General features: G+C 73.0%; 55 protein-coding genes (1 of these 55 cut by a window edge). 41 read left to right on the top strand and 14 right to left on the bottom strand.

Annotated elements, in window-relative coordinates; all coding sequences use genetic code 11:
- The 4 genes from ACZ6WH_RS10595 to ACZ6WH_RS10580 form a co-directional block, all read left to right on the top strand.
- On the top strand, nt 1-642 hold the 3' end of the coding sequence (locus tag ACZ6WH_RS10595; RefSeq protein WP_432853083.1) for an NYN domain-containing protein. 690 nt of this gene lie to the left of the window's left edge; the window shows 642 of its 1332 coding nt (coding positions 691-1332); its start codon lies off the left edge, out of view; the stop codon is at nt 640-642.
- A 63-nt stretch (nt 643-705) separates the two neighbouring features.
- A complete protein-coding gene (locus tag ACZ6WH_RS10590; protein ID WP_469727510.1) occupies nt 706-1731 on the top strand; it encodes an ABC transporter ATP-binding protein in 1026 nt (341 codons plus the stop codon).
- Nucleotides 1732-1774: 43 nt separating this feature from the next.
- A complete protein-coding gene (locus ACZ6WH_RS10585; protein ID WP_432864255.1) occupies nt 1775-2593 on the top strand; it encodes an ABC transporter permease in 819 nt (272 codons plus the stop codon).
- A gap of 77 nt (nt 2594-2670) precedes the next feature.
- Nucleotides 2671-3366: a DUF2567 domain-containing protein gene (locus tag ACZ6WH_RS10580; RefSeq protein WP_432853077.1), complete on the top strand. Its 696-nt coding sequence runs from the start codon at nt 2671-2673 to the stop codon at nt 3364-3366.
- A 57-nt stretch (nt 3367-3423) separates the two neighbouring features.
- Here ACZ6WH_RS10580 and ACZ6WH_RS10575 read toward each other — a convergent pair whose 3' ends face one another.
- The 4 genes from ACZ6WH_RS10575 to ACZ6WH_RS10560 all read right to left on the bottom strand — a co-directional run bounded on the left by ACZ6WH_RS10575 (nt 3424) and on the right by ACZ6WH_RS10560 (nt 6531).
- Nucleotides 3424-3498: a hypothetical protein gene (locus ACZ6WH_RS10575; protein ID WP_469727996.1), complete on the bottom strand. Its 75-nt coding sequence runs from the start codon at nt 3496-3498 to the stop codon at nt 3424-3426.
- Between the two features lie 69 nt (nt 3499-3567).
- Complete coding sequence (ybaK, locus tag ACZ6WH_RS10570; protein WP_469727508.1) at nt 3568-4068, bottom strand: Cys-tRNA(Pro) deacylase; 501 nt, start codon at nt 4066-4068, stop codon at nt 3568-3570.
- Between the two features lie 15 nt (nt 4069-4083).
- Nucleotides 4084-4857, bottom strand: coding sequence for an LON peptidase substrate-binding domain-containing protein (locus ACZ6WH_RS10565; protein WP_469727506.1), 774 nt, complete (start codon nt 4855-4857; stop codon nt 4084-4086).
- Nucleotides 4858-4932: 75 nt separating this feature from the next.
- Nucleotides 4933-6531 carry an oxidoreductase gene (locus ACZ6WH_RS10560; RefSeq protein ID WP_362213836.1) on the bottom strand — a complete coding sequence of 533 codons (1599 nt, stop codon included), beginning with the start codon at nt 6529-6531 and terminating at the stop codon, nt 4933-4935.
- 216 nt (nt 6532-6747) lie between these two features.
- On the opposite strand from ACZ6WH_RS10560, the gene hisD reads away from it, so the two are divergent.
- The 12 genes from hisD (at nt 6748) to ACZ6WH_RS10500 (ending at nt 14063) form a co-directional block, all read left to right on the top strand.
- Nucleotides 6748-8073: a histidinol dehydrogenase gene (gene hisD, locus ACZ6WH_RS10555; RefSeq protein WP_432853070.1), complete on the top strand. Its 1326-nt coding sequence runs from the start codon at nt 6748-6750 to the stop codon at nt 8071-8073.
- A complete protein-coding gene (locus tag ACZ6WH_RS10550) occupies nt 8070-9206 on the top strand; it encodes a histidinol-phosphate transaminase (RefSeq protein WP_469727505.1) in 1137 nt (378 codons plus the stop codon). Before hisD ends, ACZ6WH_RS10550 begins: the two co-directional genes overlap by 4 nt.
- On the top strand, nt 9203-9796 hold the full coding sequence (gene hisB, locus ACZ6WH_RS10545) for an imidazoleglycerol-phosphate dehydratase HisB (protein WP_030256442.1): 594 nt from the start codon (nt 9203-9205) through the stop codon (nt 9794-9796). Before ACZ6WH_RS10550 ends, hisB begins: the two co-directional genes overlap by 4 nt.
- Nucleotides 9793-9957: a hypothetical protein gene (locus ACZ6WH_RS10540; protein WP_432853066.1), complete on the top strand. Its 165-nt coding sequence runs from the start codon at nt 9793-9795 to the stop codon at nt 9955-9957. The genes hisB and ACZ6WH_RS10540 overlap by 4 nt, the downstream gene beginning before the upstream one ends.
- Nucleotides 9948-10598, top strand: coding sequence for an imidazole glycerol phosphate synthase subunit HisH (gene hisH / locus ACZ6WH_RS10535; protein WP_469727504.1), 651 nt, complete (start codon nt 9948-9950; stop codon nt 10596-10598). The genes ACZ6WH_RS10540 and hisH overlap by 10 nt, the downstream gene beginning before the upstream one ends.
- A 23-nt stretch (nt 10599-10621) precedes the next feature.
- Entirely contained in the window at nt 10622-11344 is a 723-nt protein-coding gene (gene priA, locus ACZ6WH_RS10530; protein ID WP_469727503.1) for a bifunctional 1-(5-phosphoribosyl)-5-((5-phosphoribosylamino)methylideneamino)imidazole-4-carboxamide isomerase/phosphoribosylanthranilate isomerase PriA, read from the top strand.
- Nucleotides 11345-11357: 13 nt separating this feature from the next.
- Complete coding sequence (locus tag ACZ6WH_RS10525) at nt 11358-11768, top strand: Rid family hydrolase (RefSeq protein ID WP_432853057.1); 411 nt, start codon at nt 11358-11360, stop codon at nt 11766-11768.
- Nucleotides 11765-12535 carry an imidazole glycerol phosphate synthase subunit HisF gene (gene hisF / locus ACZ6WH_RS10520; protein WP_432853055.1) on the top strand — a complete coding sequence of 257 codons (771 nt, stop codon included), beginning with the start codon at nt 11765-11767 and terminating at the stop codon, nt 12533-12535. The genes ACZ6WH_RS10525 and hisF overlap by 4 nt, the downstream gene beginning before the upstream one ends.
- Before the next feature lie 107 nt (nt 12536-12642).
- Entirely contained in the window at nt 12643-12867 is a 225-nt protein-coding gene (locus ACZ6WH_RS10515) for a hypothetical protein (RefSeq protein ID WP_469727501.1), read from the top strand.
- Nucleotides 12868-12908: 41 nt separating this feature from the next.
- A complete protein-coding gene (locus tag ACZ6WH_RS10510) occupies nt 12909-13178 on the top strand; it encodes a hypothetical protein (protein ID WP_469727500.1) in 270 nt (89 codons plus the stop codon).
- Complete coding sequence (locus ACZ6WH_RS10505; RefSeq protein ID WP_469727498.1) at nt 13171-13476, top strand: SH3-like domain-containing protein; 306 nt, start codon at nt 13171-13173, stop codon at nt 13474-13476. The genes ACZ6WH_RS10510 and ACZ6WH_RS10505 overlap by 8 nt, the downstream gene beginning before the upstream one ends.
- Complete coding sequence (locus tag ACZ6WH_RS10500) at nt 13473-14063, top strand: nitrile hydratase subunit alpha (RefSeq protein ID WP_469727496.1); 591 nt, start codon at nt 13473-13475, stop codon at nt 14061-14063. Before ACZ6WH_RS10505 ends, ACZ6WH_RS10500 begins: the two co-directional genes overlap by 4 nt.
- A gap of 93 nt (nt 14064-14156) precedes the next feature.
- Here ACZ6WH_RS10500 and ACZ6WH_RS10495 read toward each other — a convergent pair whose 3' ends face one another.
- Genes ACZ6WH_RS10495 through ACZ6WH_RS10485 form a run of 3 tightly spaced genes read right to left on the bottom strand, consistent with a single transcriptional unit; the run spans nt 14157 to nt 17549 of the window.
- Nucleotides 14157-14897 carry a succinate dehydrogenase/fumarate reductase iron-sulfur subunit gene (locus tag ACZ6WH_RS10495; RefSeq protein WP_399708050.1) on the bottom strand — a complete coding sequence of 247 codons (741 nt, stop codon included), beginning with the start codon at nt 14895-14897 and terminating at the stop codon, nt 14157-14159.
- Nucleotides 14894-16840: a fumarate reductase/succinate dehydrogenase flavoprotein subunit gene (locus ACZ6WH_RS10490; protein WP_469727494.1), complete on the bottom strand. Its 1947-nt coding sequence runs from the start codon at nt 16838-16840 to the stop codon at nt 14894-14896. The genes ACZ6WH_RS10495 and ACZ6WH_RS10490 overlap by 4 nt, the downstream gene beginning before the upstream one ends.
- Before the next feature lies 1 nt (nt 16841).
- On the bottom strand, nt 16842-17549 hold the full coding sequence (locus ACZ6WH_RS10485) for a succinate dehydrogenase (RefSeq protein WP_469727492.1): 708 nt from the start codon (nt 17547-17549) through the stop codon (nt 16842-16844).
- Nucleotides 17550-17643: 94 nt separating this feature from the next.
- On the opposite strand from ACZ6WH_RS10485, the gene ACZ6WH_RS10480 reads away from it, so the two are divergent.
- The 6 genes from ACZ6WH_RS10480 (at nt 17644) to ACZ6WH_RS10455 (ending at nt 23531) form a co-directional block, all read left to right on the top strand.
- Complete coding sequence (locus ACZ6WH_RS10480; protein WP_432853038.1) at nt 17644-18543, top strand: LysR family transcriptional regulator; 900 nt, start codon at nt 17644-17646, stop codon at nt 18541-18543.
- A gap of 244 nt (nt 18544-18787) precedes the next feature.
- On the top strand, nt 18788-19375 hold the full coding sequence (locus tag ACZ6WH_RS10475; RefSeq protein ID WP_469727490.1) for a type I phosphoribosyltransferase: 588 nt from the start codon (nt 18788-18790) through the stop codon (nt 19373-19375).
- Between the two features lie 135 nt (nt 19376-19510).
- Nucleotides 19511-20500 (top strand): PLP-dependent cysteine synthase family protein, encoded by a 990-nt coding sequence (locus ACZ6WH_RS10470; RefSeq protein ID WP_469727488.1) that lies wholly within the window; start codon nt 19511-19513, stop codon nt 20498-20500.
- Nucleotides 20501-20505: 5 nt separating this feature from the next.
- Nucleotides 20506-21327 carry a YggS family pyridoxal phosphate-dependent enzyme gene (locus ACZ6WH_RS10465; protein ID WP_469727487.1) on the top strand — a complete coding sequence of 274 codons (822 nt, stop codon included), beginning with the start codon at nt 20506-20508 and terminating at the stop codon, nt 21325-21327.
- Between the two features lie 7 nt (nt 21328-21334).
- A complete protein-coding gene (locus tag ACZ6WH_RS10460) occupies nt 21335-22273 on the top strand; it encodes a DMT family transporter (RefSeq protein ID WP_469727486.1) in 939 nt (312 codons plus the stop codon).
- Nucleotides 22254-23531 (top strand): ATP-grasp domain-containing protein, encoded by a 1278-nt coding sequence (locus tag ACZ6WH_RS10455; protein ID WP_469727484.1) that lies wholly within the window; start codon nt 22254-22256, stop codon nt 23529-23531. The genes ACZ6WH_RS10460 and ACZ6WH_RS10455 overlap by 20 nt, the downstream gene beginning before the upstream one ends.
- A 32-nt stretch (nt 23532-23563) precedes the next feature.
- Here ACZ6WH_RS10455 and ACZ6WH_RS10450 read toward each other — a convergent pair whose 3' ends face one another.
- On the bottom strand, nt 23564-24196 hold the full coding sequence (locus ACZ6WH_RS10450) for a TIGR03085 family metal-binding protein (protein ID WP_432853024.1): 633 nt from the start codon (nt 24194-24196) through the stop codon (nt 23564-23566).
- 220 nt (nt 24197-24416) lie between these two features.
- On the opposite strand from ACZ6WH_RS10450, the gene hisI reads away from it, so the two are divergent.
- The 11 genes from hisI to lgt all read left to right on the top strand — a co-directional run bounded on the left by hisI (nt 24417) and on the right by lgt (nt 33734).
- Complete coding sequence (gene hisI, locus ACZ6WH_RS10445; protein ID WP_432853021.1) at nt 24417-24833, top strand: phosphoribosyl-AMP cyclohydrolase; 417 nt, start codon at nt 24417-24419, stop codon at nt 24831-24833.
- A 79-nt stretch (nt 24834-24912) separates the two neighbouring features.
- Nucleotides 24913-26436, top strand: coding sequence for an anthranilate synthase component I (locus ACZ6WH_RS10440; RefSeq protein WP_469727482.1), 1524 nt, complete (start codon nt 24913-24915; stop codon nt 26434-26436).
- Nucleotides 26437-26493: 57 nt separating this feature from the next.
- Nucleotides 26494-27168, top strand: a complete 675-nt coding sequence (locus ACZ6WH_RS10435) for a TIGR02234 family membrane protein (protein ID WP_469727481.1) — start codon at nt 26494-26496, stop codon at nt 27166-27168.
- A gap of 120 nt (nt 27169-27288) precedes the next feature.
- Nucleotides 27289-27525 carry an HGxxPAAW family protein gene (locus ACZ6WH_RS10430; RefSeq protein ID WP_469727480.1) on the top strand — a complete coding sequence of 79 codons (237 nt, stop codon included), beginning with the start codon at nt 27289-27291 and terminating at the stop codon, nt 27523-27525.
- 172 nt (nt 27526-27697) lie between these two features.
- Nucleotides 27698-28150, top strand: a complete 453-nt coding sequence (locus ACZ6WH_RS10425; RefSeq protein ID WP_469727478.1) for a DUF2752 domain-containing protein — start codon at nt 27698-27700, stop codon at nt 28148-28150.
- 196 nt (nt 28151-28346) lie between these two features.
- The gene (gene trpC / locus ACZ6WH_RS10420) at nt 28347-29156 is read left to right on the top strand and encodes an indole-3-glycerol phosphate synthase TrpC (protein WP_361560547.1); all 810 of its coding nucleotides are present in this window, start codon (nt 28347-28349) and stop codon (nt 29154-29156) included.
- 7 nt (nt 29157-29163) lie between these two features.
- Nucleotides 29164-29448: a tryptophan biosynthesis modulator TrpM gene (gene trpM, locus ACZ6WH_RS10415; RefSeq protein WP_469727476.1), complete on the top strand. Its 285-nt coding sequence runs from the start codon at nt 29164-29166 to the stop codon at nt 29446-29448.
- Nucleotides 29449-29600: 152 nt separating this feature from the next.
- Nucleotides 29601-30905, top strand: a complete 1305-nt coding sequence (gene trpB, locus ACZ6WH_RS10410; protein WP_469727474.1) for a tryptophan synthase subunit beta — start codon at nt 29601-29603, stop codon at nt 30903-30905.
- Nucleotides 30905-31717 (top strand): tryptophan synthase subunit alpha, encoded by an 813-nt coding sequence (gene trpA, locus ACZ6WH_RS10405; protein WP_432853001.1) that lies wholly within the window; start codon nt 30905-30907, stop codon nt 31715-31717. Before trpB ends, trpA begins: the two co-directional genes overlap by 1 nt.
- Before the next feature lie 85 nt (nt 31718-31802).
- Nucleotides 31803-32573: a DsbA family protein gene (locus ACZ6WH_RS10400; protein WP_469727471.1), complete on the top strand. Its 771-nt coding sequence runs from the start codon at nt 31803-31805 to the stop codon at nt 32571-32573.
- 114 nt (nt 32574-32687) lie between these two features.
- Entirely contained in the window at nt 32688-33734 is a 1047-nt protein-coding gene (gene lgt / locus ACZ6WH_RS10395) for a prolipoprotein diacylglyceryl transferase (RefSeq protein WP_469727469.1), read from the top strand.
- 63 nt (nt 33735-33797) lie between these two features.
- On the opposite strand, the gene ACZ6WH_RS10390 is transcribed toward lgt, so the two are convergent.
- Genes ACZ6WH_RS10390 through ACZ6WH_RS10375 form a run of 4 tightly spaced genes read right to left on the bottom strand, consistent with a single transcriptional unit; the run spans nt 33798 to nt 38798 of the window.
- Nucleotides 33798-35225, bottom strand: a complete 1428-nt coding sequence (locus ACZ6WH_RS10390) for an ADP-ribosylglycohydrolase family protein (protein WP_469727467.1) — start codon at nt 35223-35225, stop codon at nt 33798-33800.
- On the bottom strand, nt 35222-36394 hold the full coding sequence (locus tag ACZ6WH_RS10385) for an ADP-ribosylglycohydrolase family protein (RefSeq protein WP_469727465.1): 1173 nt from the start codon (nt 36392-36394) through the stop codon (nt 35222-35224). Before ACZ6WH_RS10385 ends, ACZ6WH_RS10390 begins: the two co-directional genes overlap by 4 nt.
- The gene (locus ACZ6WH_RS10380; RefSeq protein WP_469727463.1) at nt 36391-37752 is read right to left on the bottom strand and encodes an ADP-ribosylglycohydrolase family protein; all 1362 of its coding nucleotides are present in this window, start codon (nt 37750-37752) and stop codon (nt 36391-36393) included. Before ACZ6WH_RS10380 ends, ACZ6WH_RS10385 begins: the two co-directional genes overlap by 4 nt.
- Nucleotides 37749-38798 (bottom strand): ADP-ribosylglycohydrolase family protein, encoded by a 1050-nt coding sequence (locus tag ACZ6WH_RS10375; RefSeq protein ID WP_469727461.1) that lies wholly within the window; start codon nt 38796-38798, stop codon nt 37749-37751. Before ACZ6WH_RS10375 ends, ACZ6WH_RS10380 begins: the two co-directional genes overlap by 4 nt.
- Nucleotides 38799-39106: 308 nt before the next feature.
- Here ACZ6WH_RS10375 and ACZ6WH_RS10370 point away from each other — a divergent pair, with 308 nt between their 5' ends.
- The 3 genes from ACZ6WH_RS10370 (at nt 39107) to ACZ6WH_RS10360 (ending at nt 46203) form a co-directional block, all read left to right on the top strand.
- Entirely contained in the window at nt 39107-39847 is a 741-nt protein-coding gene (locus ACZ6WH_RS10370; RefSeq protein ID WP_469727460.1) for a VIT1/CCC1 transporter family protein, read from the top strand.
- A gap of 292 nt (nt 39848-40139) precedes the next feature.
- The gene (gene gltB, locus ACZ6WH_RS10365) at nt 40140-44750 is read left to right on the top strand and encodes a glutamate synthase large subunit (protein ID WP_469727458.1); all 4611 of its coding nucleotides are present in this window, start codon (nt 40140-40142) and stop codon (nt 44748-44750) included.
- Complete coding sequence (locus tag ACZ6WH_RS10360) at nt 44743-46203, top strand: glutamate synthase subunit beta (RefSeq protein ID WP_469727456.1); 1461 nt, start codon at nt 44743-44745, stop codon at nt 46201-46203. The genes gltB and ACZ6WH_RS10360 overlap by 8 nt, the downstream gene beginning before the upstream one ends.
- Before the next feature lie 151 nt (nt 46204-46354).
- On the opposite strand, the gene ACZ6WH_RS10355 is transcribed toward ACZ6WH_RS10360, so the two are convergent.
- The gene (locus ACZ6WH_RS10355; RefSeq protein WP_432852982.1) at nt 46355-46834 is read right to left on the bottom strand and encodes a PPOX class F420-dependent oxidoreductase; all 480 of its coding nucleotides are present in this window, start codon (nt 46832-46834) and stop codon (nt 46355-46357) included.
- 229 nt (nt 46835-47063) lie between these two features.
- Here ACZ6WH_RS10355 and ACZ6WH_RS10350 point away from each other — a divergent pair, with 229 nt between their 5' ends.
- Together ACZ6WH_RS10350 and ACZ6WH_RS10345 are read left to right on the top strand one after the other, a co-directional pair.
- Nucleotides 47064-48950: a propionyl-CoA synthetase gene (locus tag ACZ6WH_RS10350; RefSeq protein ID WP_469727454.1), complete on the top strand. Its 1887-nt coding sequence runs from the start codon at nt 47064-47066 to the stop codon at nt 48948-48950.
- Between the two features lie 150 nt (nt 48951-49100).
- Nucleotides 49101-49844 (top strand): MBL fold metallo-hydrolase, encoded by a 744-nt coding sequence (locus ACZ6WH_RS10345; protein WP_469727452.1) that lies wholly within the window; start codon nt 49101-49103, stop codon nt 49842-49844.
- Between the two features lie 9 nt (nt 49845-49853).
- Here ACZ6WH_RS10345 and ACZ6WH_RS10340 read toward each other — a convergent pair whose 3' ends face one another.
- Nucleotides 49854-50795: a hypothetical protein gene (locus ACZ6WH_RS10340; RefSeq protein WP_469727994.1), complete on the bottom strand. Its 942-nt coding sequence runs from the start codon at nt 50793-50795 to the stop codon at nt 49854-49856.
- A gap of 285 nt (nt 50796-51080) precedes the next feature.
- Here ACZ6WH_RS10340 and ACZ6WH_RS10335 point away from each other — a divergent pair, with 285 nt between their 5' ends.
- The 3 genes from ACZ6WH_RS10335 (at nt 51081) to ACZ6WH_RS10325 (ending at nt 56505) form a co-directional block, all read left to right on the top strand.
- Nucleotides 51081-51887 (top strand): S1 family peptidase, encoded by an 807-nt coding sequence (locus ACZ6WH_RS10335; protein WP_469727450.1) that lies wholly within the window; start codon nt 51081-51083, stop codon nt 51885-51887.
- A 211-nt stretch (nt 51888-52098) separates the two neighbouring features.
- A complete protein-coding gene (locus ACZ6WH_RS10330) occupies nt 52099-55179 on the top strand; it encodes an endo-alpha-N-acetylgalactosaminidase family protein (protein WP_469727449.1) in 3081 nt (1026 codons plus the stop codon).
- Between the two features lie 165 nt (nt 55180-55344).
- Entirely contained in the window at nt 55345-56505 is a 1161-nt protein-coding gene (locus ACZ6WH_RS10325; protein ID WP_469727447.1) for a C45 family autoproteolytic acyltransferase/hydolase, read from the top strand.
- The last annotated feature ends 85 nt before the right edge of the window (nt 56506-56590 follow it).

Raw genomic sequence — 56590 nt, 5'->3', positions numbered from 1 at the left:
AACGGCACCGCCCGCCCGGGCCCCGTCCCGCGCTCCGGCGCGCCCGACGGCGCGGCGGCCGCGGCCCCGGCCGGCGCCGACGGTGCCTGCGTGGTGGACCGGAACGAGGAGGCGACGGCGGCCGGCGCGGGCGGCAGGGGCGTGCCCACCCCCAAGGACCTGGCGGGCCTCGGCAAGAACCACACCACGCCGCCCGCCGGCACGCCGGTGCCCGCCGCCGCGACGCTGCGCTGGTCCTCCGACAAGGGCTGGATGGAACGGACCGGCGGGCCGGTCGGCGAGCCCCCGGAGACCGCCTCGCTGCCCACCCTCGCCCAGCTGACCAGCCCCGAGCAGCGCTGGGCCGACCGCGAGGAGGACATCACCGCGGTCGGCGGCGACCCCTTCGAGGTCGGCCAGGTCTTCGCCCGCCGCTGGACCGAACGGCTCAGCGACACCGCACACCTCCAGCAGCTCTCCACGGAGTACCCGCGCATCCCGCACCGCATCGACGGCGAGCTGCTGCGCTACGCCGCCCGGTTCGGACTGCTGGCGCACAAGGACGACCAGATCGACGAGCACGACCGGTACGCCATCCGGGCCGGGTTCTGGCGCGAGGTCGACCTGCGGACGGCCGCCGAGCACGCCCCCGCGGCCGACTGACGGGCCGCCCGCCGGACGCCCCGCGGACGGCGGGCCCGCGGCGGGCGCGTACCCTCGTTCCTCGTGAGGACGGGCACACAGACGGGCACACGACGGGCCGCGGACGGCGGGACCGTGGTGGCCGTGCGGGATCTGGTCAAGACGTATCCCGCGGTGCGCGGGCGCCGCGGCGCCCCCGACGTACCCGCCGTACGTGCCAGCGACGGCATCGCGCTGGACATCGGGCGCGGCGAGATCTTCGGACTGCTGGGGCCCAACGGCGCCGGCAAGTCCACCCTGGTACGCCAGCTCACGGGCCTGCTGCGGCCGGACTCCGGCAGCGTGAGCGTGCTGGGCCACGACATCGTGCGCCACCCCGAACGCGCCGCCCGGCTGCTGGGCTACCTCGGCCAGGAGACCACCGCGCTCGACGAGATGACCGTGGCGCTCGCGGTGGAGACCACCGGGCGGCTGCGCGGGCTGGAGACCCGGGCCGCGCGTGCCGAGCGGGACGCCGTCCTCGACGAGCTGGACCTCGGCTCCCTCGCCGGGCGGCCGCTGAAGAAGCTCTCCGGCGGACAGCGGCGGCTGGCCTGCTTCGCCACCGTCCTCGTGGGCGAACGCCCGCTGCTCGTCCTGGACGAGCCGACGACCGGCATGGACCCCCTCGCACGGCGTGCCGTGTGGGCGGCCGTCGACCGGCGGCGCGCCGAGCGCGGAGCCACCGTCCTGCTCGTCACCCACAACGTCATCGAGGCGGAGACCGTGCTGGACCGGGTCGCGGTGATCGACCGCGGCCGGGTCATCGCCTGCGACACGCCCGGCGGGCTGAAAGAACTGGTGGGCCAGGAGGTACGGGTGGAACTGGTCTGGCGCGACCGCCCGCCGCTGGACGTGCCCGAGGTCGCCCGGCTCGGCGAGCACGCGCGGCAGAGCGGCCGGCGCTGGACGCTGCGGATGGCGCCGGACGAGGCGCGTGCCGCGGTGGCCGCGGTCACCGGCGGCCCCGCGTTCGCCGCGCTGGACGATTTCACCCTTGCCACGCCCAGCCTGGAGGATGTCTACCTCGCCCTGGGCGGGCGGACTGAGGAAGGCTTGGTGAAGGCGTGAGGGCGGCCCGGCCGGAACGGAAGAGGAGCGGCGCGGCGTGACAGTGGTTCCTGCGGAGGCGGTGACCGGCAAGCGGGCCGGTACCGGGACCCGCGACGTCCCGGCGGCGGCCGAACTGGCGCCGCGCGCACGACTGCGCCCGGCGCTGGCCGCCGTCTACCGCGCACAGCTCTCCCGGGCCCGGGTGGCCCGCATCCCGCTGCTGTTCGTCGCCACCTTCCAGTCCGTCGGGATCATGGTCCTGATGCGCGGTGTGGCGGACGGCCCCGACGAGGCACGGGCCGTGGTCGCCGGGTCCAGCGTGCTGGTCGTGGCGTTCGTGGCGCTCAACCTGCTCGCGCAGTACTTCGGCCAGCTGCGGGCCTGCGGCGGCCTGGACCACTACGCCACGCTGCCGGTGCCGCCCGCCGCCGTGGTGCTGGGCGCGGCCGGCGCGTACGCCTCCTTCACCGTCCCCGGCGCCGTGGTCACCGCGGTGGCCGGCAGCGTCCTCTTCCAGCTGCCGCTGGCCAACCTCTGGGTACTGGTCGCCGTCATCCCGCTCTCCGGTGCGGCACTGTCCGGCCTGGGCGCCGCGCTCGGGCTGCTCGCGCCCCGCCAGGAGCTGGCCACGCTCCTCGGCCAGCTGGGCATGTCGGCGGCGCTGCTGCTCGGCGTGCTGCCCGCCGGCCGGCTGCCCGCGGTCATCGGCTACGCGCGCGACCTGCTGCCCTCCACGTACGGCGTGGAGGCGCTGGCGCACAGCTTCGACGCGCACCCGGACTGGCTGCTGATCGGTGTCGACCTCGGCGTGTGCGCGGCCGTCGGCGTGCTCTCGCTGTCCGTGGCGACCTGGGCGTACCGCCGGGCGGCAGTACGGTGACCGGGCGGAGCGGGGCGACCGGCCCGGAGGAGCGTCCTGCCGCCGGTGGGAGAGCCGGGACCTGGCACGATGGCGGGGTGAGTGCACCGCTGACACCGCCCGACCGCCCGTCGAACCAGCAGCCGGGGGACACCCGTGACCCGTGGGCCCGGCCCGCGACCGAGGAGGACCACGTGCCGACGTCCCCGCAGGAGTACGGCGGGTCCGACGCCCGCCCCCTTGACGGGGACGGTGGCCCGGGCCTGCGCGTCGAGCTGCGCGAGGCCGTGCTGATCGTGCTGGTCACGACGGTGTGCGGGGCGCTGTTCGGGGTGCTGTGGGCATGGCTGGCGCCGCACGTTCCGCTGATCTCGGACGGCAAGGCCGTCTACCTGAAGAACGCCGAGGGCGAGGAGTCGATCGGCGCCGACGGCACGTTCCTGCTGCTCGGGCTGGGCCTGGGCGTGCTGAGCGCCGCGCTGGTCTTCCTGTGGCGGCGGCGCGGCGGCGTGCCGCTCGTGGTGGCCCTGGTGGCCGGCGGCCTGCTGGCCTCGGTGCTCGCCTGGCGGATCGGCATGCTGCTCGGGCCGGATCAGGACGTGGTCGCGCAGGCCAAGGCGGCCGGCAAGGGCATCGCCTTCGACGCGCCGCTGCGGCTCCAGGCCAAGGGCGCGCTGCTGGCCTGGCCGATCGGGGCGGCGCTGGCCAACCTCCTGCTGACCGGGGCGTTCGGCCCGCGCGACCCGGAGCCGTTCGTGCCGGACTGGAACGCGCCGCAGCCGCCCCGGGACTGACGTACCGGGTGACCCGCCCACGCGTGCCGGTCACCCGGGAGCGCCGTCCTCAGCTGGTCAGGCCGGCCGACGGCCGTGGTTGGCCCGGCCCTTCTTGACGCGCCACTTCCGTTTGCGGGTCTTCTTCGACACAGGGACCTCCTCGGTCGGTCCCTACGGGTACTAGTCGCGGCCGGGGAAGGCGTAAAGGGGTCCGGCCGGTCAGGCCCGGCCGATCGGCGCGAACGTGGCGCCGGTGAGCGCCGCCAGGTCCTTCGGCGACAGCTCGATCTCCAGGCCGCGGCGGCCGGCCGAGACGCAGACCGTCGCCAGGGCCTCGGCCGAGGCGTCCAGGACCGTACGGAGCTTCTTGCGCTGGCCCAAGGGGGAGATGCCGCCGCGTACGTAGCCGGTGGTGCGCTCGGCGAGCGCGGGGTCGGCCATCGCGGCGCGCTTGCCGCCCACCGCCGCCGCCAGCGCCTTGAGGTCCAGCGAGCCGGAGACGGGTACGACGGCCACGGTGAGCGTGCCGTCGATGTCCGCCACGAGCGTCTTGAAGACCTGGTCGGGCGAGACGCCCAGCGCCTCGGCGGCCTCCTCGCCGTACGAGGGCGCCGCCGGGTCGTGCTCGTAGGCGTGCGTGGTGAAGGGGACGCCCGCGCCGGTCAGGGCCACCGTCGCCGGGGTGCCGCCCTGCTTGCCGTTCCTGGACTTCTTCGCCAACGCCTCGGCCTCGTGTCAGTTGGGGTGGGTCTGCTGCCGGGTCAGGTCCACGGCCGGCAGCGACGGGAGCTTACCGATCACCGCGGTCTCCTGGCGCAGCATTTTCAGCTCCTGAGCGAGCCGGCTGGCGGTGTCGGGCGCCTCCAGGAGCTGCTGCTTGCGGGGGACGTCCAGCACGGTCGCCGCGGCCACCAGGTAGGAGAGGACGGCCGGATCGTCCGGCAGCTCCTGGGAGCTGGTCACCGTGCGCTCGTTCGCCCAGGCCAGCTTCTTCTGGTACATGCGGAACGCCCGCTCCACGCCGGTGGCGAGCGCGCCCGCGCCGTCGCCCTCCTCTTCCTCCAACGGCTCGATCTCGCCGGTGAGGTAGGGCCCCGAGGCATCGACGGAGAGCAGCCGGAAGCGGGTGGTGCCGGTGGTCAGCACCTCGAAGGCGGTGTTCTCGTCGCTGCCCTCGGGGGCCGGGCCCGCCGCCGTGCTCTTCTCCTGGATCGTCGCCGCGTCCGCGATGCAGCCGACCGGATGGAAGGCGCGCAGCGGGTCGTCACCGAAGCCGGCCGCCGCGCCCTGTTCGGGGACGGCGGTGCTGTCGGGCAGGCCCGGGGCGGTCGCGGCGACCTCCCGCCCGTCGCGGATCGCGACGACTCCAAAGCGGCGCTCGTCCTCCGGGAGGTCGAGCAGGTCCCGCATCAGTGCTCGGTACCGCGCCTCGAACACGTTCAGCGGGAGCACGAGTCCCGGGAACAGCACCGAGTTCAGCGGGAAGAGCGGTAGGCGCACGGAGGTCACAGCCCGTAAGCCTAAATGGTCGGCGGCGTCCCGGGAGGGGCCGGGCGTCACAGGAGTGTTTCCCGGCCCCGTGGATTACTGGCGCCGCAGCAGCCGCGAGGCGCCGGCGGCGACCGTGGTGGCCAGTACCCAGCCCGCCAGGATCATGAGCGCGGCCGCCCACTGGGAGCCGCCCTCGGGCCGCCAGTAACTGTCCTGGTTGAGGTCGATGACGGGCAGCAGGAGGTCGAGGGAGTACAGGTACGGGTTCCACAGGGGCGTCTCGCCGGGCTTGAGGGCGTGCGGCGGGTTCTGCGAGAAGAAGACCGTGCCCACCGCCCACAGGACGGCCATCCACACGGCGGCGCGGCCCGGCCGGTATCCGTAGGCCACCGTCCAGTCCTGGAGGAAGCCCCACGACTTGCCCGCGAGGGGCAGCGTCTCCCGGCGTCTGCGCTGCTTGGCGAGGAGGACCTCGCGCGCGTCCGCGTCCTCACCGCTGCTGCGGAGTGCCGCGGCGAGCATCTCGTACGGCTCGGGGGCGTACTCCGGGGTGGCCGCCGCCACCCACTGGAGGCGCAGCGAGAGCGGGAAGTGGCCGCGGGGGATCAGCGTCTCGTACGCGAAACCGGCCATCCACAGGCCGCCCAGACCGGGCCAGCTGGTCGACTTGTCGACCAGGTTCACCACCCGCGCCCCGGAGAGGATGACCCGGCCGCGCTGCGGACGCTCGCCGAGGAAGCGCAGCTCAGGGGTCTGGATGCGGCGCATCGACAGCTCCTGGTCGGACTCCAGGACGAAGCGGGCCTGGTCCAGGTCGACGGCGTCGCCGAACCGGCCGTCGTCCAGCCGCATGCCGCCCTCGCACTCGAATCGCTGCATGCGGGTGCCGCGCGCCGGGGTGGCGGTGATGCCGTACGGGGGAGTGGCGCTGCCGGCGACCGAGCCGGTGAGCCCGGCGGCGGTGAGGTAGAGCGTGCGCTCGACGGTGAGCTGCGGGGCGTTCAGCGCCCGGCGGCCGTACGGATTGCTCAGCCGGCTGCCGCGCAGGCTCAGCGACACGCCGACGGTCGCGCCGCGCAGCGTCAGCTCGCCGTAGGACTCCAGCATCTCGGCCTGGAGGTCCTGGGCCACGGTCAGGCCGTCGGCGGTGATGGACCGGCCACGCCGGTCCTTGTGCACCACGGCCTGGTTGAGCATGAGGTCCGTGCCGATGTGCGCGTCGGTGAGCCGGATGCCGTTCTGGACGACACAGCGCGGCAGGTGCAGGTCACCCTCGGTGTGCAGGCGGGCCGCCTCCAGCCGGGGGATGGCGCAGTTCACCATCCGCAGCGTCGTGAAGCGGCTCTCGGGGAGCGTGACCTCGCGCTCGAAGCGGCAGTCGCGCAGTTCCACAAATGGCTCGATCGTGCCCCCCGCGACGTCGAGGGAACCGCTGATGTAGGCGCCGGTCAGCTTCAGCGCGGAGACCCGGCCGGGCTGGGCCGGCGGGCCGTCCAGAAGGAGCAGCGCGACGATCCGGGCACGCACCGTGCGCTCGGCGCCCCACGTGTGGCGGCCGTGCGGATCGTTGCGCGCCGGATCGTCGGTGCGCAGATCGCATGTGCTGCCGTTGCGGTACGACTGCCACAGGGCCCATTCCGCAGGGCTCAGATCCAGGTCGGCCGGCGCGTCGCCGTCGGTGGGGTCACTCACCGCGGCATCCCCCTCTCGTTCCCGGCCGCGCCGTCCGGGCGCCGCCGTCCTCTCCATGCGTACCGGGCGCCCCACACGTACCGCTGCGACCCCCTCGGCTCCCCATTCCCGCAGGGCGACCGGGTGAACGCCAGTGGTCAGAATCACCCCGGGGAGTGCGTATCACCGATTGATACGGGCGGCAGGCACCGGCAGCACGTCTGAGACACTGGAGGAGTGATCTCCCGAATCGATCTGCGCGGTGACGCCCTCCCCGAGGGTGGCGCCCTGCGCGACCTGCTGCCCCGTGCCGAGTTCGACGTGGAAGCCGCCCTGGAGAAGGTGCGGCCCATCTGCGAGGACGTGCGCCATCGTGGCACGGCTGCGCTGATCGAGTACGCCCATCGGTTCGACCGGGTCGAGATCGAGCAGGTACGCGTGCCCGCCGAGGCGCTGCGCACCGCGCTGGAGGAGCTGGACCCGGCGGTCCGGGCCGCGCTGGAGGAATCCGTCAAGCGGGCCCGCACCGTCCACCGTGAGCAGCGGCGTACGGATGTGACGACGAAGGTCGTGCCCGGCGGCACCGTCACCGAGCGGTGGGTGCCGGTCGAGCGCGTCGGGTTGTATGTGCCCGGTGGCCGCTCGGTCTACCCCTCGTCCGTGGTGATGAACGTCGTCCCGGCCCAGGAGGCCGGCGTCGAGTCGCTGGCGATCGCCTCGCCCCCGCAGGCCGAGTTCGGCGGCCTGCCGCACCCGACCATCCTGGCCACCTGCGCCCTGCTGGGCGTCGACGAGGTGTACGCGGCCGGCGGCGCGCAGGCCGTCGCGATGTTCGCGTACGGCACCGAGGACTGCCTTCCGGTCAATCTGGTGACCGGTCCCGGCAATATTTACGTCGCCGCCGCCAAGCGCCTGCTCAAGGGCCGGATCGGCATCGACTCCGAGGCCGGCCCCACCGAGATCGCCGTCCTCGCCGACGACACCGCCGACCCGGCGCACGTCGCGGCCGACCTGATCAGCCAGGCCGAGCACGACCCGATGGCCGCCGCCGTCCTGGTCACGGACTCGGCGGAGCTGGCCGAGCGGGTCGAGAAGGAGCTGGAGCCGCAGGTCCGCGCGACCCGGCACATCGAGGACCGGATCATCCCGGCGCTGGCCGGCCGCCAGTCCGCGATCGTCCTGGTCGACGGCGTGGACGAGGGCCTGAAGGTGGTGGACGCCTACGGCGCCGAGCACCTGGAGATCCAGACCGCGGACGCCGCTGCGGTGGCCGCCCGGGTCCGCAACGCCGGCGCGATCTTCGTCGGCCCGTACGCCCCGGTCTCGCTCGGCGACTACTGCGCGGGCTCCAACCACGTCCTGCCCACCGGCGGCTGCGCGTGCCACTCCTCGGGGCTGTCGGTGCAGTCCTTCCTGCGCGGCATCCATGTCGTGGACTACACCCGCGACGCACTGGCCGAGGTCGCCCACCACGTGGTGACCCTCGCCGAGGCCGAGGACCTCCCGGCACACGGCGCGGCCATCAAGGCAAGGTTCGACTGGAAGGTCCCGCAGTCCAAGTGACCAGGAACCCCTCTTCGTCCCCTTGGGACGATCTCCCCATCCGGGACGAGCTGCGCGGCAAGTCCCCGTACGGCGCTCCGCAGCTGGACGTGCCGGTACGCCTGAACACCAACGAGAACCCCTACCCGCTCCCCGAGCCGCTGGTGCGGCGGATCGCCGAGCGCGTCACCGAGGCGGCCCGCGACCTCAACCGCTACCCGGACCGGGACGCGGTCGAGCTGCGCACGGAGCTGGCCCGGTACCTCTCCCGCACCGGCGGGCACGAGGTCACCAAGGACCAGGTCTGGGCGGCCAACGGCTCCAACGAGGTCATCCAGCAGCTGCTGCAGACCTTCGGCGGCCCCGGCCGCTGCGCCCTCGGCTTCGAGCCGTCGTACTCGATGCACGGCCTGATCTCGCGCGGCACGGGCACGGACTGGATCTCGGGCCCGCGCAACGACGACTTCACCATCGACGTCGAGACCGCGAAGAAGACCATCGCCGAGCGCAAGCCGGACGTGGTCTTCGTCTGCTCGCCGAACAACCCCACCGGCACCGCCGTGGAAGCGGAAACGGTTCTGGCGTTGTACGACGCGGCGCAGGCGGCCAAGGCGGACACCGCCGGGGCGCTCGTGGTCGTCGACGAGGCGTACGGCGAGTTCAGCCACCGCCCCTCGCTGCTGCCGCTGATCGAGGGCCGGCCGAACCTGGTCGTCTCCCGGACGATGTCCAAGGCGTTCGGCGCGGCCGGGCTGCGCCTGGGCTACCTCGCCGCCGACCCGGCCGTGGTCGACGCCGTACAGCTGGTGCGCCTGCCGTACCACCTCTCCTCGGTCACCCAGGCCACCGCGCTGGCGGCCCTGGAGCACACCGACACCCTGCTGAAGTACGTCGAGCAGCTGAAGACCGAGCGGGACCGCATCGTCGACGAGCTGCGCGCGATCGGCTGCGAGGTCGTCGACTCCGACGCCAACTTCGTGCAGTTCGGGCGGTTCGAGAACCAGCACGCGGCCTGGCAGGCCATCCTCGACCAGGGAGTCCTGGTCCGTGACAACGGAGTGCCGGGCTGGCTGCGGGTATCCGCCGGCACCCCGGCGGAGAACGACGCGTTCCTCGATGCGGTGCGCGCGATCATGAAGGAGAAGGGCGCATGAGCCGCGTAGGGCGCGTCGAGCGCAAGACCAAGGAGACCTCGGTCCTCGTCGAGATCGACCTCGACGGCACCGGACAGGTCGACGTCTCGACCGGCGTGGGCTTCTACGACCACATGCTCGACCAGCTCGGCCGGCACGGTCTGTTCGACCTCACCGTGAAGACCGACGGTGACCTGCACATCGACACCCACCACACCATCGAGGACACCGCCCTCGCGCTGGGTGCCGCCTTCAAGCAGGCCCTCGGCGACAAGGTGGGCATCTACCGCTTCGGCAACTGCACCGTCCCGCTGGACGAGTCGCTCGCCCAGGTGACCGTGGACCTCTCGGGCCGCCCGTACCTGATCCACACCGAGCCCGAGAACATCGCGCCGATGATCGGCACCTACGACACGACGATGACCCGGCACATCCTGGAGTCCTTCGTCGCGCAGGCGCAGATCGCCCTGCACGTCCACGTGCCGTACGGGCGCAACGCCCACCACATCGTGGAGTGCCAGTTCAAGGCGCTGGCCCGGGCGCTGCGGTACGCCTCCGAGCGGGACCCGCGCGCGGCCGGCATCCTGCCCTCCACGAAGGGCGCGCTGTGAACGGTCTGTCGACGGTCTTCATCCTCGTGGGCCTCTTCCTGCTCGGCGGGGTCTACTCCTTCTGGAAGCAGCAGCTGCCCAAGAGCGTGATCGTGCTGCTCGCCATCGGCTCGGTGCTCTGCCTGGCCGCCGGCATCGTGCGGCTGGAGGTATGGAATTGAGCGCGCCGCGCAAGAAGGTCGTCGTCTTCGACTACGGCTTCGGCAACATCCGCTCCGCCGAGCGGGCGCTGGCCCACGTCGGCGCCGATGTCGAGGTGACCCGCGACTACGACACCGCCATGAACGCCGACGGGCTGCTCGTCCCCGGCGTCGGCGCCTTCGCGTCCTGCATGCAGGGGCTGCGCGAGGCGCGCGGCGACTGGGTCGTGGGCCGCCGCCTCGCCGGCGGGCGCCCGGTCATGGGCATCTGCGTCGGCATGCAGATCCTGTTCACGCGCGGCATCGAGCACGACGTGGAGGCAGAGGGCCTGGACGAGTGGCCCGGCACGGTCGGCCCGCTCAAGGCCGACATCGTGCCGCACATGGGCTGGAACACCGTCGAGGCGGCGCGGGACTCGCGGCTCTTCGCGGGCCTGGACACCGACGCGCGTTACTACTTCGTGCACTCCTACGCGGTGCACGACTGGGAGCTGGAGGTCACCAACCCCAGCATGCGTGCCCCGCAGGTCACCTGGGCCACGCACGGCGAGCCCTTCGTGGCCGCCGTGGAGAACGGCCCGCTGTGGGCCACCCAGTTCCACCCCGAGAAGTCCGGCGACGCCGGCGCCCAGCTCCTGTCCAACTGGATCGAAACCCTGTGAGTGCTGAGAGTCCTGTGAGTGCTGTGAACAAGCTCGAACTGCTGCCCGCCGTCGACGTCCGCGACGGCCAGGCCGTCCGCCTCGTGCACGGCGAGTCCGGCTCCGAGACCTCCTACGGCGACCCGCTCCAGGCCGCACTGGCCTGGCAGCAGTCGGGCGCCGAGTGGCTGCACCTGGTCGACCTGGACGCCGCGTTCGGCACCGGTGACAACCGCGCGCAGATCGCCGAGGTGGCCCGCTCCATGGACATCAAGGTCGAGCTGTCCGGCGGCATCCGCGACGACGACTCGCTGGCCGCGGCGCTCGCCACCGGCTGCAAGCGCGTCAACATCGGCACCGCCGCCCTGGAGAACCCCGAGTGGGTCGCCAAGATCATCGCTGAGCACGGTGACAAGATCGCGGTGGGTCTGGACGTGCGCGGCACGACGCTGCGCGGCCGCGGCTGGACCCGTGACGGCGGCGACCTGTACGAGACGCTGACCCGGCTGGACGCCGAGGGCTGCGCCCGGTACGTCGTCACCGACATCGACAAGGACGGCACCCTCCAGGGCCCCAACCTGGAGCTGCTCAAGAACGTCTGCGCCGCGACCGACCGGCCCGTCGTGGCCTCCGGCGGCGTCTCCTCCCTGGACGACCTGCGGGCCATCGCCTCGCTGGTGCCCGAGGGTGTGGAGGGCGCCATCGTCGGCAAGGCCCTGTACGCCAAGGCGTTCACCCTGGAAGAGGCCCTGGAGGCCACCCGATAACGGAGGCAGTGCGATGAGCGGTGTACGGCGCGTACCTGGTGAGGGCCCCTGGGAAGAGGTCTTCGGCGCGGCACGCGCCGTCGCCGCCGGGGACCGGGTGCTGGTCTCCGGCACCACCCCGTTCGACGGCACGGTGCTGTACGGCGAGGGCGACCCGTACGAACAGACGCGGGTCGCCTTCACCCGCGCTGTCGACGCCCTGGCGGAGTTCGGCCTCGACGCCGCCTCCGTCCTGCGCACCCGCCTCTACCTCGCCCACACCCGCGACCTCGACGAAGCGGCGCGGGCCCACCAGGAGCTCTTCGGCGCGGTCCGGCCCGCCACCACGGTCGTCGTGGTCTCGGGCTTCGTCGATCCGCGGATCCTGGTCCAAGTAGAACTAGAAGCCTTCCGAGCAACCGGCGAAGGAGCCCGACCCTCATGACCCTCGCGGTCCGAGTCATCCCCTGCCTGGACGTGGACAACGGCCGGGTCGTCAAGGGCGTGAACTTCCAGAACCTCCGTGACGCCGGCGACCCCGTCGAGATGGCCAAGGTCTACGGCGAGGAGGGCGCGGACGAGCTGACCTTCCTCGACATCACCGCCTCCTCCGGCAACCGCGAGACCACCTACGACGTGGTCCGCCGCACCGCCGAGCAGGTCTTCATCCCGCTCACCGTCGGTGGCGGCGTCCGCACCCCCGAGGACGTCGACAAGCTGCTGCGCGCGGGCGCTGACAAGGTCGGCGTGAACACCGCCGCCATCGCCCGCCCGGACCTGATCCGGGAGATCGCCGAGCGCTTCGGCCGCCAGGTCCTGGTCCTCTCGGTCGACGCCCGCCGCACGCCCGAGGGCACCACCACCCCCTCCGGCTTCGAGGTCACCACGCACGGGGGCCGCCGCGGCACCGGCATCGACGCGGTCGAGTGGGCCCACCGCGCCGCCGACCTCGGCGCCGGCGAGATCCTCCTCAACTCCATGGACGCCGACGGCACCAAGGACGGCTACGACACCGAAATGATCGCCGCCGTCCGCAAGCACGTGACCATTCCGGTCATCGCCTCCGGCGGCGCCGGCAAGCTCACCGACTTCCCCCCGGCCGTCGACGCCGGTGCCGACGCGGTCCTGGCAGCCTCCGTCTTCCACTTCGGCGACCTCCGCATCGGCGAGGTGAAGAACACCCTGCGGGAGGCGGGACGACCGGTCCGCTGACGGGCTCCGCGAGGTTCACGGGGCGCGTGGGGTGCTGCGCGCCTCGGGTTCATCCTTGGTGGTGAGCGTGGTCGTGACGGTGCAACCGCGTTGTCCAGCCTGGCACCGTGCCTGACATCACGATCGAGTTCACCGAGGAAGCGCTGGTCGAGCTGCGCGCGGAGGCCGGAGAGCGCGACATCTCCGTCGAGCGGCTGTGCCACGACACGCTGACGGAGAGCATCACCCGGCGACGGCGGAAGCAGCGCTTCGTCGACGGAGCGACGGAGAAGCCGCTGACGTACGAGGCGGAGTTCGAGCGAGCCTCCCCAGGGGACACGCAGGGACGGTAAGTCCGCTGGATGCCCGCCCGCGTGGCTCGTACGCTCGCTCCATGAGCCGAGTCAACGACGTGGGTGGGCAGACCGGGTTCGGGCCGCTGCGGATCGAGGCGGACGAGCCGCCGTTCCACGCGGACTGGGAGGCGCGGGTGTATGCGCTGAACACGGCGCTGGTGCGGGGCGGGGTCTACACGCTGGACGAGTTCCGGGACGCCGTCGAGCGGATGGCGCCCGCCGAGTATCTGGCGGCCTCGTACTACGAGCGGTGGCTGCATGCCATCGAGACGCTGGTCGCCGAGCGGAAGGTGCTCGGGGGTGAGTGAGCCGCGGGCCGCCCTGTTCGCGGCGGGGCAGCGGGTGCGCGTACGGGCCGTCGATCCGGACGGGCACACGCGCGCGCCGCGGTACGTGCGCGGGCACACCGGACGGGTCGTGGAGGCGCAGGGCCGCTGGCCGCTGGCCGACGAGCGGGCCGCCGGGATCGCCGAGCCCCGCGTCGAGACGGTCTACACCGTCGCCTTTCCGGCCCGGGAGCTGTGGGGGACTGGCACGGACGCGCACGAGGTCACGGTGGATCTGTGGGAGTCGTACCTGGAGCGGGTGGGAGAGGAGCAGCTGTGAGCGGGGAGCATGCGAGCAGCACGGTGGCGGTGCGGGTCCGGCGTCTGGAGGAGCGGCTGGTCGAGGCCGGGGTGGTGGGGGACGACCAGCTGGACGCGATTCTGACCTCGGTGCTGAACGGGGCTTCGCCCGTCAACGGCGCGCGGATCGTGGCCCGGGCCTGGACGGATCCGGGCTTCCGGGAGCGGCTGCTGGACGACGCCAACGCGGCGCTGCCGGAGGTCGGGCTGTCGATGGCCGGCGGCATTCAGGAGCAGCGGCTGAAGGTGGTGGCGAATACGGCCGACCGGCACAACGTGCTGGTGTGCACGCTGTGTTCGTGCTATCCGATCGGACTGCTGGGCCCCTCGCCGTCCTGGTACAAGAGCGAGGCGTACCGGTCCCGGGTGGTGCGCGACCCGCGGTCGGTGCTCGGGGAGTTCGGGCTGGCGCTCGGCGACGACGTACGCATCACCGTCTGGGACTCCAGCGCGGAGAGCCGGTACATGGTGCTGCCACGGCGGCCCGATGGCACGGACGGGCTGGGCGAGGAAGCGCTCGCCCGGCTGGTCACCCGGGAGGGTCTCATCGGGACCGCCGCGGTCTGAGGGCGCCGCGGCCGCGGAGCGTCGGTTGCCGCCGCGGCGCCGGTACGGCGGGTCCGGACTCCCGGAGGCATGGGGAGCCCGGACCCGGGTCTGTCAGGCCTTGCGGGCAGCGCGTACGAACTCGCGGTTCATCTTGGTGATGCTGAACAGCGGGATGCCCTTCGGGCAGGCCGTCGCGCACTCACCGGTGTTGGTGCAGCCGCCGAAGCCCTCGGCATCCATCTGCCCGACCATGTCCAGGACCCGGGACTCGCGCTCCGGGGCGCCCTGCGGCAGGGAGTTGAGGTGGACGACCTTGGCGGAGGTGAAGAGCATCGCCGAGCCGTTCGGGCAGGCCGCGACGCAGGCGCCGCAGCCGATGCACTCCGCGTGCTCGAACGCGGTGTCCGCGGCCGCCTTGGGCACCGGCGTGGCGTGCGCGTCCGGCGCGGCGCCGGTCGGGACGGAGACGTACCCGCCGGAGCCGATGATCCGGTCGAAGGCGCCGCGGTCCACGACCAGGTCCTTCACGACGGGGAACGCCGAGGCGCGCCACGGCTCGATGTCGATCGTGTCGCCGTCGTCGAAGTGCCGCATGTGCAGCTGGCAGGTGGTGGTCCGCTCGGGACCGTGCGCCTCGCCGTTGATGACCATGCCGCACGCGCCGCAGATGCCCTCGCGGCAGTCGTGGTCGAAGGCGACCGGCTCCTCGCCGCGCAGGATCAGCTCTTCGTTGAGGGTGTCGAGCATTTCGAGGAACGACATCTCGGGGGAGATGTCCCGTACGTCGTACTCGGTCATGCGGCCCGCGTCGTCGGGGCCGGACTGGCGCCAGATGCGCAGGGTGAGGTTCACGCGTAGCTCCGCTGGGTGGGGTGGACGTACTCGAAGTCGAGCTGCTCCTTGTGCAGCACGGGCGCCTCGCCGCTGCCGGTGAACTCCCAGGCCGCGGCGTAGGAGAACTCCTCGTCCCGGCGCTCGGCCTCGCCGCCCGCCGTCTGGCTCTCCTCACGGAAGTGGCCGCCGCAGGACTCGGACCGGTGCAGCGCGTCCAGGCACATCAGCTCGGCGAGTTCGAAGTGGTCGGCGATCCGGTTGGCCTTCTCCAGCGACTGATTGAGGTCCTGGCCGGAGCCCGGCACCTTGATCCGGCGCCAGAACTCCGCGCGGAGTTCGGGGATCCGGTCCAGCGCCTTGCGCAGCCCGGACTCGGTACGGGCCATGCCGCACTCCTCCCACAGCAGCTCGCCCAGCTCCCGGTGGAAGGAGTCCGGGGTGCGGTCGCCGTTGTTGGAGAGGAGGCGGTAGAGGCGGTCCGTCACGGAGGTGACGGCTTCGGTGACCGCCGGGTGGTCGTGCGGCACCTCGTCGTGCGGGTGCCGGGCGAGGTAGTCGTTGATGGTGGCGGGGAGGACGAAGTAGCCGTCGGAGAGGCCCTGCATCAGCGCCGAGGCGCCGAGGCGGTTCGCGCCGTGGTCGGAGAAGTTGGCCTCGCCGATGGCGAAGAGGCCGGGCACGGTCGTCTGGAGGTCGTAGTCGACCCAGAGGCCGCCCATCGTGTAGTGGATGGCCGGGTAGATGCGCATCGGCGCCGTGTACGGGTCCTCCGCCGTGATGCGCGCGTACATGTCGAAGAGGTTGCCGTACTTCTCCTCGACCGCCTTGCGGCCCATCCGGGCGATGGCGTCGGCGAAGTCCAGGTAGACGCCCTGGCCGCCGGGGCCGACGCCGCGGCCCTCGTCGCAGACGTTCTTCGCGGCGCGCGAGGCGATGTCGCGGGGCACGAGGTTGCCGAAGGCGGGGTAGATGCGCTCCAGGTAGTAGTCGCGCTCGTCCTCGGGGATCGCGTGCGGCGGCCGGGTGTCGCCCTTGGCCCTGGGCACCCAGATGCGGCCGTCGTTGCGCAGCGACTCGCTCATCAGCGTCAGCTTGGACTGGTGGTCGCCGGAGCGCGGGATGCAGGTGGGGTGGATCTGGGTGAAGCAGGGGTTGGCGAAGTACGCGCCGCGCCGGTGTGCCCGCCAGATCGCGGTGGCGTTGGAGTTCTTGGCGTTGGTGGAGAGGTAGAAGACGTTGCCGTAGCCGCCGCTCGCCAGCACCACCGCGTCCGCGAAGTAGGTGTCGATCCGGCCGGTGAGCAGGTCGCGCGCGACGATGCCGCGGGCCCGCCCGTCGACCACGATCAGGTCGAGCATCTCGGTGCGCGGGTGCATCTCCACGGTGCCGGCCGCGACCTGCCGGGACAGCGCCTGGTACGCGCCGAGCAGCAGCTGCTGGCCCGTCTGGCCGCGGGCGTAGAACGTACGGGAGACCTGGACGCCGCCGAAGGAGCGGGTGTCGAGCAGGCCGCCGTACTCGCGGGCGAAGGGCACGCCCTGGGCCACGCACTGGTCGATGATCTCCACGGAGACCTGGGCGAGCCGGTGCACGTTGGACTCGCGCGCCCGGAAGTCGCCGCCCTTGACCGTGTCGTAGAAGAGGCGGTGGACGGAGTCGCCGTCGTTGCGGTAGTTCTTCGCCGCGTTGATGCCGCCCTGGGCGGCGATGGAGTGGGCCCGGCGCGGCGAGTCCTGGTAGCAGAACTGCACGACGTGGTAGCCCTGTTCGGCCAGGGTGGCGCCGGCCGCGCCGCCGGCCAGCCCGGTGCCGACGACGATGACGGTGTGCTTGCGCCGGTTGGCGGGGTTGACCAGCTTCGCCTCGAAGCGGCGGCGGTCCCAGCGCTCGTTGATCGGCCCTTCGGGGGCCTTGGTGTCGACGACCGGCGCGCCGACCTCGTACTCCGCGTATGTGCTCATCTCAGCTCACTACTCCGGTCATCACGGATACGGGGACGGCGAGGAAGCCGACGGTGAGGACCAGCGCCAGGGCATTGGCGACGGCCTTCAGGACCCGGTCGCGGGTCGGCCGGTTGGCGCCCAGGGTCTGCGCCGCGCTCCAGAATCCGTGCCGGATATGCAGGCCGAGCGCGAGCATCGCGACGATGTAGATGACGTTGCCGTACCAGGTGGAGAAGGTGGCGACGACATTGGCGTACGGGTGTCCGGCGGCGGCGTGCGGATTCACCGTCAGGGTCGTCAGGTCCAGGATGTGCCAGACGATGAAGAGGCCCAGGATGACCCCCCCCCAGCGCATGGTGCGGGTGGCGTAGCTCGCGCGCTTCTTCTTGTGCACGTACTTGGCCGGGCGCGCTGCGATGTCGCGGCGGCTCAGCTGGTACGCGGCGACCGCGTGCACGACGACCGCGGCCAGCAGCACCACCCGGGCGATCCACAGGAACCACTCGTGGTGCAGGAAGGGCTCGCCGATGGTGCGCAGCCAGTGGGCGTATCCGTCGAACTCGACGGCCCCGAAGAAGATCTTGAGGTTGCCCAGCATGTGGGCGACCAAGTACAGCAGCATCACGATGCCGCTGACGGCCATCGCCGTCTTCTTGCCGACGGTCGAGTGCCACAGGATGCCCGCATAGGAGGACGGCCGTCGGTCCGTCCGGGTGTCCACTGCCATGGGCACGACGGTAGGGACGCCGTAAGCCATCAGTCCAAGACATGGTGGAGCTCATCTCCATAGGCATCGGCTATCAACGCACTATCGTGGCCGCATGCAGCTCCAGCAGCTCCGCTATTTCGCCGCCGTCGCCGACACCCGGCACTTCACCCGCGCCGCCGAGCAGGAACACGTCGCCCAGCCCTCGCTCTCCCAGCAGATCCGCTCCCTGGAGCGTGAGCTGGGCGCCGAGCTGTTCCACCGGGCGCGCGGCCACATCACGCTCACCGACGCCGGCGAGACGCTGCTGCCGTTCGCCCGCCGGATCCTCGCCGACGCCGACACCGCGCGCCGCGAGGTCCAGGAGGTCGCCGGGCTGCGCCGCGGCCGGCTGCGCCTCGGGGCCCCGCCCAGCCTCTGCGCCTCCGTCGTCCCCGACGTGCTGCGCGCCTTCCACGACCGCTACCCGGGCGTCGACCTCCAGGTGCACGAGAGCGGCTCGCAGGACCTGGTGCGGGTACTGGCGGCGGGCGAACTGGACCTCGCCCTGGTCATCACCCCGCTCCCCGTCCAGGCCCCCGCGCTGACCACCGCCGAGCTGCTGCGCGAGGAGCTGGTCGTGATCTCCGCGCCGGACGCCCCGCCCCCGGTGCGCCGTACGCACATCCGCGTCGACGACCTGCGCGACCGCCCGCTGGTGATGTTCCGGCGCGGCTACGACCTGCGGGAGTTCACCGTCGCCGCGTGCCGGACGGCCGGTTTCGAGCCGGTGTTCACGGTGGAGGGCGGCGAGATGGACGCCGTCCTCGGCTTCGTACGGGCCGGGCTGGGCATCGCCGTCGTGCCCGTCATGGTCGCCGAGCGCGCCGGGCTGCGCGCCACGCCGTTCGCCGCGCCAGGACTGCACCGCAACATCTCCGTCGCGCACCGCGCCGACGTCTCGCCGCCCCGCGCGGCCCGCGAGCTGCAGCGGATCCTCGTCCGCCACCTGACGCCCGGGGCAGCGGACGGCTGACCCCGCCCCCGCGGCCCCTGCCGTAAGTGGGCGCTTTCCGGCCATAACGTCGCGATATTGCCGTACGGCGGCAGGGGCCGCCCTGCCTGGTGGCGGACGGCCGCGCGGCGCCCGCCGCGCCTCCGCGCGCTCCGCGACCGGCGGTTTCCACGCACACTTCCGGAATGCCATTGCCCGTCCCGCGGCCGCCGGTGTACCAATGCCTCACTTGCCTTCCGGCGCTACGCGGAAGGCAATCGGGGGAATGGACGGGGGAAACATCACCATGCTGCTCGAAGAGGTCTACGCGGGCGCGCCCACCGTAAAGTCGGGACGCCATCTGACGACCGTGAACGAATTCACGGACCAGACGCCCGCGCTGCGCCCGGAAGTCCTTGCCGAAGCCACCGGCCGGATGCTCGCGCTGGGGAAGTTCGACGCCGACAAGATTCTTGTCGAGGAGGACAAGGGAGCCATTCTCGGCGGGGCGCTCTCGCTCGCCGCCGGCCTGCCGCTCGCGGTCGCCCGCTGGTACACCTACGACCTCGGCGGCCGGTCCGTCGCCGTGCCCGTCGACAGCGAGTACTTCCAGGGCACGCTCTACGTCAACGGCGTCGAGCCGGGCGACCGGCTGACCCTCGTCGACGACACGATCAGCACCGGCGGCACCATGGTCGCCCTGATCGAGGCGGTGCAGGCGGCCGGCGCCCGGGTCGGCGAGGTCGTGGTGGCGGTGGAGAAGGCGGCCAACGGCGGCTGCCGGAAGGTCGCCGAGCGCTTCGGCATCACGGTCAGGTCCGTCATCCGGATCACCGTCGACGAGCGGACCGGACGCGCCGTCGTGCTGCCCTGACACCCGCTGTCGTCCTGCCCCGAGATCCGGCGCACCCGCCGGTCCCACGCGTCGCGGCCGTCGGCCCGACGCGGTCCGGGCATTTCCTCTTCACGTATTTCGCATGCTGTCCAGCACGGTTCGGGGGAGCCGCACATGAACGCATCGGCGCATGGTGCCGGTATCGGTCACACGGAATTGTACGAACTACGGGAAACTGCCGAACGGGGCGCCGCGCGGATATTCGCCAAGTGCGAGTTCCGTAATCCCACCGGCAGCCACAAGGACCGGGTCTTCGCCTTCATGCTCGACGAACTGGAACGGGCCGGCACGATCGCCCCCGGAATGACCCTGGTCGAATGCTCCACCGGAAACGGCGGTGCGGCGCTCTCCCGGGTCGGCCGGGACCGCGGCTACCGCGTCGTCATCGTCATGCCGGCGGGCATGACCGAGGAACGCCGGAAGCAGATCGCCTCCTTCGACGGCACGGTCGTCGAGACCTCTCCGGAAGGCTTCCTGCTGGAAGGCGAGGAGACCGCCCGCCGGTACGTCGCCGAGCACCCCGGCAGCCACTTCCTGGACCAGTCCACGAACGAGCTGAACTGGCGCGCCTGGCGCTCCTGCGGCACGGAGATCGTCACCGCGCTGGACGCGCTGGGCCTGGTCCCCGACCATTTCCTCTGCTCCGTGGGCACCGGCGGCACCTTCACCGGCATCGCGGATGTCCTCAAGGCCGCGTACCCCCGCCTGCGCACCACCGCCGTCGAGGTCGACCGCTCGGCCGCCCTGTACGCCAAGCGGCACGGCCTGCCCTTCGCGCACCGCACCCACAACCTGATGGGCCTCGGACCCGGCAGGGTACCGGCCAACCTGCGCGAGGAACTGGTCGACGACGTCGAACTGATCAGCGGCGACGACGGCTGGGCGGCCATGAAACGGCTGATCGAGAAAGAGGGGCTCTACGTCGGGCCCACCGCCGGCGGCAACGTCTTCGCCGCACAACGCCTGGCGCGCCGGCTGCCGCCGGAAGCCGTCGTGCTCACCGTGCTGTTCGACTCCGCCTGGAAGTACTTCAGCGTCTGGGACGGCCGGTACGCGCAGTACGCCACCGACGACGCGCCGTACGAGACCGAAAGGGCGGACTGACCGCCATGAACGAGGAACGCACCACCGCATACCGCACCGTGACCGACCGCAACGAAACCGACCGCACCGCGACCGACCGCACCGCACCCCGCGACAGGCCGCCGGACAGCCATCGTCCGGAGCCGGGGCCCGTCCCGGATCCCGCGGCGCGCCTGGCCGCCCTCACCCGCCGCCTGGACGAGGCGTGCCGGCGCGCCGGCCGCCCGCTCGGCTCCGTGACGCTCGTCGCGGTCAGCAAGTACCGCTCACGCGACGCCGTCGCCGCCGCGCTCGACGCCGGCCAGCGCGACTTCGCGGAGAGCCGGGTCCAGGAGGCCCGCGCCAAGTGGCCGCAGCTGCGCGCCCGCCATCCGGGCGTCCGGCTGCATCTCGTCGGGCCGCTCCAGACCAACAAGGCGACGGCGGCCGTCACCGGCTTCGACACGCTGCACAGCGTGGACCGCCCCGCGCTGGCCGCGGCGCTCGCCGCCGCCATGGCCCGTACCGGCCGCAGCCCCGACTGCTTCGTCCAGGTCAACACCGGCGACGAACCGCAGAAGAGCGGCGTCCCCCTGGACGGCGCCGACGCCTTCCTCAAGGAGTGCCGGGACGTGCACGGGCTGCCCGTCGTCGGCCTGATGTGCCTGCCGCCGGCCGGCCGCGACCCGCGCCCGCACTTCCGGCTGCTCCGCTCGCTCGCCGCCGCGCACGGCCTGGCCGGGCTGAGCATGGGCATGAGCGACGACTTCGAGGCGGCGGTGGCGGAGGGCGCGACCGTGATCAGGGTGGGCCGGGCGCTCTTCGGGCCCCGGCCGCGGCGCGCCGGCGGCCCGCCGGGCACCCGCTAGGCACGCCGTGCCCGCACTGTTCGCCTTCGCCCTGTTCTCCGCCCTGGTGGACGTGTTCGCCGCACACCGGCTCCAGCACCTCGACCCCGGCAGCGTCGCCGCGGTCGCCTTCACCCTCACCGGAGCCTTCTTCTGCGGTCTGACACTGCTGCGGACGCGCCCGGCACGGCTGCTCGCCGTCGTCCGGGCGCACGCCGCCGACCTGCTCGTCCTGAACCTCACCACCGCGGTCACCTGGCTGTCCCTGCTGTACGCGCTCAAGCTCATGGAACCGGCCGTCGCCAACGTCGTCTCGATCGCCATCGGCCCGGCCTGCACCGTGCTGCTCCAGTACCTGTGGTGGCGCGAGGACCGGGTACTGCCCGGCGAACTGCTCTCCGCGCTCGGCATCGTCCTCGCCCTCGCCGGCCTGGTCTGGGCCTCGCTGGACGGCCGCAGCGGCGTCGGCGACCGGGCCGCCGCGACCATGGCCCTCGGCGTGTGCGCCGCGGTCGCCTCCGGCGCCGGCGGGGCCGCCAACGTCGTCTTCTCCGCCCGGCTGGGCGCCGCCGGCGTCGACGTACCGACCGTGATGGGGCTGCGCTTCGGCCTCGTCGCCGCGGCCGGCTGGCTGCTCGCCGCCACCGGGGACACCGGCCGGCTCGGTGCCGCGCTGCTCCCCGGTGCGGTGGTCGCCGTCATCGGCGTCGGCGTGCCGGCCGTCCTCGTGCAGATCGGCGTCCGCCGGACCACCCCGGTGACCGCCTCCATGATCTGCGCCCTCGCGCCCGCGCTGACCCTGGTGCTCCAACTGGCCGACTCCCGGCTGGCGTTCTCGGTGCCGTCGGCGCTCGGCATCGCCCTCATCACCGCCCTCATCGGATGCGGGCTGCTCGCCCGCCGGGGCGTACCCCCGGCCGCCGCGGCCCGGGAAGGTCACAGGACTCATGCACTGCCTGGTGGTTGACGCCTACTCCACCGGCCGCTTCCTGCCCGCGGCGCTGGCCGCGCACGGCATCGGGACGGTCCACATCGACAGCGCCCCCGGCATCGGCGACCGCCTCGTCGGCGCGCCCTGGCCGCCCGGCACGTGCGCCGGCCGGCTCACCTACCGGGGCGACCTGGACGCCCTGGTCACCGCGGTACGCCCGTACGCGGCAGCGCGCGTCCTCCCCGGCAACGAGACCGGCGTGGACCTCGCCGACGCCCTCTCCGCGCAGCTCGGCCTGCCCGGCAACGTCGTCGACGGCCGCCGCGTGCGCCGCGACAAGTACGAGATGGCCGCGGCCGTACGGGCCCACGGGCTGCGCGCGCCCGACACGCTGCGCACCCACCGCTTCGACGCGGCCCTCGCCTGGACCCGCGCCCGCGGCCGCTGGCCCGTGGTGGTCAAGCCCGCCGACAGCGCCGGCACCGACAACGTCTTCTTCTGCGCCGGCCCCGTGGAGCTGTGCACCGCGTTCGACCACATCCTGCGCTCGGTGAACTTCGCCGGCGCCCGCAACCGCACCGTCGTCGTCCAGGAACACCTGACCGGCACCGAGTACTTCGCCAACACCGTCAGCGTGGCCGGCCGCCACCACATCGCCGAGATCTGGCGCTACCACAAGCGTCCCGGCCGCGGCGGCGCCCCGGTCTACGACTACGAGGAGCCGGTGCCCGCGCGCGATCCGGCCACCGCCGTGCTCCGCCCGTACGTCCTCGGCGTCCTGGACGCCCTCGGCGTGCGCAACGGGCCCGCGCACTCCGAGGTCATGCTCACCGGCGAAGGCCCGGTACTGATCGAGACCGGCGCCCGGCTCGCCGGCAGCATCCTGCCCGAGGTGGTCAGCCGCTGCTTCGGCACCGACCATGTGGCGCTGACCGCCCTGGCCTGCGCCGATCCGGCCGCCTTCATGGCACACACGGACCGCAGGGCACAGCCGCGCACGCACCTGCGGTACGTCTCGCTGATCGCGCCGCGCGCCGGCCGGCTGGTCTCCCTGGACCGCTTCGCGGAGATCCGCGCGCTGCCCTCGTACGCGGGCCACCACCTCGCCGTCGCGGTCGGCGACCACCTGGTCCCCACCGTCGACGCGGCCACCTCACCCGGCGTCTGCTACCTGCTCCACGACGACCCGCGGCAGATCGAGGCCGACTACCGGCGGCTGCGCGCGCTGGAAGAGGCGGACCTGTACGGCACCGGGGCCGGGACGGGCGGGCCGGACGCCCGCCGCCCGGCCTGAGCGCCCCCGCCCGGGGGCGCCCGCGACCCGGGCTACAGCCCCAGCCCGGCCTCCTGCGCCCGGACCACCGCCTCCTTGTCACCGTCCAGCTCCACCTTGGCGGCGCCCTGCCGCCCGAACAGGAACAGCGTCAGCTCGCCCGGCTCGCCGGTGACGGTCACCACCGGCGTGCCGCGGTGCGCCACCGCGGTCCGGCCGTCCGGGCGGCGCAGCACCAGGCCCACCGGGGCCTTCCGCCCCAGCACCCGGGCCATCCGCTCGATCCGGGACCACAGGGCGTCGGCGAAGCCGGAGCTCAGCTCGCGCGGCGTCCAGTCCGGCTGGGCCCGCCGCACGTCCTCGGCGTGCACGAAGAACTCCACGGTGTTCGACGCCTCGTCGATCTGCTTCAGACCGAACGGCGAGACGCGCGGCGGCCCGGTCCTGATCAGCCGGATCAGCTCCTCGTACGGCTTGGCGGCGTACTCGCTCCGCACCCGCTCCATCCGGGACGCCAGCGGCTTGAGCACCAGGCCGCCGGCCGCGTCCGCGCGCCGCTCGCGCACCACCACATGGGCGGCCAGGTCACGCGCGGTCCAGCCCTCGCACAGCGTCGGGGCCTCGGGCCCCGCGCTCTCCAACAGGTCGGCGAGAAGAAGTCGTTCACGCTTGGCATGGGTCGACATGGCCTCACCCTACGGCCCGGCCCGCCGCCCGTGCCACGACGCCGCGCGGTCCCTTCCGCACCCCGCGTCACCCCTGGACGAGGATCACCGCCATCACCACCACGGCCGCCACGAAGACCGCGCACAGCACGATCGTCGCCACCTTGGCCGCCCGGTCGTCGTCCGGGGGCGGATACCGGTCGTTCATGCCCGCATGATGCCGCACGGCACAATGGAGGGCATGAGCAGCAGTCCCGCCACCCCGTCCCCCGAGCCCTCGGCCCCGGCCGCACAGGCGGCCGCCCCCGCCGGCACCGCCCTGGACCCGGCCGTCGCCGCCCGGCTCAAGCGCACCCCCGACGGGCTGGTCCCCGCCATCGCCCAGCAGTACGACACCGGCGAGGTGCTGATGCTCGGGTGGATGGACGACGAGGCGCTGCACCGCACGCTGACCACCGGCCGCTGCACCTACTGGAGCCGCAGCCGCCGGGAGTACTGGGTCAAGGGCGACACCTCCGGTCACGTCCAGCACGTGAAGTCCGTCGCCCTGGACTGCGACGCGGACACCGTCCTGGTCAAGGTCGACCAGGTCGGCGCGGCCTGCCACACCGGCGCGCGCACCTGCTTCGACGAGGACGTCCTGCTCGCCGGGGAGTGAGCAGCGCGGCGTCCGCTGCGCCGATCAGTACGCGGACACGCCCGGCCCCCGCCGCTGATCGCTACTAGGATCCGCTGGCATGACCACGGGAACCACCGGCACCGCCACTCCGGACCTCGAAAACTTCCGCACCCTCGCGAAGGACCGCCGGGTCATCCCGGTCACCCGGCGGCTCCTCGCGGACGGCGACACTCCGGTGGGCCTGTACCGCAAACTCGCGGCGGAGCGCCCCGGCACCTTCCTCCTGGAATCCGCCGAGAACGGCCGCAGCTGGTCCCGCTACTCCTTCATCGGCGTCCGCAGCGCCGCCACCCTCACCGCCCGCGACGGGCAGGCCCACTGGCTCGGCACCCCGCCGGTCGGCGTGCCCACCGGGGGCGACCCGCTCGCCGCGCTCCGCGAGACCGTCGAGACCCTGCACACCCCGCGCGACCTCATCGAGGGCCAGGGCCTGCCGCCCTTCACCGGCGGCATGGTCGGCTACCTCGGGTACGACATCGTGCGCCGCCTGGAGAAGATCGGCGACGCCACCTCCGACGACCTGCGGCTGCCCGAGCTGACCATGCTGCTCACCTCGGACCTGGCCGTACTGGACCACTGGAACGGCACGGTCCTGCTGATCGCCAACGCGATCAACCACAACGACCTGGACACCGGCGTCGACGAGGCGTACGCGGACGCCGTGGCCCGGCTGGACACCATGGCGTACGACCTGAGCCGCCCGGCCCCCTCCAACGCCGCCGCGCTCCCGGCCTCCGAGCTGCCCGAGTACACCGCCCTGTGGGGCGCGGAAGCGTTCAAGGACGCCGTCGAGGACATCAAGGAGCGCATCCGGGCCGGCGAGGCCTTCCAGGTCGTGCCCTCGCAGCGCTTCGAGACGCCGTGCACGGCCTCCGCGCTGGACGTCTACCGGGTGCTGCGGGCCACCAACCCCAGCCCGTACATGTACCTCTTCCGCTTCGAGGGCGGCGTCGATGTCGTCGGCTCCAGCCCCGAGGCGCTGGTCAAGGTCGAGGACGGGCAGGCGATGCTGCACCCCATCGCCGGTACCCGGCCGCGCGGCGGCACCCCGCAGCTGGACCAGGCCCTCGCCGACGAGCTGCTGGCCGACCCCAAGGAGCGCGCCGAGCACCTGATGCTGGTCGACCTGGGCCGCAACGACCTGGGCCGGGTCTGCGAGCCCGGCAGCGTCGAGGTCGTCGACTTCATGTCCATCGAGCGCTACAGCCACGTCATGCACATCGTGTCCACGGTCACCGGCAAGGTCGCCGAGGGCCGCACCGCCTTCGACGTGCTCACCGCCTGCTTCCCCGCCGGCACCCTCTCCGGCGCACCGAAGCCGCGCGCCCTGCAGATCATCGAGGAGCTGGAGCCCAGCAAGCGCGGCGTCTACGGGGGCTGCGTCGGCTACCTGGACTTCGCCGGCGACTCCGACACCGCCATCGCCATCCGCACCGCCCTGCTCCGGGACGGCACGGCATACGTGCAGGCCGGCGCCGGCATCGTCGCCGACTCCGACCCGGAGGCCGAGGACCAGGAGTGTCGGAACAAGGCGGCGGCGGTGCTGCGCGCGGTGCACACGGCCAACCACCTGGGCAGCTGACGCCCGTCGGCACCCCGAGCCGACGCGAGCCCGGCGGCGTAGGCGATAGTGGTACATGTGAGTGCCGTACCCCCGCCCCGCACCGACGCCGCGACGGCCGACGCCGCAGCCCCCGCCGCCGCAGGCGACCGGGGCACCGCGCGCAAGCCCCTCGCCCTGGCCCTCCTCCTCGGAGCGCTCGGCGCCGCCCTTGCCCTGCTCTCCTCCGGCCGCACCTGGGCCACCGCCACCGCCGTGGTCGCCCAGGGCGAGCTGCCGCAGAAGGCGTCGGGCCAGGACATCACCGGCGTACCCGGCGCGCTCGCCGTCGTCGGGCTCGCCGCCCTGGTCGCGGTCTTCGCCGTACGCGGCGCAGGCCGTGTCGCCGTCTCCGCGCTGCTGGCGCTCAGCGGCGCCGGCACCCTGGCCGGCGCCCTCCTCGGCAACGCCGACACCGCCGCGCTGAAGGCCAAGGCCGCCACCGCCACGGGCATGAGCAACGCGAGCGTCCACCACGTCGCGCACACCGCCTGGCCCTGGGTGGCCGCCGGCGGCGGCGCGCTCCTGCTGATCGCCGGGCTGCTGGCACTGGTCCACGGCCGGCACTGGCCCGCGATGTCCGGGCGCTACGAGCGCGCGGACGGCGGCCCCCGGGCCGCCCGCGGACCGCGCCGCGCCGCCGCGAAGCCGGACCTGGACCGCCCGGAGGAGATCTGGAAGTCGCTGGACCGGGGCGAGGACCCCACCACCTAGCCGATGGCCGGCACCGGTCCGTACCGACCCGATGGCGGGCCCACCCCGCGCATCAGGGACAATGATTCCGAGCGAACGCCGCGCCCCGACCCAGGCGCGAGAAAGCAACGAGGAGCACTCATGTCGAGCAATGGCCACGGCCACGGACACACCCCGGCTGCCTGGACCGGCGTCATCATTTCGTTCATCGGCTTCTGCGTCTCGGGCGCCTTCATGGTGGTGGCCAACGTGCCCGGCTTCTGGGCCGGTGTGGTGCTCATCCTGGCCGGCGCCGTAGTGGGCGGCATCATGCACCTCATGGGCCTGGGCTCCGCCCCGAAGCGCGCCAAGGGCAGCCCGCAGCCGCAGCAGAGCTGACCGCCCGGCGGCCGGACACCGGTCCGGCCCCGGCCCGGGCCCGCCGCGGCCCCGTGCTCGACGCAGGCGCGGCTTCCCGGCCGTTCCGCACGCCCCGCGCTCATGGCGCGGAGTGGCCCGTGCGACGGCAGGGAAGCTGCGCCTTCGTCCGTACCGGGGGAGAATCGGTCCCGTGACGGAATCCGTGGCGCGTACCCCGGACGGCCCGCCCGCGGCGGCCCGCCGCGGCGCCGTGCGCCGCCTCGTGGCCCCGCTGGGCGCCCTCGCGGCGGTCCTGGCGGCCTTCGCGTACGTCGGTGCCGTCGACCCCAACGAAGCCGGCCACTACCCCGTCTGCCCGCTGCTGCGGCTCACCGGCCTCTACTGCCCGGCCTGCGGCGGGCTGCGCAGCGCCCACGCGGTCGCGCACGGCGACCTCGGCGCCGCGCTCGGCGCCAACGCCCCGGCAGTGCTCGGCTACGCCGCGTTCGCGCTGTTCTGGGCCGTCTGGCTGGTGCGCGCCGGGCGCGGGCTGCCGGCCGCCGGGCCGCGGCCGAGACCCGCCCACTGGTGGCTGATCGGGGGTGCTGTGCTGCTGTTCACAGTGGTACGCAACCTCCCCGCCGGATCGGCCCTCGCCCCGTGAGCGCCCCTTTCCCGCCGCTTCCGGAGCGCCCGAACGCGGCCGGTATGTATCGGTATCTGTCCATGTTGTGGGACCACGGACAGCCGGATGCGGGGCCGGAGCCCCTGGCCGGATACCATCGGAGTGCCTGCTGGGAGCGCACCGTGCCCTCGAAGGCGACAGATTTCCTCCACCGCTCTAGAAGGAGGCCGCTCGCGTGAGTGTGCTCGACGAGATCATCGACGGAGTCCGCGCCGACCTCGCCGAGCGACAGGCGCGCGTCAGCCTCGACGAGCTGAAGGAGCGGGCGAAGAAGGCCGCCCCCGCCAAGGACGGCGTGGCCGCGCTCAAGGGCGACGGCATCCGGGTGATCTGCGAGGTCAAGCGCTCCAGCCCGTCCAAGGGCGCGCTGGCCGCCATCGCCGACCCGGCCGGGCTCGCCGCCGACTACGAAGCGGGCGGCGCCGCCGTCATCTCCGTCCTCACCGAGCAGCGCCGCTTTGGCGGCTCGCTCGCCGACCTCGAAGCCGTCCGGGCCAAGGTCGACATCCCGGTCCTGCGCAAGGACTTCATCGTCAGCGCCTACCAGCTGTGGGAGGCCCGCGCCTACGGCGCCGACCTGGCGCTGCTGATCGTCGCCGCGCTGGAGCAGGAGGCGCTGGTCTCGCTCATCGAGCGGGCCGAGTCGATCGGGCTGACCCCGCTGGTCGAGGCGCACGACGAGGAAGAGGTCGAGCGCGCGGTGGCCGCCGGCGCGAAGATCATCGGCGTGAACACCCGCGACCTGAAGACGCTCAAGGTCGACCGCGGCAACTTCGGCCGGGTCGCCCCGGAGATCCCCGACCACATCGTCAAGGTCGCCGAGTCCGGCGTCCGCGGGCCGCACGACCTGATCGCTTACGCCAACGAGGGCGCGGACGCCGTGCTCGTCGGCGAGTCGCTGGTCACCGGCAAGGACCCGAAGACCGCCGTCGCCGACCTCGTCGCGGCCGGCTCCCACCCGGCCATCCGCCACGGGCGGGACTGACCGGGACATGACCGCAGCCGTCCGCCGCCACGCGCCGCGCCCGGGCCACCGCCCGGCCGCGGCCGGCGTCGCGCGCCTGCCGCAGGCGGCCCTGGGCCGCGGCTGCCCGCCCGTCTCCCGCCACCGCCCCGAGCCGAAGCGCTGCGCGCTGCCCCCGTGGCACCGCGGCTGCCGGGCCCCGGCGCGCCGCGTCCACGGACGGCGCGTCCGTTACCACATCGGCGCCGAGCCCGGCCAGATCAACGGCAGCCGATGGCCCCGCCCCGCGCCGCGCGCGGGCTCCCACGCCTGACCGGACCTTCCCCGGCGGACGACTGTCCGTACGGGTGCTCCGGCCGTGTGCGACACCCGGGACCGCGCCGCGCGCACGTAGCTTGATGCCCGTATTTCGCTACATCGAGACTTCCGGGGTGCCTGCGCGCGCCCCGGTGAGGAGTACGTCGGATGTCGTCTGACTTCTTCATTCCGGACGCCGAGGGCCAGGTGCCCAGCACCGAGGGCTACTTCGGCGCCTTCGGCGGCAAGTTCATCCCCGAGGCCCTGGTCGCCGCGGTCGACGAGGTCGCCGAGGAGTACGAAAAGGCCAAGGCCGACCCCGAGTTCGCCCGCGAGCTCGACGACCTGATGGTCAACTACACCGGCCGGCCCAGCGCCCTCACCGAGGTGCCGCGGTTCGCCGAGCACGCCGGCGGCGCGCGGATCTTCCTCAAGCGCGAGGACCTGAACCACACCGGCTCGCACAAGATCAACAACGTGCTGGGCCAGGCGCTGCTCACCAAGCGCATGGGCAAGACCCGCGTCATCGCCGAGACCGGCGCCGGCCAGCACGGCGTCGCCACCGCCACCGCCTGCGCCCTCTTCGGCCTCGAATGCACCATCTACATGGGCGAGATCGACACGAAGCGGCAGGCGCTCAACGTCGCCCGCATGCGGATGCTCGGCGCCGAGGTCATCGCCGTGAAGTCCGGCAGCCGCACCCTGAAGGACGCGATCAACGAGGCGTTCCGCGACTGGGTCGCCAACGTCGACCGCACCCACTACCTCTTCGGCACGGTCGCGGGCCCGCACCCCTTCCCCGCCCTCGTGCGCGACTTCCACCGCGTCATCGGCGTCGAGGCGCGTCGCCAGATCATCGAGCGCGCGGGCCGGCTGCCGGACGCGGCCGTGGCCTGCGTCGGCGGCGGCTCCAACGCCATCGGCCTCTTCCACGCCTTCCTGCCCGACGAGAGCGTGCGCCTGATCGGCTGCGAGCCGGGCGGCCACGGTGTCGAGAGCGGCGAGCACGCGGCCACCCTCACCGAGGGCACGCCGGGCATCCTGCACGGCTCCCGCTCCTACGTCCTGCAGGACGAGGACGGCCAGATCACCGAGCCGTACTCGATCTCCGCCGGGCTGGACTACCCGGGCATCGGCCCCGAGCACTCCTACCTCAAGGACGCCGGCCGTGCCGAGTACCGCGCCGTCACCGACGACGCCGCCATGCAGGCGCTGCGGCTGCTCTCCGAGACCGAGGGCATCATCCCGGCCATCGAGAGCGCGCACGCGCTGGCCGGCGCGCTGGAGGTCGGCCGCGAGCTGGGCAAGGACGGCCTGATCCTGGTCAACCTCTCCGGCCGCGGCGACAAGGACATGGACACGGCCGCGCGGTACTTCGGGCTGTACGACGCCCCCGCCGACGACGCCGTCGAGGCGGACGACACCGACGCCACGGACACCGCGCTCGGCGCGCACCAGGAGGGGACGAAGTGATGGCGGGCAACGTCGAACTGCTCAGCTCGGTACTGGCCGGCGCGAAGGCCGAGGGCCGCGCCGCCCTGGTCGGCTACCTCCCGGCGGGCTTCCCGACCGTGGACGGCGGCGTGCGCGCCGTCACCGCGATGATCGAGGGCGGCTGCGACGTCGTCGAGGTCGGCCTGCCGCACAGCGACCCGGTCCTGGACGGCCCGGTCATCCAGACCGCCGACGACATCGCGCTGCGCGGCGGCGTCAAGATCGTCGACGTGATCCGCACGGTCGGCGAGGCGCACGCCGCCACCGGCGCTCCCGTGCTGTGCATGACGTACTGGAACCCGGTCGACGCATACGGCGTGGAACGGTTCGCCGCCGACCTGGCCGCCGCGGGCGGCGCCGGCTGCATCCTGCCGGACCTCCCGGTCGAGGAGTCCGAGGTGTGGCGGAAGGCCGCCGAGCAGCACGGCCTGGCCACGGTCTTCGTGGTCGCGCCGAGCAGCAAGGACGCGCGGCTCGCCAAGATCACCGCGGCCGGCTCGGGCTTTGTGTACGCGGCGTCCCTGATGGGCGTCACCGGCACCCGCGAGTCCGTCGGCCGGGAGGCCCAGGACCTGGTCACCCGCACCCGGGCCACCACCGAGCTGCCGGTCTGCGTGGGCCTGGGCGTCTCCAACGCCGAGCAGGCCGCCGAGGTCGCGCAGTTCGCCGACGGGGTCATCGTCGGCTCCGCGTTCGTGAAGCGGCTGCTGGCCCACGAGGGCGACCTGGAGGCCGGGCTCGCCGGCGTACGGGAGCTGGCCGGGGATCTGGCCAAGGGCGTACGGGCGTAAAGCCGGCGCCGTCGAGGTCCCTCGATAGGGCGAAATCCGGGGCGGAGGGGCGCAGTGGCGTCCCTCCGCCTCGTTTTTCAGCGGTGTGAGCCAGAAAACCCGAGCCGAAGGCACCGCACGCGAGCGGCTGCAGGCACAGCGCGACAAGGAAAAGGCCCGCGCCCGGCGCGGCAGGCAGGCGAAGGTCGCCGCGGTGGTGGTGGCGGTCCTGGCGGTGGCCGCCGGCATCGCGGTCTGGGCGTCCTCCACGGGCGACGACAAGGACACCCCGGTCGCCGCGCCGAAGGGCGCCACCGGCGGGGACAAGCCGATGGTGACCGTCGGACAGAAGAGCGCGCCGTCCACGCTCCAGGTGTGGGAGGACTTCCGCTGCCCCGCCTGCAAGCAGTTCGAGACGGGCTTCCGCTCGACCCTCCATGAGCTCCAGGACGCCGGTGAGCTGCGTACGGACTATCACCTCGCCCTGCTCATCGACGGCAACATGGGCGGCAAGGGTTCGCTGAACGCGGCCAATGCCGCGCTGTGCGCGCAGAACGCCGGCAAGTTCCGCGAGTACCACGACGTGCTGTTCACCAACCAGCCGGCCGAGCAGCAGGACCGGTACGCCGACAAGAACTACCTGATCAAGCTCGCCGGCAAGGTGCCGGGCCTGGTGACCCAGGACTTCCGCTCCTGCGTGAACGACGGCACGTACAACGGCTTCGCGCAGAAGTCGAACGAGGCGTTCCAGAAGGCCGGCCTCCAGGGCACCCCGAGCGTGATCCTCAACGGGAAGAACCTCTTCGCCGACCAGAGCGCGCAGATGACCCCGCAGAAGCTGAAGCAGATGGTCCAGGAGGCGAACAAGAAGAAGTAGGGCAAGAAGCGAGGCAGGAAACCGGGCGGAGAAGTGCCGTCCGGGGGTCGTTACTGAGCCGTTGCCGGGTGGGTTGCCGCCCGGCCCGCCCGGCGCGGTAGCGTCGGGGCTGCCATGGACCTCGCATTCATTCCCAGCCCGTCGACCGGAGTCGTGCATCTCGGCCCGATCCCGCTGCGCGGCTACGCATTCTGCATCATCATCGGCGTCTTCATCGCCGTCTGGCTCGGCAACAAGCGCTGGGTGCAGCGCGGTGGCCAGAGCGGGACGGTCGCCGACATCGCCGTGTGGGCGGTGCCGTTCGGCCTGGTCGGAGGGCGGCTCTACCACGTCATCACGACGTACGAGCCGTACTTCGGCGCGGGCGGCGATCCGATCAAGGCGTTCTACGTCTGGGAGGGCGGCCTCGGCATCTGGGGCGCGATCGCCCTCGGCGCGGTGGGTGCCTGGATCGGCTGCCGCCGCCGGGGCATCCCGCTCCCGGCGTACGCGGACGCGGTGGCCCCGGGCATCGCGCTGGCGCAGGCGATGGGCCGCTGGGGCAACTGGTTCAACCAGGAGCTGTACGGCCGGCCGACGGACGTGCCGTGGGCGCTGAAGATCACCTCCGACCCGTCGATCGGCCGTGTGGGCGGCACGTACCACCCGACGTTCCTGTACGAGTCCCTGTGGTGCATCGGCGTCGCGATCCTGGTCATCTGGGCGGACCGGCGCTTCAAGCTGGGGCACGGCCGGGCGTTCGCGCTGTACGTCGCCTCGTACTGCGCGGGCCGCGCCTGGATCGAGTACATGCGGGTCGACGAGGCCCACCACATCCTGGGCCTGCGGCTGAACGTCTGGACGGCGCTGATCGTGCTGGTCCTCGCGCTGGTCTACATGGTGCTGTCGGCGAAGCGGTCCCCCGGCCGGGAGGCGGTGGTCGAGCCGGCGGCGGTGGAGCAGGAGACCGCTGAAGCGGAGGCTTCCGACGCGGAGCACGCCGACGCGAAGGACGAGGCCCCGAAGGACGAGGCCCCGGGAGACGCCGCCCCCAAGGACGACGCCCCGGACGCTGTCCCGGAGAGCGACGCCCCGAAGGCCGGGGGCTCGGGGGACTCCGAGGACACGGCGGTGGCCGGTACGGCGGACAAGCCCGCCGGGGCCGGGAAGAAGAAGTCCTAGCCGCATCACGCGGTGCGGTGCAGCGGGCCGTGGTCCCTTCGGGGGCCGCGGCCCGCTGCCGTGTCAGCCGAGGGCGGCGCCCGCCGGCTCCGGAGCGGCGGCGGTTCCGGTGACCGCCAGAGCCGCCGTCTCCCGGGCCAGCGCGTCGAAGCCGATGCCGTCCAGGCCGCCGACGGAGGTGGTCAGCCGATTGGCGAGCGGTGCCGTCCAGTGGGCGGGCAGGGCGTCCGGCGCACCGGCCAGCAGACCGGTGAGGGAACCGGCCGTGGCGCCGTTGGAGTCCGTGTCCCAGCCGCCGGAGACGACGCGGCAGACGGACCCGGTGAAGTCGCCGTCGGCGTGGGTGAGCGCCGCGGCCAGCAGGGCGGCGTTGGGCAGTACGTGCACCCAGTGGTGCCAGCCGTAGGCGGCGTGCAGCCGGTCCACGACGGATTCGAAGCCGCCGGGCGTGGGATCGGGCGCCTCCCGGGCCGCCGCGATCCCGAAGCGCACGGCCCGCGCGAGCCGGGAGCGGGGCGGCACGACGGCCAGGCCGGCCGTCAGGCACCGGTGCACGTCCGCGGTGCCGCCCGCGGCCGTGGCCAGCGCGGCGGCGGCGAACATCGCCCCGTACACGCCATTGGCGGTGTGGGTCAGCACGGCGTCGCGCCAGGCGGCAGCGGCGGCCCCGGCCGGGTCGCCCGGGTGCGTCCAGCCGTGGACGTCGGCGCGGATCAGGGCGCCGATCCACTCGCGGAAGGGGTTGCGGAAGCGGGCGGTCTCCGGCGGTTCGAGGCCGTCGAGGAGGTTGCGGTACGCGACGCGCTCGGCGGTGAACGTACGGCCGGCCGGCAGCTCCTCCAGCCAGAGGCGGGCGAGGTCGGCGGTGGTGAAGCCGGGGCCGTGGCGGCGGAGCAGGAGCAGCCCGAGCAGGGGGTGGTTCAGGTCGTCGTCCTCGGGCATGCCGTCGATGTTCTCGGCGAGCGAGGTGGCGCGGCTGCGGCGGTTCCAGGGGTACCGGGCGGCGGTCTCGGGGTCCAGCCCGGCTTCGGTGAACCAGGTGTGCAGCGGCCAGTTCGCGGTCGAGCGGGCGAGGGCGCGGATGCCGGCCAGGGGCAGCTTCTCCACCGGTTTGCCGAGGAGGCAGCCGGCGGCGCGGCCCAGCCAGGCGGCCTCCAGGCGGGGGAGGAGGCCGGCGGCGACGGGGCCGGGCGGGGGCCCGGGTGCCGCGGCCCGGACGGCCGCCAGGTCGGTGGGTTCGTCGGCGGCCGTGGGGCAGGGCAGGGCGGCCAGGTCGTCCAGGAGGGCGGTGGCCAGGGCGCGGAGCCGGGGGGACGCCGGCGCGGGGGAGGCGCCGGCCCGGTCGGGCGCGGGGGTGCCGCCCGCGGTGAGCCAGCGGCGGCGGATCACGGTGGCGTCGCGGCCGTCCTCGGCGGCCTGGCGCAGTTCGTGCCCGATCAGGTCTTCGGGCTGGACCCAGGTGACCCGCAGCGGGGCCGGGGGGTACGTCATCGGCTCTCCGTGAGGGCGGCGAACGCGGCTTCGTGGGCGCGGCGGCGGGACAGGTCGCGGTGGTGGATCTCGTGGGCGACGGCGGTCAGCGCGGCGGCCGGGCCCCGGAGGTCCAGGCGGCTGGCCTCGGTGACGGCCGCGGTCCACTCCGCTGGCACGGGCCGGCCGAGCGCGCCGACCAGAGCGCCGCACATGGTGGCGATGGAGTCGCAGTCGCGGCCGTAGTTGACGGCGCCGAGGACCGTCTCGCGGTAGTCGCCGCCGCCGACGATCAACAGGCCGAGCGCGACGGGCAGTTCCTCGATCGAGTGCAGCCGGGAGGGCCGCCGGGCGCCCAGTGAGGGCCGGCGGTACTCGGGCCCGACGGTGTCGAACGGCGAGACCGCGCCCCGCAACGACGTCAGCGCGGGCTCGAACTCGTCGTACTTCACCGCCACTTCGCAGACCGCTTCGATCGCCGTGCGGGTGCCGTCCTTCGCGAGGGCGAGGGCCGTGTCGACCACGGAGGCGGGGGTGGCGCCGGGGGCGCAGGCCGCGGCCACCGCGGCGGCGAGGACACCGGCCGCCTCCCGTCCGTACGAGGACTGGTGCGCGCCCGCGACGTCCAGCGCCTCGGCGTAAGCACCGCGCGGATCACCGGCGTTGACCAGACCCACCGGGGCCATGTACATCGCGGCACCGCAGTTGACGATGTTGCCGACGCCGGCCTCGCGGGGGTCGGCGTGCCCGTAGTGCAGCCGGGTGACGAGCCACTTCTCGGCGAGGAACACCCGCTGGAGGGGGAGGGCTTCGGCTTCCAGCTCGGGGATCCAGCGGGGCTCGGTGATCAGTTCGGGGACCAGGTGGTCGGCCACGGCGTACGCGTCGAGGTGGTCGCGGACCTTCTCGTACACCCTGATCAGTGCGTGGGTCATGAGGGTGTCGTCGGTGACGTGGCCGTCGCCCTTGTGGTACGGCGCGAGGGGGCGGGCCGTGCGCCAGTCCTCGTGCCAGGGGCCGACGATGCCGCGGACCGGTCCGCCGTGCCGCTCCCGGATCTGCTCCGGGCTCCGGCCCTCGACCGGTCCGCCGAGCGCGTCGCCGACGGCGGCCCCGGCCAGCGCGCCGGCCGTGCGGTCGGCGAGGCTCGGGCACGCCGTGGTGGTGGGTGGTGCCGCGGTGTCGGTCATGGCCGGTCGGGTCCTTTCGCCGAGGGCGTCTGCGGAGTGGTCAGTTCGGTGCCGGCGAGCAGCTCGGCCAGCTCGACCAGGTCGGTGCCGGCCAGCCGGGGCAGTGCGCAGCCGGAGAGCGTGCGGCAGGCGTCGCGCCAGGCGGGGGGCAGCGCGGCGGCGCCGCCGAGCGCGCCGGTCAGGGCGCCGGTGAGGGCGGGGGCCGAGTCGGCGACACGGGAGAGACAGGCGGCGGCGGGCACCGCCTCGGCGGTCCGGCCGCCGCCCGCGAGGGCCAGCGCGAGGGCGACCGGCACGGTCTCGGCGGCGGCGATGCCGTAGCTGTAGACGTGGTCGACGATCTCGTGCTCCAGGGTGGGGACGAGGGCGAACGCGGCGCCGGGGCGGCCGTCGGCGGTGGCCTCGGCCAGATGCACGGCGTGCAGGGCGTTGCGGCGGATCTCGGTGCCCTCGGGGAGCTGGGCGAGGGCGGCCTCGACGCATGCGGCGACGCCGGTGCCGCCGAGCGCGGCGGCGACCGCGGCGGCCATCGCGCGTGCGCCGTGCACGCCGTCGCCGTCCTGGGTGTACCGGGCGTCGAACTCGGCGAGCCCGGCAGCGCCCGCGGGGTCGCCGGGGTGGACGACGGCGAGTACGGCGGCGCGTACGCAGGCCGCGTCGTCGAAGAAGTGCGGGTTGTCGTGGCCGGTGGCGGGCGGCCGCAGCCCGGCGGCGAGGTTGCCGAGCCCGGCGCGTACGGAGATCCGGGCGCGCAGCGGCAGCACCGCCGACTCCACCTCCGGGGCGCGGTCGGCGGCGGCCGCGACCTCGCAGGCCAGCGCGTTCCAGGCGAGGTCGAGGGCGGCCCGCATCCGGCGGTCACGGCCCAGGTCGGAGAGGAAGGCACCGGCCGCGGTGAGCACCGAGCCGGCGGTGAAGGCGGCCCATTCGGCGTCGTCGGAGGGGCCGAGACGGAGCGGCTCGGGGGGCTGGTTGAGGGCGATGGGGACGGGGAGCGTGGTGGTGGCGTTCTGTTCGGCGAAGGTGTCCAGTTCACGGGTGAGACGGCGGGTCCACTCGGGCATCCGGGCCGCGCGGTGCCGGCTCGCGGGCCACCCGGCGGCGTCTCCGGCGGCGAGGCCCAGGAGGAGGCCCTCGATGCGGGTGCCCCTGTCGCGGGTGTGTTCGCACTGCGGGGTGGCCTCCGCGGTGCGCCCGCAGCCGGGTGGGACATCGAGCCCGTCCGGCGTTCGAGGACGGGGCCGGAGCGCGATCAGGGGCGCGGGGAACTGCGCGAACGGCCCCGGCGGTGCGGCAGTCGCCCGCGCCGGGCCGGGGGCATCCCCGGCAGCGCCGCCGCCCGGGCCGGAGGCGGTCATGACGTCACCGGGCCCGCGGGTGTCAGCAGGTCGGCGATGTCCAGGACGTGGTAGCCCGCCATGGAGGGGAGGCAGCTGCCGCGTACGGGCCCGATGGCCGCCGCCCAGTCGGCGGGGACGGCGGCGCAGCCGCCCAGCGCGCCGGCCAGGGCGCCGGCGACCGCCGCCGTGGTGTCGGCGTCCCGGCCCATGTTGACGGCGGTCAGCACCGCGCCGCGGAAGTCGCCGGCCGCCGCCGCGAACGCGCCGAAGGCCAGGCCGACCGCTTCGGGCGCCAGGTCGGTCCAGGGGTAGCCGCCGATGACGACGGCGGAGCGCACGGCGCGTTCGGTGCCGAGCCGGGTGATGCCGGGGTCCAGGCGGGAGCGCTGGGCGGCGGCCACGGCGCGGCGCAGCGAGCGGGCGGTCCAGGAGTCCTCGGGGACGACGGAGAGCGCGGCGGCGATCACCGCGTCGGTGGTCCTGGCGACCATCGCGGCGGCGACCCCGGCGGCGACGGCCTGGCCGCCGTAGATGCCCTCGCCGTCGTGGCTGACGGTGCCGTCCACCGCCACCAGGCGGGCGGCCTCGGCCGGCCGGCCCGCCGCGTGTACGCCGAAGGGTGCGGCCCGCATCGCCAGTCCGTCGCTCCAGGCATGCCGGTGCTGGGCTGAGATCGGTGCGGCGAGGCCCCTGCGGAGGTTCTCCAGGGTGCCGCGCTCGCTGAATCCGGCGCCGCGGAAGGGGCCTTCGTCCAGGTCGGCGATCCACTGGTGCCAGGCGGCCTCGACGTGCGCGACGGTGAGCGCCGAGCCGTGCTCGGCCAGCAGCAGCCCGGAGAAGATGGCGTATTCGGTGTCGTCGGTGCCTGCGGGGTCGTCGGCGACGAAGCCCTCGATGCGGCCCCACCGGCGGCGGATCTGCGAGGGCTTCATGTTCTCGGCGGGGGCGCCGAGCGCGTCGCCGACGGCGAGGCCCAGGAGGGAGCCGCGGGCCCGGTCGCGCGGATCGCCTGTGCGGTCACCCGGGGTGAGGGGGACGGGTGAGGGGGCGTGCGGTGTGCTCATGTGCGTGCCCTTCCGCCGACCGGTCCCGGATCCGTACGCGTGGGAGGGATCGTAGGGCCGGTTTGCCGCGAATGGGGGGACATCAGGCCGGATCGGAGCGATGTCGCGAGGGCCGGATCCGGGCCGCCGGGCAGCGGTCGCTGTGAGCCGGATCACGCGGTGATCGTCTTGGTAAATTTGCAGGTCAGAGCGGTAAGTACGGCCTTCCTTGCTAGCGCGGAGGGGTGTGGGCCGCATAACTTCGAAAGTGTTCCAGGGGGAAGTGCCGCTCATCGGCCCACACCTCGTGAGGGAGGGAGAGGTCCCTTATGTCCGTCACAGATGTCATGGACGCGTCGGCTCCTACGCACATTGCCCACCGTGACAACCACACCCACCGTGACGTGAACGGCGGCTGGCTCCGCCCGGCGGTGTTCGGCGCGATGGACGGCCTGGTCTCCAACCTCGCCCTGATGACGGGGGTGGCCGGCGGCTCGGTGTCGCAGCAGACCCTCGTCATCACGGGGCTGGCCGGCCTGGCCGCCGGTGCCTTCTCGATGGCCGCCGGTGAGTACACCTCGGTGGCCTCGCAGCGTGAGCTGGTCCAGGCGGAACTGGACGTGGAGCGCCGTGAGCTGCGCAAGCACCCCAAGGACGAGCAGGCCGAGCTGGCCGCCCTGTACGCGTCGCGCGGCGTGGAGCCGGCTCTCGCCCGCGAGGTGGCCGCGCAGCTCTCGAAGGACCCGGAGCAGGCCCTGGAGATTCACGCGCGCGAGGAGCTGGGCGTGGATCCGTCGGACCTGCCCTCTCCGCTCGTCGCCGCCGGTTCCTCGTTCGGCTCCTTCGCGCTGGGTGCGCTGCTGCCGGTGTTGCCGTACCTTCTGGGTGCCTCCGCGCTGTGGCCCGCCGTGATCCTGGCGCTGCTCGGACTCTTCGGCTGCGGTGCGGTGGTGGCTCGGGTGACGGCGCGTTCGTGGTGGTACAGCGGGTTGCGCCAGTTGGCCCTCGGTGGTGCCGCCGCAGGTGTGACGTACGTCCTGGGCGCACTGTTCGGAACCGCCGTAGGGTGACTTCCTATGCGTGCAGGCGCATAATTAACGTGTTACCTCGCGGTTTCAGAAAATGACCAGCGGGCATAAGGCACTGACGCCGGAGGCAACGTCGCTTGCCGGCGACCCGCGCTGTCGGACGATGCTCTGTCCCACTGCGTTCTCGATCCACCGCCCTGAGCGGTGTCCGCATGCTGGAAGCCTCTATCCGATTCCCGAGATCGAGGTCATCCTGTAACCTGCACGCAAAATTCGCGGAGGGCCAACGTCGTCCCTCGGCACTGCACATGCCACGACGACGTTGGGAGAGCCGATGCGTTCCGCGTCCACGCACTCCGCGACCACCGGCAGCGCCACCAGCGCCGCCTGGTCGCCCATGGACGGGCGCCCCGCCCAGCAGGGGATGTACGACCCGCGCAACGAGCACGACGCCTGTGGCGTCGGCTTTGTCGCGACCCTCACCGGTGAGGCGAGCCACGCGCTGGTCGAGCAGGCCCTGACTGTTCTGCGGAACCTCGAACACCGCGGCGCCACCGGCTCCGAGCCCGACTCCGGCGACGGTGCGGGCATCCTCCTGCAGATTCCCGACGCCTTCCTGCGCGAGAACGTCACCTTCGGCCTTCCCGAGGCCGGCGCCTACGCCGCGGGTATCGCCTTCCTCCCCTCGGACGCCGAGGAGGCCCAGGCCGCCGTCTCGAAGATCGAGACGATTGCGTCCGAGGAAGGGCTGAACGTCCTCGGCTGGCGCGTCGTCCCCGTCGCCCCGCAGCTGCTCGGCAACGGTGCCCGCGCCACCATGCCGGCCTTCTCCCAGATTTTTGTCTCCGACGGCGAGAACTCCGGGCTGGCCCTGGACCGCAAGGCCTTCGTGCTGCGCAAGCGCGCCGAGCGCGAGGCCGGCGTGTACTTCCCCTCGCTCTCCGCCCGGACCATCGTCTACAAGGGCATGCTGACCACCGGTCAGCTGGAGCCGTTCTTCCCGGACCTCTCCGACCGCCGCTTCGCCACCGCCATCGCGCTGGTCCACTCGCGGTTCTCCACCAACACCTTCCCGAGCTGGCCGCTGGCCCACCCGTACCGCTTCGTCGCGCACAACGGCGAGATCAACACGGTCAAGGGCAACCGCAACTGGATGCGCGCCCGCGAGTCCCAGCTCGCCTCGAAGCTCTTCGGCGACTCCACCGAGACGCTGGAGCGCCTGTTCCCCGTCTGTACGCCGGACGCCTCGGACTCCGCGTCCTTCGACGAGGTCCTGGAGCTGCTCCACCTCGGCGGCCGCTCGCTGCCGCACTCCGTGCTGATGATGGTCCCGGAGGCCTGGGAGAACAGCCCCTCCATGGACCCGGCCCGGCGCGCCTTCTACCAGTACCACTCCACGATGATGGAGCCCTGGGACGGCCCGGCCTGCGTCACCTTCACCGACGGCACCCAGGTCGGCGCGGTCCTGGACCGCAACGGCCTGCGCCCCGGCCGCTACTGGGTCACCGACGACGGCCTCGTCGTGCTCTCCTCCGAGGTCGGCGTCCTGGACATCGACCCCGCCAAGGTCGTCCGCAAGGGCCGCCTCCAGCCCGGCCGGATGTTCCTCGTGGACACCGCCGAGCACCGCATCGTCGAGGACGACGAGATCAAGGGCGCCCTCGCCGCCGAACAGCCCTACGCCGAGTGGCTGGAGGCCGGCGAGATCGAGCTGGAGGACCTCCCCGAGCGCGAGCACATCGTGCACACCCACGCCTCGGTCACCCGCCGCCAGCAGACCTTCGGCTACACCGAGGAAGAGCTGCGCGTCCTCCTCGCGCCGATGGCCAAGGCCGGTGCCGAGCCCATCGGTTCGATGGGTACGGACTCGCCGATCGCCGCGCTCTCCGAGCGCCCCCGGCTGCTGTTCGACTACTTCACCCAGCTGTTCGCGCAGGTCACCAACCCGCCGCTGGACGCCATCCGCGAGGAGCTCGTCACCTCGCTGATCTCCTCGCTCGGCCCCCAGGGCAACCTCCTGGACCCCACCGCGGCCTCCTGCCGCAGCGTCACCCTGCCCTTCCCGGTGATCGACAACGATGAGCTGGCCAAGCTCATCCACATCAACGCCGACGGCGACATGCCGGGCATGACGGCCGTGACCCTCTCCGGCCTCTACCGCGTCAGCGGCGGCGGCGAGTCCCTCGCGGCCCGTATCGACGAGATCTGCTCCGAGGCCGAGGCCGCCATCGAGGACGGCGCCCGCCTGATCGTCCTCTCCGACCGGCACTCCGACGCCGAGCACGCGCCGATCCCGTCGCTGCTGCTCACCTCCGCCGTCCACCACCACCTCATCCGCACGAAGCAGCGCACCCAGGTGGGCCTGCTCGTCGAGGCCGGTGACGTCCGCGAGGTGCACCACGTCGCGCTGCTGATCGGCTACGGCGCCGCCGCGGTCAACCCGTACCTGGCCATGGAGTCCGTTGAGGACCTGGTCCGCGCCGGCACCTTCCTGCCCGGCATCGAGGCCGAGACCGCCATCAAGCACCTGATCAAGGCGCTCGGCAAGGGCGTCCTGAAGGTCATGTCCAAGATGGGCATCTCCACCGTCGCCTCCTACCGCGGCGCGCAGGTCTTCGAGGCCGTCGGCCTGGACGAGGCCTTCGTCGACAAGTACTTCCACGGCACCGCCACCAAGATCGGCGGCGCGGGCCTGGACGTCGTCGCCAAGGAGGTCGCCCAGCGGCACGCCAAGGCGTACCCGGCCTCCGGCATCGCCCCGGCGCACCGCGCGCTGGACATCGGCGGCGAGTACCAGTGGCGCCGCGAGGGCGAGCCGCACCTCTTCGACCCGGAGACCGTCTTCCGCCTGCAGCACTCCGCGCGCTCGGGCAAGTACGACATCTTCAAGAAGTACACCGAGCGGGTGAACGAGCAGTCCGAGCGCCTGATGACGCTGCGCGGCCTGTTCGGCTTCAAGTCCGACCGGCCCTCGATCCCGATCGAGGAGGTCGAGCCGGTCAGCGAGATCGTCAAGCGGTTCTCCACCGGCGCCATGTCGTACGGCTCCATCTCCCAGGAGGCGCACGAGACCCTCGCCATCGCCATGAACCAGCTGGGCGGCAAGTCCAACACCGGTGAGGGCGGCGAGGACCCGGAGCGCCTGTACGACCCGGCGCGCCGCTCGTCCATCAAGCAGGTCGCCTCCGGCCGCTTCGGTGTCACGTCCGAGTACCTGGTCAACTCCGACGACATCCAGATCAAGATGGCCCAGGGCGCCAAGCCCGGCGAGGGCGGCCAGCTGCCCGGCCACAAGGTCTACCCGTGGGTCGCCAAGACGCGTCACTCGACGCCCGGCGTGGGCCTGATCTCCCCGCCGCCGCACCACGACATCTACTCCATCGAGGACCTGGCTCAGCTGATCCACGACCTCAAGAACGCCAACCCGCAGGCCCGCATCCACGTGAAGCTGGTCTCCGAGGTCGGCGTCGGCACGGTCGCCGCGGGTGTCTCCAAGGCGCACGCGGACGTCGTCCTCATCTCCGGCCACGACGGCGGTACGGGCGCCTCGCCGCTCACCTCGCTGAAGCACGCCGGCGGCCCCTGGGAGCTCGGCCTCGCCGAGACCCAGCAGACGCTGCTCCTCAACGGCCTGCGCGACCGCATCGTCGTGCAGACCGACGGCCAGCTGAAGACCGGCCGCGACGTGGTCATCGCCGCCCTGCTGGGCGCCGAGGAGTACGGCTTCGCGACCGCCCCGCTGGTGGTCTCCGGCTGCGTCATGATGCGCGTCTGCCACCTGGACACCTGCCCGGTCGGCATCGCCACCCAGAACCCGACGCTGCGCGAGCGGTTCAGCGGCAAGGCCGAGTACGTCGTCAACTTCTTCCAGTTCATCGCCGAGGAGGTCCGTGAGCTCCTCGCCGAGCTGGGCTTCCGCAGCCTGGAGGAGGCCGTCGGCCACGCCGAGCTGCTGGACACCACCCGCGCGGTGAACCACTGGAAGGCGCAGGGCCTGGACCTGGCCCCGCTGCTGCACGTGCCCGAGCTGCCCGAGGGCTCCGTCCGCCACCAGATCGCCATCCAGGACCACGGGCTGGAGAAGGCGCTGGACAACCAGCTCATCAAGCTGGCCGCCGACGCCCTGAACGCGGACACCGCGGAGCAGGCGGAGCCGGTCCGGGCGCAGGTCGCCATCCGCAACATCAACCGCACGGTCGGCACCATGCTCGGCCACGAGGTGACGAAGAAGTTCGGCGGCGCGGGTCTGCCCGACGACACCATCGACATCACCTTCACCGGCTCGGCCGGCCAGTCCTTCGGCGCGTTCCTGCCGAAGGGGGTCACCCTCCGCCTGGAGGGCGACGCCAACGACTACGTCGGCAAGGGCCTGTCCGGCGGCCGCGTCGTCGTCCGCCCGGACCGCGGCGCCGACCACCTGGCCGAGTACTCCACCATCGCGGGCAACACCCTCGCCTACGGCGCCACCGGCGGCGAGCTGTACCTGCGCGGCAAGGTCGGCGAGCGCTTCTGCGTCCGCAACTCCGGCGCCACGGTGGTCTCCGAGGGCGTGGGCGACCACGGCTGCGAGTACATGACCGGCGGCAACGCGGTGATCCTGGGCGAGACGGGCCGCAACTTCGCGGCCGGTATGTCCGGCGGCTTCGCGTACGTCATCGACCTGGACCCGGCCAACGTCAACAAGGAGATGACCGGCGCGGTCAACCCCTTGAACGACACCGACAAGCAGTGGCTGCACGACGTGGTGCGCCGCCACCAGGAGGAGACCGGCTCCACCGTCGCCGGGAAGCTCCTCGCCGACTGGGATGGCGCGGCCGCGCGCTTCAGCAAGGTCATCCCGCCCACGTACCAGGCAGTGCTCGTCGCCAAGGAAGCCGCCGAGCAGGCCGGACTCTCCGAGTCCGAGACCCACGAGAAGATGATGGAGGCGGCGACCAATGGCTGACCCCAAGGGCTTCCTGAACCACGACCGCGAGGTCGCCAAGACCCGTCCCGTCGAAGAGCGCGTCAAGGACTGGAACGAGGTCTACCAGCCCGGCTCCCTGCTGCCGATCATCAGCAAGCAGGCCTCGCGCTGCATGGACTGCGGCATCCCGTTCTGCCACAACGGCTGCCCGCTCGGAAACCTCATCCCCGAGTGGAACGACTACGCGTACCGCGAGGACTGGGAGGCCGCGAGCGAGCGGCTGCACGCGACCAACAACTTCCCGGAGTTCACCGGTCGCCTCTGCCCCGCGCCGTGCGAGGCCGCCTGCGTGCTCGGCATCAACCAGCCGCCGGTGACCATCAAGAACGTCGAGGTCTCCATCATCGACAAGGCGTGGGACAACGGGGACGTCACCCCGCAGCCGCCCGAGCGCCTGTCCGGCAAGACCGTCGCCGTCATCGGCTCCGGCCCGGCCGGCCTGGCCGCCGCCCAGCAGCTGACCCGCGCCGGGCACACCGTCGCCGTCTACGAGCGCGCGGACCGTATCGGTGGTCTCCTCCGCTACGGCATCCCCGAGTTCAAGATGGAGAAGCGCCACATCAACCGCCGCATCGAGCAGATGCGCGCGGAGGGCACCAAGTTCCGCACCGAGGTGGAGATCGGCCGCGACATCGACGCCGCCAAGCTGCGCCGCCGGTACGACGCCGTCGTGATCGCCGCGGGCTCGACCACCTCCCGCGACCTGCCGGCGCCCGGCCGCGACCTCAAGGGCATCCACTTCGCGATGGAGTACCTCCCCCTCGCGAACAAGGTGCAGGAAGGTGACCTGACCGTCTCCCCGATCTCGGCCGAGGGCAAGCACGTCGTCGTCATCGGCGGCGGCGACACCGGCGCCGACTGCGTCGGCACCGCGCACCGCCAGGGCGCGGCCTCCGTCACCCAGCTGGAGATCATGCCCAAGCCGGGCGAGGAGCGGAACGAGGGCCAGCCCTGGCCGACCTTCCCGATGCTCTACAAGGTCACCTCGGCCCACGAGGAGGGCGGCGAGCGGATCTACTCCGTGAACACCACCCACTTCGAGGGCGACGAGGACGGCAACGTCCAGGCGCTCCACCTCATCGAGGTGGAGTTCAAGGACGGCAAGCTGGAGCAGAAGCCGGGCACCGAGCGGAAGATCCCGGCTCAGCTGGTCACCCTCGCGATGGGCTTCACCGGCACCGACAAGGAGAACGGCCTGGTCGAGCAGTTCGGCCTGGAGCTGGACCAGCGCGGCAACATCGCCCGTGACGAGGAGTACGCCACCAACGTCCCCGGTGTGTTCGTCGCCGGTGACGCCGGCCGCGGCCAGTCGCTGATCGTCTGGGCCATCGCCGAGGGCCGCTCCGCGGCCAAGGGCGTGGACCGCTTCCTGACCGGCGCTTCCTCCCTGCCCGCCCCCATCAAGCCGACGGACCGCGCACTGGCCGTGTAACGCCCGTGCCGGCCTGACGGCCCCAGAGATGTCCCGTACAACGACGTACGGAACAAACGCGGCGCCTGCCCCTTCCCCGACCGGTGAGGGCAGGCGCCGCGCTGTATTCCGGGGCGCGTTTCACTCGCCCCGCCGACGTCCCGGCTCCGGCTCAGCCCTGGTCCTCGTCCTCCGCCAGGCGGGCCGGGAAGCCGCCCGTGGCGATGGGGCCCCAGCGGCGGGGGGTGATGCGGATGAGGGACTTGCCCTGCTTGAGCATGGCCGCGCGGTACTCGTCCCAGTCCGGGTGCTCGCCGGAGATGTTGCGGAAGTACTCCACCAGCGGCTCGACCGAGTCCGGCGCGTCGATGACCTCGGCCTCGCCGTCGACCTGCACCCACGGGCCGTTCCACTCGTCGGACAGGACGATGACGCTGACGGACGGCGCGCGGCGGGCGTTGCGGACCTTGGCGCGCTCGGGGTATGTCGAGATCACGATCCGGCCCGAGTCGTCCACGCCGCAGGTCAGCGGCGAGCCCTGCGGGGTGCCGTCCGACCGGCGGGTCAGCAGGATGGCGCGGTGCCGGGGGCGGACGAACTCCAGCAGCTCGGCGAGTTCGACGGTGGTGTTGGTGGCGATGGAGGGGCTCATACCGGGGAGCCTAGGCGCTGGAGTGCGCTCCAAGCCCCACCGCCGCGACCGGCCCGGCGGCCGCCGTACCGCTACGGCCACACGCCCGCCCCGCCCGCCCGTGCGCCCCTATTCCTCCGGCGCCCCGTACAGGACACAGTGGACGCCCGAAGACCGACCAGGACGCCGGCAGGGCGGGGGAGCGGAGACCTGTGCGGCCGGTCGGCCGATACGAGGAGTGAGCGCGACGATGCGTGCCTACCGTGCGGCGCACGAACAGAGCATCAGCGACCCCGAAGGCTTCTGGGGAGCCGCGGCCGAGGCGGTGTCCTGGACGAAGAAACCCGGCCGCGTACTGGACGCGGACCGACCGCCGTTCTTCCGCTGGTTCCCCGACGGCGAGCTCAACACCTGCTACAACGCCCTGGACCGGCATGTCGCCGCCGGCCACGGCGACCGCACCGCGCTGATCCACGACAGCCCCGTCACCGGCACCCGGGAGCACTTCAGCTACGCCGAACTCCTGGATCTGACGGCCCGGTTCGCGGGCGTCCTCCGCTCGCTCGGCGTCGGCAGAGGCGACCGTGTCGTCCTCTACCTGCCGATGGTCCCGCAGGCCGCCGTCGCGATGCTGGCCTGTGCCCGCCTCGGTGCCGTGCACTCCGTCGTCTTCGGCGGCTTCGCGCCGCGGGAGCTCGCCGTCCGCATCGACGACGCCCGGCCCAAGGTCGTCGTCTCCGCGTCCTGCGGCATCGAGGGCAAGCGCGTCGTGCCGTACAAGCCGATGCTCGACGAGGCGCTGCGGATCGCCGGGCACACGCCCGACCACTGCGTCATCCTGCAACGGCCGCAGGAGCGCGCCGGGATGACCGGGCGGGACCTGGACTGGGACGAGGCCATGGCGGCCGCCGCACCCGCCGACTGCGTCCCCGTCGCCGCCACCGACCCGCTCTACATCCTCTACACCTCCGGCACCACCGGCCGCCCCAAGGGAGTCGTCCGCGACAACGGCGGCCACGCCGTCGCCCTCACCTGGAGCATGGCCAACGTCTTCGACATCGGCCCCGGCGACGTCTGGTGGACGGCCTCCGACGTCGGCTGGGTCGTCGGCCACTCCTACATCGTCTACGCCCCCCTGCTGACCGGCGCCACCACCGTCCTGTACGAGGGCAAACCCGTCGGCACCCCGGACGCGGCCGCCTTCTGGCGGGTGATCGCCGAACACCGCGTCAAGGCACTGTTCACCGCGCCCACCGCACTGCGCGCCGTCCGCAAGGAGGACCCCGAAGCGGCGCTCCTCGCCGGCCACGACACGGGCTCGCTGCGCACCCTCTTCATGGCCGGGGAGCGGCTGGACCCGGGGACGTACCACTGGGCGAGCCGCGTGCTGGACGTGCCGGTGATCGACAACTGGTGGCAGACCGAGACCGGCTGGCCGATCGCCGCCAACCTGCGCGGACTGGACCCGATGCCGGTCAAGCCCGGCTCGCCGACCGTGCCGGTGCCCGGCTACGACCTGCGGGTCCTGGACGAGAACGGGGAGCCGTGCGGCCCCGGGCAGGACGGCTCGGTCGCGCTGCGGCTGCCGCTGCCGCCGGGCTCGCTGCCCACCCTCTGGAACGACGACGAACGGTACGTCTCCTCGTACCTGTCGCGGTTCCCCGGCCACTACGCGACCGGCGACGGCGGGTACGTCGACGAGGACGGCTACGTCTTCATCATGGGCCGCACCGACGACGTGATCAACGTCGCCGGGCACCGGCTGTCCTCGGGGGCGATGGAGGCCGTCCTCGCGAGCCACCCGGCGGTCTCGGAGTGCGCGGTCATCGGCGTCGCCGACGCGCTCAAGGGCCAGGTGCCGCGGGCCCTGGTGGTCCTCAAGGCCGGCGCCACGGACGACCACGACCGGGTCGCCGCCGAACTGGTGCAGTCCGTACGCCGGGAGATCGGCGCGGTCGCCGCCCTGAAGGAGGCCGTGATCGTGCCCGCGCTGCCCAAGACCCGCTCCGGCAAGATCCTGCGCCGCAGCATGCGCGCCCTCGCCGACGGCGTGGACGAGCCGGTCCCCGCCACCGTCGAGGATCCCGCCGTCCTGGAGGCCCTCCGCCCGGTGCTCCGCCCACGACAGCAGGACTGACGCCCACGACAGCAGGACTGACGCCCACGGGCGACAGGACTGACGCCGCAGCGGCGCAGCGGCCCGCGCGTCCCCGCGGGCCGCTACGCGCTGGGTGAACGCCCGGCGCGCACACGCCACTTCGGCACTGAGTCTGCTTAGTGTCACCGCATGGAACCCAGACAACTCACCCCCTCCATATGGCAGTTCCCCTTCCCCGTGGGGCATGTGTACGCCGTCCGCCTGCCGGCCGGCGGTCCCGCGGGGCGGCCCGGCTACGCCCTGGTGGACACCGGCGTCCCGGGCTCGGCGCCGGCGATCCTGGCGGCACTGGCCGCGCTCGGCGGGCGCCCCGAGGACGTCCGGCAGATCGTGCTCACCCACTCGCACATCGACCACATCGGCTCGGCCGCCGACCTCGCGGCGGCCACCGGCGCCACCGTGCTGGCCGGCGCGCCCGACGCCCCGGTCATCCGCGGCGAGGCGCCCGAGCCGAAGCCGGTCCCCACCGCCGCCGAGCAGGCGCTGCACGAGCAGGTCATGGCGGGCCTCGCGGCCGCGGGGCTGCCGGAGCTGCGCCCCGCGGCGGTCGACGTCGAGCTGCGCGACGGCGACGTACTGGAGGGCTGGGGCGAGCCGGTGCACGTGTACGCCACGCACGGTCACACCCCCGGCGGCGTCGCCCTGCACCTGCCCGAGTCCGGGGTGCTCTTCCCCGGCGACATCATCGGCGAGGGGGAGGGGCGGGTGGTGCTCGGTCCGTTCAATGTCGACCGGGCGGCGGCGATCGCCTCCTTCCGGCGGCTGGCGTCGCTCACGCCGCTGGAGACGGTGTGCGTGCCGCACGGCGAGCCGGTGCTCGGGGACGCGGCGGCGGTGCTGGCGGCGGCCACGCCCGACACCGACTGGCTGTAACCGTCCCTCCTACGTGTCGCACTCCAGCTCCGTGCGGCACAGCGTGCAGCGGGCGCGGACCGGGCCGCGCACCGGCAGCCGCACGCGCTGGTGGCAGACCGGGCACGGGAAGGTGACGCGCAGCGGCCCCGGCCCGTCGAAGACGTACCCGGCGTCCGGCGGCGGGCCGGGAGCGCCGCGCGGTACCCGTGCGGCGCGCCGGTCCTTGGCGTACCGCCGCCGCTCGGACCGGCCGGCGGCGGCCAGCGGCGGCTGCCGGGTGTCCCGCAGCGCCCGCAGCCGGCCCGCGCGGTAGGCGTCGTACGCCTGCGGGCTGGTGAACCACGGCGCGGGGTCCTCGCCGAAGAACAGCGCCCGCTTGGCGAGGACGTACCCGAACTCCTCGGGGGTGAGATAGCCCAGCTTCTGCGAGGCGTTGCCGTGCTCCCGGTAGGCGTCCAGCAGCAGCCAGCCGGCGCCGAGGTAGGCGGTCGCGGTGTCGGTGAGGATCTCGTTGGCGTGCGTACCGGGAAAGGACAGGCCCAGGCGGTGCAGGTAGATGTGCATCACTTCGTGGGCGAGGGCGGCGGCGATGTCCTCGCGGTGGTTCCGGAAGCGGTCGTTGAGCTCGATGAAGTACTCGGGGCCCGCGGTCAGTTCGACATGAGCGGCGTGCCGCATCGTCCGGAAGGAAACGATCATTCGGGCGTCCGGCAGCCGCAGGTGCGCCACCATCGTGCGGGCCACCCGCTGCACGCCCAGGTGCAGGTCCTCCTGGGCGGCGAACGCCGCGTCGACGGGCGGCACCGCCATGTCGAAGGTGCGCACCGTGTCGTACGAAAGACGCTTGTAGAGCGCGGTGACGGCCGAGCGGACCGTTTCCAGGTGCGGGTAGCCGTGCACGACCTCGCTGCCGGGGCCGGCCGACCGGCCCGGGCTGCCGGGACCGCCCGGACGCCCGGTGCCTCCCACTGCCACTCCACCACTCTACGAGCAGGAGCGACCGGGCGGTATGGGGCGTACTGCCCCCGGGTACAACGGAATTGAGCGGTTGGATGCCCTTGTCACTCTTGTCTCTCGTTCCACATAATCGCAGGGCGCTTTACGGGCTCACCCCCACTGGGTCCGGACGCCTTTCCGTGCGCCGCCATTGATTCCGCAGATGTTCCTCCCGGCGGCGGACACCGGCTCCGGTGTTGGCATGGGCCCGTCATTGACAGCCGTCTTGGCGCGCAACCCCCCACGAAAGGAAGCCCGTTGAGCTACCTGAAGCACCTCAAGAGAGCCGCAGCCGTCGGAGCCGTGGCCCTCGCGGCCGTCAGCCTCCAGCCCGGCACCGCAGGCGCCGCCACCCCCGCCCGTGACGGCGGGAACGAGACCAAGGTCGTCGGCGGCACCCGCGCCCAGCAGGGCGAGTTCCCCTTCATGATCCGCCTGTCCATGGGCTGCGGCGGCGCCCTGTACGCCAAGGACGTCGTGCTGACCGCCGCGCACTGCGTGGACGGCAGCGGCCCCGACACCTCCATCACCGCGACCGCCGGCGTGGTCGACCTCCAGGACTCCGCCGCCGTGAAGGTGAAGTCCACCGAGGTCCTCCAGGCCCCGGGCTACAACGGCAAGGGCAAGGACTGGGCCCTGATCAAGCTCGCCAAGCCGATCGAGGACATCCCCACCCTGAAGATCGCCGAGAACGACACCTACAACACCGGCGACTTCACCATCGCCGGCTGGGGCGCCGACAAGGAGGGCGGCAGCCAGCAGCGCTACCTCCTCAAGGCCGAGGTGCCGTTCATCGACGACGCCACCTGCGAGCAGGCGTACGGCGCCGACCTCACCCCGGGCGACGAACTGTGCGCCGGCAAGCTGGACACCGGCGGCGTGGACACCTGCCAGGGCGACTCCGGCGGCCCGATGTTCCGCAAGGACGACGCCGGTGACTGGATCCAGGTCGGCATCGTCAGCTGGGGCGAGGGCTGCGCACGTCCCGGCAAGCCCGGCGTCTACACCGAGGTGAGCGCCTTCGCCGCGGACATAAAGAAGGGCGCGGGCGAGCTCGGCGGCTGAACACGCCGCTGACGGGGGCGGTGCCGCGTGCGGCGGCACCGCCCCTCCGCCGGTCCCACCCCTCTACCGGTCCGCCTCCGCCCCTCCAGCCGCCCCGCCTCCGCCCCTCCGTTAGTCCAACACCTGTCCCTCCTTTGTCCATGGGCGCACCCGACGCACGGGCAGCACGCTGTGCGCGACAGGACCGCCGGTGCGAAGGAGGACAGTGCGCGTGAACGGACACACAGGTGACGGGCACGGGCCCAGCCGCAGGACCGTCGTCGCCACCACCGCCCTCGCCGCCCTCGGCACCGCCCTGCCCCTCGGCGCCGGCACCGCACACGCGGCACCCCGGGCGGGCGAGGCCGTACTCCGCTCCGACCACCTCCAGGTCCGCGTCGACACCGCCTTCCCCCGCGTCATCGACTACACCGACACCGGCACCGGCGCCGTCCTGCACGGCCGGGCCGAGCCGGTCACCGAGGTCGTCATCGACGGCACCGCACACACCCCGAAGGTCACCGCGCGGCCCTCCGGCGACCGCATCGCCTACACCCTCGCCTTCGACGGCGGCACCGAGATCGACGTGACGGTCACCGTCGACGGATGGCAGGTCGGCTGGCGCGTCACACGGATCACCGACACCGCGGCGCTGCGCGTCGGCACCCTCCAGATCCCCGCGCTCGCGCTGCTCAGCGTCCGCAGCGACCAGCCCGGCGCCACCCTCCTCGCGGCCCGCGTCGAACTGGACAAGGCCAAGAGCGGCGACACCCTCGTCCGGGTCACCGACGACACGCCCGCCGACGCCGCGCCCCTCGGCTGCGCGTACGCCGTCGTCGCCACCGACGAGCTGGCCGCCGCGCTGGAGACCAACACCGTGTACGACAAGCCCGCCGGGGCCACCACCTGGGAGAACGGCCGGCTGTGGCGGCAGACCGTACGCCGCGACGGTCACACCGAGGCGCGCCTGGCCTGCGGCCAGTGGACGCACCGCGCGGCGACCGCCCCCGTGGACGCCACCGAACCGCTGCCGTACGCCACCGTGATCCTCACCCGCGACCGCAACGGCGACGGCCGCGTCGACTGGCAGGACGCCGCCATCGCGCTGCGCGACATCATGGTCGAGCCGCTCGGCGCCGACGAGCAGCACCTCCGCGTCGTCCCGCACATCCCCTTCAACTTCGCCAGCCAGGCCACCAACCCGTTCCTCGCCACCCTCGACCACGTCAAGCGGATCTCCCTCGCCACCGACGGGCTGCGGCAGTTCACCCTCCTCAAGGGCTACCAGTCCGAGGGCCACGACTCCGCGCACCCGGACTACGGCGGCAACCACAACACCCGCGCCGGCGGCCTGGACGACCTCAACGCACTGGTCCGCGCGGGAAAGAAGTGGAACAGCGACTTCGCCGTGCACGTCAACGCCACCGAGTCCTACCCGGTCGCGCACGCCTTCTCCGAGAAGCTGGTGGACAGGACGGACGAGCAGTGGGACTGGCTCGACCGGTCGTACCGCATCGACGCCCGCCGCGACCTGGTCTCAGGCGACATCGCCGCCCGCTTCCAGCAGCTGCGCGACGAGACCGACCCGGCCCTGAACACCCTCTACATCGACGTCTTCCGCGAGTCCGGCTGGAACTCCGACCGCCTCCAGCGCCACCTCCGCGACCAGGGCTGGCAGATCACCACCGAATGGGGCCACGGCCTGGAACGCTCCTCCCTCTGGTCGCACTGGGCCAACGAGACCGACTACGGCGGCGACACCTCCCGCGGCATCAACAGCAAGCTGATCCGCTTCCTCCGCAACCACCACAAGGACGTCTTCGCCGACAAGTGGCCGACACTCCTGGGCGCACCCCGCATGGGCAACTTCGAAGGCTGGGTCGGCAAGACCGACTGGCACGCCTTCTACGAGATCATCTGGCGGGACGCGCTGCCCGCCAAGTACCTCCAGGCGTACCCCGTCAGGACCTGGGGCGAGCACGAGATCACCTTCGAGGGCCCGACCCGTACGGCCGTCTCCGACGCCGACGGCGGCAAGCGGCGGATCACCACGGACGGGAGGCTGGTGTACGACGACGGCACCTACCTGCTGCCGTGGGAACCGCGCCGCGCCACCGACCCGCAGAAGCTCTACCACTACAACCCCGCGGGCGGCACGACGACCTGGACCCTGCCGCGCGGCTGGCGGACCGGCACGGTGTACCTGTACCGCCTCACCGACCAGGGCCGGGCCGACGAGCGGCGGCTGCCGGTCACGGGCGGCAAGGTCACCCTCGACGCGGCGGCCGGCGTCCCGTACGTCGTCCACAAGCGGCGGGCCGCGGCGCAGGAGGCGCCCGGCTGGGGCGAGGGCACGCCCCTGCCCGACCCCGGCTTCCACTCCGGCACGCTCGACGGCTGGCAGGTCACCGGCCCGGCGGCGGTGCGCGCGAGCGCGCTGGGCGACTACGAACTGGTCATCGGGGCCGGCGCTGCCGCCACGGTGGCCCGCCGCCTGCACCGCCTCGCGCCCGGCAGCTACGCGGCATCCGTCCAGGTCGAGGTCGGCGAGAAGGCGGGGGAGCGGCGCCGCGCCGAACTGGTCGTACGCACCGCCGACGGGGTCACCGCCGGCAACTGGACCGAGACCTCCACGGCCGGCAACTTCGTGGGCGCCGACCGCAAGCACGGCACCCGCTTCCAGCGGATGTTCACCCGCTTCACCGTCCCCGAGGGCGGCGGCCCGGTGACGCTGTCCCTGAAGGCCGCCGCGGGACAGGCCCGCGTCCGCTTCGACAACGTACGCGTCGTCCCGGCCGTCCACTCGACGAAGCCCGGCACCCTGGCGTACGAGGACTTCGAGCACGTACCGCAGGGCTGGGGCGTCTTCGTCAAGGGCGACGCGGGCGGCGCCAACGACCCGCGCACCCACATCGCCCAGCGCCACGCGCCCTACACCCAGCGCGGCTGGAACGGAAAGGCCGTCGACGACGTGATCGACGGCGGCCAGTCCCTGAAGTCGCGCGGTGAGAACGAGGGGCTGGTCTACCGGACCGTCCCGCACACCGTGCGCTTCGCGCCCGGCCGCCGCTACCGGGTCACCTTCCGGTACGAGAACGAGAAGGCCGGCCAGTACGCCTGGATCACCGCCGTCGACAGCCCGACGGCACGGGAGCTGAGCCGCACACCGCTCCCCGTGGCCACCCGGCCCACCGTCCACACCTACGAGTTCACCGCCCCGGAGGAGGGCGAGGCATGGGTGGGACTGCGGAAGACCGGGGACGACGGGACGGCGGAATGCGTCCTGGACGCGTTCGAGGTGCGGGAGGTGTGAGGGCGGGGCGTCCCGGCAGCGGGGCGCGCCCCGCTGCCGGGACGGGGCTCGGCTTCGTCGAGGGCGGTCTGGTCGGAGGGTGCCCGGTGATGCAATCAGGATTGCGTAGAGTAGTCGCATTGCAATTCTGATGACGTTCCGAGAGTGTGAAAGGCGGACGGCGCAATGGGCGCGGAGGTCAAGGAGCAAGAGCTCGCCGGACTGCGATGGCTGGTCCTGACCGGAGAACGGTCCGCCGCCTTCCGCACCCTCGGCGACACCACCCGCGCCGACATCCGCGCCGTCCAGGACGCCCTGCCCGAACGCGCCGCACTCCGCGCCCGGACCGCCGACGGCCCCGGCCGCGCCCGCGCCGAACGCCTGCTGCGCCGCACCGAGAACCACTGGCCCGTCGAGCTCGCCGAACTCCGGGAACTGGCCGCCGGCGCCGGCGTGCCCTTCCACGACCTGCTCCTCGCCAACCTCCGCGGCGACCTCGGCACCGACGACGGCACCGGCTGCACCGACCTCGGCTGGCGACGCACCCGCTCCCGCGTCGCCCACAACGAGGACGGCGCCCCCGCCCTCGCCGGCCGCCTGATGCTCCTCACCCTGCGCATCGACGGCGAAGCACCCGTCACCGTCCAGTGGTACCCGGGCTTCCTCCCCGCCAACACCTTCACCGCCACCGGCCACGGCCTCGCCTGGGGCATCAACCACCTCCAGGCCACCGCCCCCGCCGACGCGCCCGGCCGCCACTTCGTCGCCCGCGCCCTGCAACAGGCCCGCACCCTCGACGAAGCCCTCCACCACCTCACCACCCACCCCGCAGCCGGCGGCTTCGCCTACACCCTCGGCGAAGCCGCCACCGGCCGCGTCGTGGTCGTCGAAAGCGTCGCCGGCCGCACCGCCGCCCACGAAGTCGGCCCCCGCGCACCACTCCAGTGGCACACCAACCACCTCCGCCGACTGCCCGCCGCGCTGGACACCCCCGACGACGCCCCCGTGACCGGCGAAGCTTTCTCGACGGGCGATGCCCCCGCGACGTGCGACGCCGCACAGGCCGCCCGCAGCCTCGGGCAGTACGAGGAGAGCGTGGCGCGCGGCGCGGTCCTGGACCGGCTCGCCGTGCCCGAGGAGGAGCCCGGCGCCGACTGGTTCCTCGACGTCCTGACCGGCGCGCCCCTGCCGCACGGCGTGCACCGCACCGCCGCCGGCACCGACCCCCTGATGACCCTCTGCACCGCCGTCGCCGACCTCACCGAGAACCGGATCACCGTACGCGGCACCGACGGACGCACGGCCACCCTGCCCCTGCCGGCCTACGCCCGGGGCGAGCCCGCGTGAGTACCCGGGACGAGCCCGCCTGAGTGCCCGGGCAGGGCGGCCGCCCGTGCTGCCCGTGCCCGTCGTGCCGCCCGTCGCCCCGGCC

Source organism: Streptomyces sp. NPDC050806 (genome assembly GCF_055586425.1).
The sequence above is the reverse complement of the archived record's forward strand: the minus strand, read 5'-3'. Positions and strand labels throughout refer to the sequence as shown.

Coding starts and splice junctions, on each gene's coding strand:
- ACZ6WH_RS10375 (WP_469727461.1), bottom strand. CDS start 38,798: ATGAGCACACCGCACGCCCCCTCACCCGTCCCCCTCACCCCGGGTGAC.
- ACZ6WH_RS10360 (WP_469727456.1), top strand. CDS start 44,743: ATGGCTGACCCCAAGGGCTTCCTGAACCACGACCGCGAGGTCGCCAAG.
- ACZ6WH_RS10385 (WP_469727465.1), bottom strand. CDS start 36,394: ATGACCGACACCGCGGCACCACCCACCACCACGGCGTGCCCGAGCCTC.
- lgt (WP_469727469.1), top strand. CDS start 32,688: ATGGACCTCGCATTCATTCCCAGCCCGTCGACCGGAGTCGTGCATCTC.
- ACZ6WH_RS10350 (WP_469727454.1), top strand. CDS start 47,064: ATGCGTGCCTACCGTGCGGCGCACGAACAGAGCATCAGCGACCCCGAA.
- ACZ6WH_RS10490 (WP_469727494.1), bottom strand. CDS start 16,840: ATGAGCACATACGCGGAGTACGAGGTCGGCGCGCCGGTCGTCGACACC.
- hisF (WP_432853055.1), top strand. CDS start 11,765: ATGACCCTCGCGGTCCGAGTCATCCCCTGCCTGGACGTGGACAACGGC.
- ACZ6WH_RS10465 (WP_469727487.1), top strand. CDS start 20,506: ATGAACGAGGAACGCACCACCGCATACCGCACCGTGACCGACCGCAAC.
- ACZ6WH_RS10475 (WP_469727490.1), top strand. CDS start 18,788: ATGGACGGGGGAAACATCACCATGCTGCTCGAAGAGGTCTACGCGGGC.
- hisI (WP_432853021.1), top strand. CDS start 24,417: ATGAGCAGCAGTCCCGCCACCCCGTCCCCCGAGCCCTCGGCCCCGGCC.
- ACZ6WH_RS10525 (WP_432853057.1), top strand. CDS start 11,358: ATGAGCGGTGTACGGCGCGTACCTGGTGAGGGCCCCTGGGAAGAGGTC.
- ACZ6WH_RS10430 (WP_469727480.1), top strand. CDS start 27,289: ATGTCGAGCAATGGCCACGGCCACGGACACACCCCGGCTGCCTGGACC.
- hisH (WP_469727504.1), top strand. CDS start 9,948: ATGGAATTGAGCGCGCCGCGCAAGAAGGTCGTCGTCTTCGACTACGGC.
- ACZ6WH_RS10485 (WP_469727492.1), bottom strand. CDS start 17,549: ATGGCAGTGGACACCCGGACGGACCGACGGCCGTCCTCCTATGCGGGC.
- ACZ6WH_RS10455 (WP_469727484.1), top strand. CDS start 22,254: ATGCACTGCCTGGTGGTTGACGCCTACTCCACCGGCCGCTTCCTGCCC.
- trpB (WP_469727474.1), top strand. CDS start 29,601: ATGTCGTCTGACTTCTTCATTCCGGACGCCGAGGGCCAGGTGCCCAGC.
- ACZ6WH_RS10390 (WP_469727467.1), bottom strand. CDS start 35,225: ATGACGTACCCCCCGGCCCCGCTGCGGGTCACCTGGGTCCAGCCCGAA.
- ACZ6WH_RS10380 (WP_469727463.1), bottom strand. CDS start 37,752: ATGACCGCCTCCGGCCCGGGCGGCGGCGCTGCCGGGGATGCCCCCGGC.
- trpA (WP_432853001.1), top strand. CDS start 30,905: ATGGCGGGCAACGTCGAACTGCTCAGCTCGGTACTGGCCGGCGCGAAG.
- ACZ6WH_RS10510 (WP_469727500.1), top strand. CDS start 12,909: ATGAGCCGAGTCAACGACGTGGGTGGGCAGACCGGGTTCGGGCCGCTG.
- gltB (WP_469727458.1), top strand. CDS start 40,140: ATGCGTTCCGCGTCCACGCACTCCGCGACCACCGGCAGCGCCACCAGC.
- ACZ6WH_RS10345 (WP_469727452.1), top strand. CDS start 49,101: ATGGAACCCAGACAACTCACCCCCTCCATATGGCAGTTCCCCTTCCCC.
- ACZ6WH_RS10325 (WP_469727447.1), top strand. CDS start 55,345: ATGGGCGCGGAGGTCAAGGAGCAAGAGCTCGCCGGACTGCGATGGCTG.
- ACZ6WH_RS10355 (WP_432852982.1), bottom strand. CDS start 46,834: ATGAGCCCCTCCATCGCCACCAACACCACCGTCGAACTCGCCGAGCTG.
- ACZ6WH_RS10470 (WP_469727488.1), top strand. CDS start 19,511: ATGAACGCATCGGCGCATGGTGCCGGTATCGGTCACACGGAATTGTAC.
- hisB (WP_030256442.1), top strand. CDS start 9,203: ATGAGCCGCGTAGGGCGCGTCGAGCGCAAGACCAAGGAGACCTCGGTC.
- ACZ6WH_RS10440 (WP_469727482.1), top strand. CDS start 24,913: ATGACCACGGGAACCACCGGCACCGCCACTCCGGACCTCGAAAACTTC.
- ACZ6WH_RS10450 (WP_432853024.1), bottom strand. CDS start 24,196: ATGTCGACCCATGCCAAGCGTGAACGACTTCTTCTCGCCGACCTGTTG.
- trpM (WP_469727476.1), top strand. CDS start 29,164: ATGACCGCAGCCGTCCGCCGCCACGCGCCGCGCCCGGGCCACCGCCCG.
- ACZ6WH_RS10480 (WP_432853038.1), top strand. CDS start 17,644: ATGCAGCTCCAGCAGCTCCGCTATTTCGCCGCCGTCGCCGACACCCGG.
- ACZ6WH_RS10370 (WP_469727460.1), top strand. CDS start 39,107: ATGTCCGTCACAGATGTCATGGACGCGTCGGCTCCTACGCACATTGCC.